The sequence below is a fragment of the Bradyrhizobium elkanii WSM2783 genome, assembly GCF_000472865.1.
In the GTDB taxonomy this organism is placed as follows: Bacteria; Pseudomonadota; Alphaproteobacteria; order Rhizobiales; family Xanthobacteraceae; genus Bradyrhizobium; species Bradyrhizobium elkanii_A.
In genome coordinates this window covers 1-41195 of sequence record NZ_AXAP01000073.1, presented here as the reverse complement: position 1 = coordinate 41195, position 41195 = coordinate 1, and the positions used below count along the sequence as shown (strand labels likewise).

Sequence of the window (41195 nt, the reverse complement as noted above, 5' to 3'; positions counted from 1 at the left end):
CAAGCTCGCCCGCAACGCCATCCGCGCTAGGGGCGCGCATATGCTCTTCCTGCCGCCCTACAGCCCCGACCTCAATCCGATCGAACAGGTCTTCGCCAAACTCAAACACCTGACGCGCGCCGCGGAGCCCCGCGATGTCGAGGCAACCTGGCGAAAGGTCGGAGAACTCCTCGATCTCTTCTCACCCGAGGAGTGCGCCAACTATCTCAAAAACTCAGGATATGTTTCCGTATAAAAACATCACGCTCTAGCTGTCGCCCGAACGCGGGCGCGACGACGTGAAGTGTTCCCGTCATTGCGAGGAGCGATAGCGACGAAGCAATCCATGTCACCGCTTGCGGAGGCATGGATTGCTTCGCTCCGCTCGCAATGACGGAGGGCTACGGGAGTCACTTCTCCCGGAACGAGCGCATGAACTGGTCGCTCAGGGGCTTCATCAGATAAGACAGCATGGTGCGGTCTCCGGTCTGAACAAAAGCTTCGACCGGCATGCCAGGGATGATCTTGACGTCGCCGAGGCGCTTGATCTCGTCCGACGGCATCGAGACGCGGATGGTGTAGAAGCTCTGCCCCGTGCGCTGGTCGGTGGTGACGTCGGCCGAGACGCGGGTGACGACGCCGCTGATCTCCGGCGTAGTGCGCTGATTGAAGGCCGACAGGCGCAGAAGCGTCTTCTGGCCGATCTGCAGCTTGTCGATATCCTGCGGATTGACCTTAGCCTCCGCCGAGAGAGCATCAGCCTGCGGCACGATCATCATGATGGCATCGCCCGCGGTGATCACGCCGCCGACGGTGTGCACCGTCGACTGCAGCACCATGCCGTCCTGCGGTGCGCGGATATCGATGCGGCGGAGCTGGTCTTCGGCGGTCACCTTGCGCTCCACGAATTCGCCGATCTTGTCGTTGGTCTCGCGCAGATCCTTGGAGACCTCGGCCAGCATGTCCTTGTCGACCTGGATGATCTGCAGCTCGGTCTCGGTGATCTTGCCCTTGGCCTGCGCGCGGGCAGCGATGTATTGCGCACGCTCGCCGGCAAGCCGCGCGGCGTCGCGCTCGAGCGTGGTCAGCCGCGTGAGCTGCACGAGATGCTGGTCAAACAGCTGCCGGACGCCGACCAGTTCCTTCTGCACCAGCTCGATCTCCTTGTCCTTGGCAGCCTCCTGCGCCTTCAGACCCTCGATCTCCTCGTTGAGCTGGGTGACGCGCTCGCGCAGTTGCGCCTTCTGGCCGATGCGGCCGTTGACGCGGACCTCGAACAGCTTGGTTTCGCTCGCCAGGACGTCGCGGACGTCGGGATCCTCGGCGCGGTCGGCCAGGGCTTTCGGAAAGGCGATCTTGTCGCGGCCCTGTTGCTCGGCCTCCAGACGCGCCGCGCGCGCATAGAGCCCGTTGAGCGTCTTGACCACGATCGCAAGGCTCGCTTTCACCACCGTCTCGTCCAGCCGCACCACGATATCGCCGGTCTTGACGAGATCGCCGTCGCGCACGCGGACTTCGCCGACCACGCCGCCGGTCGGGTGCTGCACCTTCTTGACGTTGGAATCGACCACCACCGAACCCGGCGCAATCAAGGCACCCGAGATCGGCACAGTAGAGGCCCAGCCGCCGAAGCCGCCCGCCACCACCAGCACGACGACGAGGCCCACGATCAGATGCAGCCGGATCGAGCGTCGCGCCCCGCGCAATTCTTCGCTCATGATTTGCCTCCCGCCTCGGAGACGATCTTGATCGGCGGCGCCGGCGCGACGCGCGGCTGCAGCACCTGCGCCAGCACGGTTTCCTTCGGGCCAAAGGCCTGCATGCGGCCTTCCTTCAGCACCAGGATCTGGTCGACACCTTCGATCCCGATCGGCCGGTGCGCCACCACCACCACAATGGCGCCGCGCTCGCGCGCCGAGCGCACCGCCCGCGTCAGCGCCTCGTCGCCTTCGCTATCGAGATTGGAGTTCGGCTCGTCCAGCACGATCAGGAATGGATCGCCATAGAGCGCGCGCGCCAGCGCGATCCGCTGCGCCTGGCCGGCCGACAGCGCCGTGCCGTGCTCGCCGACTTGCGTGTCGTAGCCCTCGCGCATCTTGATGATCATCTCGTGCACGCCGGCCTCCTTGGCGGCGGCGATGATGTCGTCCGACTTCGCCTCGGAATCGAAGCGACAGATGTTCTGCGCCACCGTGCCCGCGAACAGTTCGACGTCCTGCGGCAGATAGCCAACGTAGCGGCCCAGCACGTCCGGCGACCATTGGTCGAGCGCGGCGCCATCGAGCCGCACCTTGCCGCGAAACGGCATCCACACGCCGACCAGCGCGCGCACCAGCGATGACTTGCCTGAGCCGCTGGGACCGATGATGCCGACGCCACCGCCGGCTTCGAGCGCGAACGCCACTTCGGCCACGATCACCCGCTGGTCGCCCGGCGCCGCAAGCGAGACGGCCTCGACCGACAGCCGCTTCGTCGGCGCCTGCAGCAAGGTCTGAGTGCCGGCCGGTGGCATCTGCTGCAGCAGGCGGCTGAGACGCTGCCAGCTCTGCCGCGCGGCGACAAACGCCTTCCAATGCGCGATCGCGAGATCGATCGGCGCCAGCGCGCGGGCGCTGAGGATGGAACCCGCGATGATGATGCCGCCGGTCGCCTCCTGGAAGATGACGAGATAAGCGCCGACCGCGAGCACCGCGGACTGCAGCATCATGCGCAACACCTTGGCGACCGCGCCGAGGCCGCCGGCGACGTCGCTCGCGCGCTGGTTGCCCGCGAGATAATTCTCATTGGCCTCGCTCCAGCGCCGCTGCAGCCGGCCGGACATGCCCATCGCAACCAGCACTTCGGCATTGCGGCGGCTCGCCGCGGCGAGATCATTGCGACGGGCGGCGAGCGTCATCGCCTCCTTGGCGGGGCGGCGCGACATGAATTCGGTGACCAGCGTCAGCGTGATCAGGATGATCGCGCCGACCAGCGCGGTGACGCCGAGCAGCCAGTGGAAGGCGAAGCAGATCGCCATGTAGAGCGGCAGCCACGGCAGGTCGAAGAACGCGCCCGGCCCCTGGCTGCCGAGAAACGATCTGACATTGTCGAGATCGCGCAATGGCTGCAGGCCTTCGGTGCGATTGCCCATGACGAGCGGCAGGCGCACGATGGTGTCGAACACACGCGCGTTGATCGCCTCGTCCAGCGAGGTGCCGATCCGCCCCAGGATCCGTCCGCGCAGCAGATCAAGCATCCCCTGCGCGATGTAAAGCCCGGCAGCCAGCACGACCAGGCCGACCAGGGTCGGCACGCTCCGGCTCGGCAGCACGCGGTCGTAGACCTCCAGCATGAAGATCGAGCCGGTCAGATAGAGGACGTTGATCACGCAGCTCATCAGGCCGACGCCGATGAAGGCGGCGCGGCAGGCGCGCAGGGCATCGCCGAGTTCGGAACGCCGGACGCCGGGAGCGGCTGCCATGAATGCTTATCTCTGCAAAAAGGGTCAAGTATTGACCACGTTTTACCGATGTTTGTGGCCAGCGTCTATTTATGTCGCGGCAGGCGCATTCTGGTTGCGTTAATTTCGGCACAGTTCCGCACCGCGCAACCGTCCCGGAAGGTTAATGACGGCCCGGCTTCGTAGCCCGGGTGGAGCGGAACGCGCAACCCGGGACAACTGCGTCGGCGTTGGCGAGTGGTCCCCGGGTTACGCTAGCGCTTCACCCGGGCTACGGAGAGAGACTTCGGCGAGCACGCAGCGCGCGATGCGGTCCGGCGCCACCTGTACGGCGGGCGGCAACTGCTCGGAGCAGCGCGGCTGGGCCAGGCTGCAGCGCGGCGCGAAGGAGCAACTGGTCGGCGCGCGGTCGAGCGAGGGCGGCGTGCCCGGGATCGTCTCCAGCCGCTCCCCGCGCTTGGCGCCATGGATGGTCGAGGCGAGCAGGCCCTTGGCGTAGGGGTGGACCGGGGAACGCACGATGCCGCGGAGACTGCCCTGCTCGACGATCTGCCCGGCATACATGACCGCGACGCGGTCGCAGATCTCGATCGCGACCCCGATATCGTGGGTCACGAAGATCACGGACATGCCGAATTCGCGCTGCAATTCGCGCAGCAGCAGCAGGATTTGGATCTGCACGGTGGCATCGAGCGCGGTGGTCGGCTCGTCCGCGAGCAGGATCTTCGGCTTGCAGGCGAGCGCGAGCGCGATCATCGCGCGCTGGCGCATGCCGCCCGACATCTCGTGCGGATAGGAGTCGAGCCGGCGCTTGGCGGAGGGAATGCGCACCACCTCCAGCATCTCGAGCGCACGCGCCGTCGCCTCGCGCTCGCTCTTGCCCTCATGCCGCATCACGGTTTCCGCGATCTGGCGGCCGATGGTGTAGACCGGATCAAGCGCGAGCGCCGGCTCCTGGAAGATCATCGAGACGGTCTGGCCGCGAAAATTCGACAGCGCCTCGTCGTCCATCCCGAGCACGTCCTGTCCCAGCACCTTGACGCTGCCCGAAATCTGCGTCCGCTTCTTCGGCAACAGCCGCATCAGCGCCCGCAGCGTGACGCTCTTGCCGGAGCCGGACTCGCCGAGCAGGCCGAGCACCTCGCCCTCACGGAGCGAGAGGCTCAGATCATTGACGGCGTGCACCGTGCGTTCGCCGGTGAAGCGGATGTTGAGATTCCGGACTTCGACAAGATTGGTCATGCGAGCTTCGGCACCTTGGCGTGGAAATCGGTGGCCCGCTGGAACGCCGCGCCGATGCGAAGCAGCGTGGCTTCCTCGAAGGAGCGGCCGATCAGTTGCATGCCGACCGGGAGCCCCGTGCGGGTGAAGCCCGAGGGGATCGCCAGCGACGGCAGGCCCAGATAGTTGACCGGGCGGGTGAAGCGCGTCAGCCGCTGGATCACCGCCTCGGCGCCAGGGCCGTTGCCGACATCGCTCTCGGCGATCGTCGGCGCAGGCACCGGCGCTGCCGGCGCGATCACGGCGTCCACGCCGGCAACCGCGGCATTGTAGGCCGCAAGTGCGGGGCCGCGCCAGCGCATCGCTTCGAGATAGCTGACGGCGGGAACTGCGAGCCCGTTCTGCAGCCGCATCAACACCTGCGCGCCGTAATCCTGCGGACGCTCGATCATCCAGCGCTTGTGGAAGGCGGCCGCCTCGGCTGCAAGCACGAGCTGGGATGCCGAACTGAGCTGGCGCTGGTCGGGCAACTCGACCTTCATGACTTCCGCGCCCTCCCGCTTGAGAACGGCGATGGTCTCGTCGAGGATGCGCGCCACCTCGGAATCGAGATCGTCGATATAGAAGGCGGTGGGCACGCCGATCTTGAGGCCTTTCAGCGAGCCCTTGGTGGCTTCCAGATAGTCCGGCACCGGCAAGGTCGAGGCGGTCGAATCCTCGGGGTCGCTACCCGCCATCAGGCCGAGCAGCAGCGCGCAATCCTCAGCCGTTTGCGCCAAGGGGCCGACGGTGTCGAGCGATTGCGACAGCGGCATTGCGCCGGCGCGGCTGACGCGCCCGACGGTCGTCTTCAGTCCGGTGACGCCGCAGAAATGCGCGGGCATGCGGACCGAGCCGCCGGTGTCCGATCCCAGCGCCGCGGAGGTCAGCCTTGCTGCGACCGCCGAGCCGGAGCCGGAGGAGGAGCCGCCGGTGATATGAGCTACGTTCCAGGGATTACGGACGGGGCCGTAATGCACATTGTGGCCGGTCGGGCCGTAGGCGAACTCGACCATCTGCAGCGAGCCGAGCCGGATGCTGCCGGCATCCTTCAATCGCTGCAGCGCGGTCGCCGTGGTCTTGGCGACAAAGTCGCGGCGGATCAGCGAGCCGCAGGTCACGACCTTGCCGGCCTCGTAATACATGTCCTTGTGCGCGAGCGGCACGCCGTGCAGCACGCCGCGGCTCTTGCCCTTCGCGAGTTCCGCATCCGCTTGGTCGGCGGCGGCGAGCGCCTGTTCGGATTCGATCGCCATAAAGGCGTTGAGCTTGGGCTGCCACTCCGCGATGCGGTGCAGCAAGGCTCGGGTCACCTCGCGCGAGGAGACTTTCTTGTCGGCGATCGCTTTCGCGACCGCGGTCAGCGACATCAAGGCGAGTTCGCTGCTCATTTCGACACCTTCGCGGTTTGCGCGAGCAGGAAGCTCGCGGGCTCGAGATCGAACGGCAGCGTGCCGGCGACCGGCGCGAAGCCGGCGTAGGCCGGGCTGATCGAATTGGAAATGCGCGCGGCAGCTTCGCCGTCGATGGGCACGCCTGCGACGTCGGCCATCGCCGTAGCTTCCTTCGGACTGGGTTTCGTCATGCCGCCTCTTCCTCCCTTGCCGGTGCGCGGCTGTGCCCCGAGCCCGGAATAGCCATGTAGCACGCCGCCTGATGACCCGTACTATCGAGCGTGGTCAGTTGTGGAGTGGCTTTTGCGCAGAGCGGCTCCGCAAACGGGCAGCGAGTGTGAAACCGGCAGCCCGGCGGCGGATCGATCGGGTTCGGCGGATCGCCCGAGATCGGCGGCACCTCGGTCCGCTTGTCCGGATCGGAGGATGGCATCGCGGCCAGCAGTGCGCGCGTATAGGGATGCGCGGGCTGGTCCCAGACCTTGTCCACCGGGCCGAGCTCGACGACTTCGCCGAGATACATCACCAGCACACGGTCGGAGATGTAGCGGACGACATTGAGGTCGTGGCTGATGAAGAGATAGGTCAGGCCGAACTCGCGCTTCAAATCCGCGAGCAGGTTGAGCACCTGCGCCTCCACCGATTTGTCGAGCGCGGAGACCGCTTCATCCAGAATCACGAGCCGCGGCGACAGCGCCAATGCACGCGCGATGTTGACGCGCTGGCGTTGGCCGCCGGAGATTTCGTGCGGATAGCGGTTGGCGAAGTTTTCCGGCCGCAGACCCACCTTGCCGAGCAGCTCGCGCGCCAGCGCGCGGGCGGCGCTATCTGCCATGCCGTGCACCTTCGGACCGAAGGCGATGGATTCCTCGATGGTGAGACGCGGATTGAGCGAGGCGTAGCTGTCCTGGAACACCATCTGCATGCCCCGGCGCAATTCGCGCAGCGACAGCGCGCGGCCGACCTGCATGCCGTCATAGATGATCTCGCCGGAATCGCGCTTCATCAGGTGCATCAGGAGGCGTGCGGTGGTCGACTTGCCGCAACCGGACTCGCCGACGATGCCGACGGTCTCGCCCTTGGCGATTGCGAAGGAAACGTTATCGACGGCCCGCACGGTCTTGCGCGCGCTGAACAATTCGCCGCGCACCGGGAAGTGCTTGGTCAGGCCTTTCACCTGAAGCAATGGCTGCGCGGCGCCACCGACGTCCTCGATCGGGGTGAGCATGTCGATTGGGTTACTCACGCGGGGCCTCCAGGTTCACCTCTCCCCACCGGGGAGAGGTGGGGACCGCTGCGGAGATAGCTGTAGTCGATCTCATCGCTTTAGTTCCTGATGTCCATGGCGCTGCGCATGCCGTCGCTCAGCAGGTTGAAGCAGATCGAGACGGCGAAGATCATCACGCCCGGCAGCGCCGCGACCCACGGATTGACGTAGATCGCGGTGCGCAGCGTGTTCAGCATCAGGCCCCATTCCGGCTCCGGCGGCTTGGTGCCGAGGCCGAGGAAGGACAGGCCGGCGGCGAGGATCATCGACACCGAGATCAGGCCGGTGGCGTAGACGAAGATCGGGCCCAGCACATTGCCGAGCATGTGCACGCGCATGATGGTGAGCGGACCGGCACCGGAGGCGCGCGCGGCCTCGACGAAATCCATGTTGCGCACGCCGGTGGTGACGCTTTCGGCAACGCGGGTGATCTGCGGCACGAACACGACGGTGAGCGACACGATGGAGTTGACGATGCCGGCGCCGAGCGCGCCGGAGATCGCGATCGCCAGCAGCACCGAGGGGAAGGCGTAGAACACGTCGATGGTGCGCATGATCGCGGTATTGAGCTTGCCGCCGACGTAACCCGCGACCAGCCCGAGGCCGGTGCCGATCACGAAGGCCAAGATCACCGGCAGGATGCCGATGATCAGCGACAGCCGGCCGCCATAGACGAGACGTGACAGCATATCGCGGCCGAGTTCGTCGGTGCCGAGCAGATAGCCTGGCGTACCGATATGGCGCAGGCGGCGGATCATCGAGCCCTGGTAGGGATCGGCGAGCCCGAGCCATGGCGCGAACAGTGCCGAGGCAAAGATCAGGATCAGGATGAGCGCGCAGGCTATGCTGATCTTGTCGCGCATGATGCGGCGGCCCACGGTCGCCCAATAGCCGCGTGCCTTGGTTACGGGCGCAGCTTGCAGTGCAAGATCGGTGATCGTGCTCATCGCGCTAGCCTCGCTTGATCCGCGGGTCGATCGCGGCCTGCGCGATGTCGACCAGGAGGTTGAGCAGCACGAAGAACAGCGCCAGCACCAGGATCGTGCCCTGCAGCAGCGGCAGATCGCGCTGGAAGATCGCGGAGTTGAGCAGCAGTCCCGAGCCCGGCCAGGAGAACACGGTCTCGATTAGGATCGAGCCGCCGAGCATGTAGCCGAGCTGCAATCCCATCACCGCGAGGGCGGTGGGCGCCGCGTTCTTGATGACGTGGCGGAACACGTTGGTCTCGCGCAGGCCCTTGGCGCGCAAGGCCTCGACGAAATCCTGCGACAGGATATCACCGGTCAGCGCGCGCACCGTGCGGGTGACGATGCCCATCGGGATCACCGAGCTCGTGACCGCAGGCAGGATCAGGTAGCGCAAATGATCCCAGTCCCACGCCCACGCACCGGAGCCGCCGGGACCAGCGCCGACCGCGGGCAGCCAGTTGAGCTGCACCGAGAAGATGATCACCAGCACCATGCCGAGCCAGTAATGCGGCACCGAGACGCCGGCGATCGCAAACGACGTCGCGAGCTTGTCGATCCAGCTATCGCGGAAATAGCCGGCAATCAACCCGAACAGCAGCCCGAGCGTGAAGCCGATCATCGCCGCAAAGATCGCGAGCGTCACGGTATTGCCGACGGCGCGCATCACTTCCGACAGCACGGGCCGGCCGGTCGCGATGGAACTGCCGAGATCACCGTGCACAGCGCGCCATAGCCACAGCCCGAACTGCACCGGCAACGGACGGTCGAAGCCATAGGCGGTACGCAATTGCTGCGCCAGCTCCTGCGAGGCGTCGGCCGGCAGCACCGCGACCAGGGGATCGCCGGGCGTGATGTGCACGAGCAGGAAACACACCAGCGCGACGCTGATGACGATCGGGATCACATAGACGATGCGTCTGGCGATATAGGTAAACACAGGCGACTCTCTACTTCCCTTCTCCCCTTGTGGGAGAAGGTGGCGCGCGACGCGCGCCGGATGAGGGGTTCTATCCGCGGATACTGAAGCAATCGAAGGAAAGAGGCGCGTCCGCGGAGACAGACCCCTCACCCGGCTTCGCGTTCGCGAAGCCACCCTCTCCGACAAGGGGAGAGGGTGATTGGCGACTACGTTCTCAACTTCACTGCGTCATCGAGACCGGCGAGAAATCGACGAACCAGCTCTTCGGCTGCACGAAACCCTTGACCTTCGGGCTCATCGCGCGCGGCGCGACGTCGTGGGCGACGTAAAGGAACGCCGCATCATCGACGGAGGCCGCATGCAGCTCGGCAAGCGCCGCATCGCGCGCGGCGGGATCGAAGCTCTGGCGCGCCTTGGTCACGAGTTCATCGAACTTGGGGTTATTGATATAGCCCCAATTGTTCGACACCGGCGGCGCCATCGACGATTGCAGGAAGCGCACCAGCGCGAAGAACGGGTCCATCGCCGCATAGGTGACGTTGGTGGCATTGGAGCCATTGGCGGTCGGGTCCTTGGCACCGCGCCGCCAATTGGTGAACAGCGTGTTCCATTCGATCACGTCGAGCTGTACGTCGAAATAGCATTCGGCGAGCGCCTGCTGCAGGTATTCGTTCATCGGCAATGGCAGCATCTGGCCAGAACCTGAAGCAGAGGTCTGGATCTTCACCGTCAGCTTCTTGTTCGGACCATAGCCCGCCTCCTGCATCAGCTTCTGCGCGGCAGGCTTGTCATACTTGATCTGGAAGGTCGGATTGCCGCGCCAGGGATGGCCCGGCTCGAAGGTGCCGGTCGCAGGCACCATCAACCCGGCGAGCAGGCCGTCGCGCAGGCCTTCGCGATCGACACAGAGATTGGCGGCCTTGCGGACGCGAATGTCGTTCCATGGCGAGCCCTCGATGCGGGAGAACTGCCAGGGCCAAACATGCGGCTCTTCATTGGAGTAAAGCACGAAGCCGCGCTGCTTGATCTCGGGCAGCGCATCCGGCGCCGGCGCCTCGACCCAGTCGACCTGGCCGGAGAGCAGCGCCGCAGTGCGCGCATTGGCTTCCGGCATCGGCAGCAGCACCATCTTGTCGACCTTCGGAACGCGCGCCTTCTCCCAATAGGCAGCGTTCTTGGCGAGTTCGAGCCGCTCGCGCGGCGTGAATTTCGTCATCTTCCACGGACCGGTGCCGGAGGCGTCCTTGGCGAACGCGGCCCAAGCGGCCTGCGATTTCGCCTTGGCATCGGCGCCTTCGGAAGTGTCATAGAACTTCTGCCACTTTGCCGGGCTCGCCATGAACAGGTTGGTCAGGTTGATCGGCAGAAAACTGTCCGGCTCCTTGGTGGTGAGTTCGACCGTCATGTCGTCGACCTTGCGGGCCGAGGCCAGCGTCGGCATGCGCGAAGCGGTGACGCCGACCTGGCTGGGATCGAACTGCGGTGCATCCTGCTTGAGCACCTTGTCGACATTCCAGACAACGGCATCGGCATTGAACGGCGAGCCGTCATGGAAGGTGACGCCGGGGCGCAGCTTGAAGATCCATTTCTTCTTGTCGGCATCGTCGACCTTCCACTCGGTCGCAAGGCCGGGGATGACGACGCTCGCCTTGTCTGATGACGACAAGTCCCACATCGTCAGCGCGTCGTACATCGTGAGCCCGGTGAAGCGGTTGCCTTCGAAGCCCTGATCGGGCTGCCCGAGCGTGCGCGGAATATCGGCAGCGGTCATGCCGATGCGCAGCACCGTTTCGGCGCCGGCCGCGCGCGGCAGGCCCGCCAGCGCAATCGCCAGCGCTGCGGCCAGCGCCATCGTTCTGGTTTTCTCAGTACGCATCTCAAAGGTCCCTTCTTCAACTTCGGGTGATTAATTGTTGGGCAATCGTATGCAATGCCTGTGCCAAGGGGAATAGTTCTGCAGGAAATCGCCCCTGGATGCGTCGATTCTTCTCAGTCCATGCTGCGGGACGGAAATATGTGCCTAATCTGGCATCAAGCTTGCTTGGTTGGCATCCGGTATTCGGAATACGTCAACGGAGCTTCAGTAACATGCGCACCCGATATTCGATTCTCGTAGCCGCTTTGGCGCTTGCCATCGGCGCAAGCTGGAGCGCCAAGCCGGCGCAAGCCGAATCCGTGGTGCGCTACGGAATCTCGATGGCGGATATCCCGCTCACGACCGGCCAGCCCGATCGCGGCGCCGGTGCCTATCAATTCACCGCCTATACGATCTACGATCCACTCGTCGCCTGGGAGATGGACGTCGCCGACCGGCCGGGAAAGCTGGTGCCGGGCCTCGCCACGGAATGGAAAGTCGACGACAAAGACAAGACCAAGTGGCGCTTCACACTGCGCAAGGGCGTCAAGTTCCATGACGGCAGCGAGTTCAACGCCGACGCCGTAATCTGGAATCTCGACAAGGTGCTGAACGACAAGGCACCGCAATTCGACAAGCGGCAGAGCGCGCAGGTGAAGACCCGGCTGCCGTCGGTCGCGAGCTACGCCAAGATCGACGACTTCACCGTGGAGATCACGACCAAGACGGTCGACTCCTTCTTCCCCTACCAGATGCTCTGGTTCCTGGTCTCGAGCCCCGCGCAATATGAAAAGCTCGGCAAGGACTGGGACAAGTTCGCCAGCCAGCCCTCCGGCACCGGCCCGTTCAAATTGACCAAGCTTGTGCCGCGTGAGCTCGCCGAGCTCACCAAGAACGACGACTACTGGAACAAGAAGCGCATTCCGAAGGTCGACAAGATGGTGCTGATCCCGATGCCGGAGGCATTGACCCGCACCAACGCGCTGCTCGCGGGGCAGGTCGACCTGATCGAGACGCCGGCGCCGGATGCCGTGCCGCAGCTCAAGGCTGCCGGCATGAAGATCGTCGACAACGTTACGCCGCATGTCTGGAACTATCACTTAAGCGTGCTGCCCGGCTCGCCCTGGACCGACATCCGCCTGCGCAAGGCACTCAACCTCGCGATCGATCGCGACGCGGTGGTCGGACTGATGAACGGATTGGCAAAGCCTGCCAAGGGCCAGGTGGACCCGTCGAGCCCATGGTTCGGCAAGCCGAGCTTCGACATCAAATATGATCTCGCCGCTGCCAAGAAGCTGGTGCAGGAAGCCGGTTACTCCAAGGAGAAACCGCTGAAGACGACCTTCATCATCGCCCAGGGCGGCACCGGACAGATGCTGTCGCTGCCGATGAACGAATTCCTGCAGCAGAGCTTCAAGGAGATCGGCATCGACGTCGACTTCAAGGTGGTCGAGCTCGAGACTCTCTATACGCATTGGCGCAAGGGCGCGGCCGACGAGATGAACGCCGGCATCACCGCCAACAACATCGCCTATGTGACCTCGGACCCGCTCTACGCGATCGTACGCTTCTTCCACTCCGGCCAGATCGCGCCCGTCGGCGTCAACTGGGGCGGCTACAAGAACCCGAAGGTCGATGCGCTGATCGACGAGGCCAAGCAGACCTTCGACACCACCAAGCAGGACGAACTATTGGCGCAGGCGCATGCGCTGATCGTCGACGATGCGGTGCTCGTGTGGGTGGTGCACGACACCAACCCGCATGCGCTGTCGCCCAAGGTGAAGACCTTCGTGCAGGCGCAGCACTGGTTTCAGGACCTGACGCAGATCGGGCTGGAGTGAGTCTGCCGTAGATAGCGTTGTCATTCCGGGGCGCGCCTCTCGGCGCGAACCCTGAATCCATCGGACCGCAGGCGATGGCGGAAAAATGGATTCCGGGTTCGATGCTTCGCATCGCCCCGGAATGACGACGCGGAGTCGTAGGGTGGGCAAAGCGCAGCGTGCCCACCATTTCTTGCGGAGTGCGGATGGTGGGCACACTTCGCCTTGCCCACCCTACAAATCACTGCGTCACTTCGTCAGCAACGCAAACGCGCCGTTCCAATCTTCCGGGGGCGGGTTCTCGAGAAAATGGCGGATGCGCGCTTCGTAGAGATTGTACAGACGCTCAAGCGCATGGCCCTCGTCGGTCTTGCGGCCGCGCTCGATCGCGGCGAGCGCGCCTTGCCAGTCGCGGCCGCGGTAGCAGGCCAGCATCTCGATCGTGAGATTGCGCAGGCGCTGGAAGCGGCCGGACTGCGCGATGTCATCGCGGCCGGCAATCGCATAGATCACCTCCGGCTCCTTCTTGCCCTTGACCATGATGAAGTCGAGTTCGAGGATCGCGAACTTCTCCTTCGCGGCGAGTGCAGTCTGCGACCCCACGATGATGGGAAAACCGTATTCCTTGGACTGTCCCTCCAAGCGCGAAGCGAGATTGACGCTGTCGCCGAGCACCGAATAGTCGAAGCGCAGGTCGGAGCCCATATTGCCGACCACGCAGACGCCGGTGTTGAGACCGATGCCGACATTGAGCGGGATGTAGACGTGGCCGCCGGCGTCGGCCTCCTGCTTGCGCAGCCTGTTGAGCTCGTCGATGCGCTCGAGCATGTCGATCGCGGCCTCGCAGGCGTTGATCTCGTGCTCCTTGTCGTCAAGCGGCGCGTTCCAGAACGCCATGATCGCATCGCCCATGTATTTGTCGATCGTTCCCTTGCGGGCGAGGATCGCATTGGTGAGCGGCGTCAGGAAGCGGTTCATCAGGGCGGTCAGTCCCTGCGGATCGTGCTTGTAGGATTCCGAGATCGTGGTGAAACCGCGGACGTCGGAGAACATGATGGTCATTTCGCGCTCCTCGCCGCCGAGCACGAGCTTCTCCGGCGATTGCGCGAGCTGTTCGACCAGCGCAGGCGACATGTACTGGGCGAACGCGCCGCGGATCTGCTTCCGCTGCTGCTGCTCGCGAACGAAGCTGGAGAAGATCAGCGTGAGATAGATCGCCGTGGTCGACATCAAGGGATAGGTGAAATCGATCAGCAGGCGGTGCTGCGTGTAGAAATACCAGGAGGTGCCTATCAGCGCGGTCGCGAACACCGCACCTAAGCCGACCAGCGTGATCGGCCCGAACAGCGGGGCGAATGCAATCACGAGCAGGCCGAACACCAGCGCGGTCGCGAACTCGAACGCAATGCCGTAGTTCGGCTGCGACACGCTGGCTCCGCTTAGCGCGCTCTCCAGCACCTGAGCATGAATCTCGACGCCAGGCATCGCGGGCGTGACCGGCGTGGTCTTGATATCGTTCAGCCCGACCGACGAGGTGCCGATCAGGACCAGCTTGCCCTGGATCCTCTCCGCCGGCACCCGCCCGTGCAGCACGTCGACCGCCGAGACGTAGATCGAGGGGTCAGCCTGAGCGAAATGCACCCAGAGCTGGCCGTTGTGGTCGGTCGGAATCCGCAAGCCGCGGAGCGAGAGGCTCTTGATTCCGGCCTTGTCGGTATCGATCAGTACGGTGCCGGAGCCGGTCGCCACCCGCAGCACCTCGAAACTCAGCGACGGCATGGTGGCGCCTTGCGCCAGCATGATCATCGGCACGCGGCGGACGATGCCGTCGCGCTCGGGCCTGATCGTGAACAGGCCGCGGCCGGCGGCGGCCCCTTCCAGCACGGGGACGTTGCGCAGCAGGCCGGAAAAATCGAACATGAACGGCTGCGGCTCCTCGCCCTTCATGGCGAGCGGCGTCAGCGGCAGCGACTTGTCGAATTCGGCGACCACGAACGGCAGGCCGGAGGCGCCCAGCACCACGCGCGACTTGCCCATCGCCTCCGCCAGGATCTGGTCGTTGCTCGGCAGCGCCCGCAGCTTCGCTCTGGTCTCCTCGTCGAGATTGCGGATCGTGTCGGCTGCAGCATCCGGATTGAGCCGATCAGGCTCGGAGAACACGATGTCGAAGGCGATCACGACCGCACCAAGCTTTGTCAGGTTGGTGACGAGATCGGCGATCAGCGTGCGCGGCCAGGGAAACTGGCCGAGCTCGGACAGGCTCTGTTCGTCGATATCGACGACGGTGACCGGCCTGATCGTCTTGACCCGGGGCTCGACGACCTGGAAACCGTCAAACGTCCTGACCCGAAGTTCCTCGATCGGCGGTGGATCGAGCACCCTGAGCGCGGCAAAGCCGATCAACAGCGCAACGCAGGCGAGCCGCGCGTAGCCGAAGCGCCGCTTGAACCACCTTCGCAATGCCTTCAGCCGCCTCATACCGTCTCGATATCACGCCCGCGTCGATTGATCACGCCGGGAGTTCTCCACGGGTGCGGTGCACCCAGGCGTGCGGGCCGGTTTGGTCAGACACTGCCCGGCGGAAGGATGAAGTCGTTGGCGTGCAGTTGGGCCAGCGCGACGTTCTTCAGCAGGATGGTGTTGTGATCGTTGCCGTCGAGGTCGATCTGCACGTCATGGCCGTTCGGCGCGGCGGCGACGTGATCCTGGAACCAGGCGTTAAAGCTCTCCTGAGAGTTCGGATCGAAGGCGACATAGTCCAGCTCGATCTTGTCCTGGCCCGGCGTGAAATCGCCGATCGTGGCGTGGCCCATGGCATTCTGCTTGAAGACGAAAGTGTCGTTGCCGCCACCACCGAAGAGCGTGTCGTTGCCGCCACCACCGGAGAGGATGTTGTTGTGGCCGTCGCCGATCAGCGTGTCGTCGAAAGCGGTGCCGCGCAGGTTCTCGATCGAGGAGAAGATGTCGCCTTCGGCCGCGGTGCCGGAGGTCGCACCGGTGAGCAGGTTGACGCTGACGGGACCGCTTGCGTGCGAGTAGTCCACAGTGTCGCTGCCCGGATCGTTCGGGCCGGACGGACCGCCGAGGCCGTTGAAGACATCGGGATGATCGCTGGCCATGAACACATCGGCGCCGACGCTGCCGACATAATTGAAAGCGACAGCGCTGAAGACGTCGCCGACCGCGCCTGTTCCGGCAGACTGGCCCATTGGATCCGACGGAGCATCGGTGGGATTGACCACGGCCTGGACGTTGATGTTCCAGCCATGGGTGCTGACCAAGAGATGCTCCGGCGTGGCCTGGCCCGGGTCTGTTGTGCGGAAAATATCGATTTCGTTGATGATGTTGGAGAAGGAGTTCGTTTGCGGATCGTAGCTGTAACCGCTTCCGACCATCTCGAATGTGATGCCCTTGTCGAAGTTGACGACGAAGGCATGAATGCCGTCAGTGCTGGCGAACTGGCCCGCCGCCAGGTCGTCATAGAACGTGCTGAAGTCGTAACCGCTGGGCGTATGCACGGTGACCGCAACCGGCGTCACCACCTGGTCGGAATCGACGTGATCGACGACCACGGCCTGGGTCTGCGCCGGCGTGGTTGCGGAGGTGTGGCTGCCATGAACGACGCTGGTGGCCGTCACGGTCAGCGAGAATCTTCCGCAATAGTCCAGCGGCGTGGTGAGGGTCAGGTTGCCGCCGAGGTCGGCGGCGTCGATCCGCCACGTATCGTCGACGGCGTTGTAAACGCCGTGATTGAAGATCGATCCGACCGGCGCGCCCGAGATCGTGACATAGGTCTCGTCGGGATGGGTGTCGCCGGCAATGGAGACCGAGATCGGAACGATGATCGGGGTGTGCTCCGGCCCTTCGGCCTGTTCGAACGTGCCGTTCGCGCCGACCGTCAGTATCGGGGCGACCGCGGTCTCGTAGTCCAGCGTCAAGTTTGCCGTCGAGCTCGCGCTCAGTGTTCCGTCGGAGGCGGTGTAGGTGAAGCTGACCGGGCCGGCATAGCCCGCCGCCGGCGTGTAGGTCCACGTGCCGTTGTGATTGTCGACGAGACTGCCGCCGCCGCTGGCAATATTGAGGCCGGTGATTGACAGCGACTGGCTGTCGACATCGCTCACGCCGGCCAGAAGATCGGAGGCATGGATCACGTAGGATGCGTCTTCGGTGCCGTTCGCCAATGTCACCGGCGTTGCGACCGGCGCATCATCGGTGCCGGTGATCGTCCACGACACCGACGCCGGCGTGGTGGCGTGGCCGTCGGAGACGCCATAGTTGACGGTCACCGTTGCCTGCTCGCCCTGAGCCAGATGCTGGTAGGCGGTAACGCTCGGATCGAGCGTGAAGGAATGCGTGGCCGCATTGTAGCACACGCCCGCCGGCAACTGCGTCGGAACGTCCACGACCGTGAGCGTATCCTGGTCGGAATCGGACGCGTTGGCGAGCGCGTTGAGCGTGCTGGGGCTGCCATCTTCCGTCACTGATCCCGTGACAGCGCCCGAGACCACCGGCGCGTGGTTGCCGATCTCGTTCAGCGTGACTGATACGGTTTGGGTGAGCGTGCCGCCGTGACCGTCACTGATCACGACGTTGAAGGTCTCGACCTTGCTATGACCCGGCAAGCCGTCAAGCGCCTGCCGCACGGCGGCGGGATCGGCGGTGTAGGTCCAGACGAATTGCCCGCCGACACCGCCGATATCGGATAGCTTGACAAGCGTCAGCGTTCCCAGCGCAGTGCCGCTGCCGGTATAGAGGCTGGTGGCGGTATGGACGTCGTTGAGGTCAGGATCGGCGAAATTGATCGTGCCGGTCGCGGTGAGACCCACCTCGCCGTTGTGCACCTCGAACTGATCGACGCCGTCGATGCCGGTATTGCCGTCGGTGGTCGGAAGGGTGAGCAGCGCGTCCTGGTTTCCGGATTGCGGCAGCTCGTAATAATGCTTGCCGTCGCCGGCCGAGTAGCCGGCGCGCGCGGGGGTGCCGCCAAGACCGTCGGAACCGCCGCTGGCGTCACCCGTGGTCCAATCGATATCGCCGTAGCGATACTGGATGTCGAAATTGCCGTTGCCTTGGCTGATCAGAACGAGCTGGAACGAATTCAGCTTGTTCGTTCTCTGATCGAAATAGCCGACATCATCCCAGGTGATGGTCATCACGCCGTCAGCCGCGTCGAGATCGTAATAGACGCTGCCATGGCCGCGGGTATCAACGTCGGCCCAGAACACCGCAATGATCGGATTATTCAAGCCCGCATCGATCGCGCTGGGCGTATAGGCGTCGGTCGGCGAGCCGAAGGTGATGTTGCCGTTATTGTTGATGTAGAGCGAGGTGTAGTGATGGCCGAAGAAATTGATGCCGTTATCGCCGAACACCGAGGTAATTGTGATGGGGCCGGAAGAATTGTCGTCGCCGGGGTCGAGCGCGAGCGTACCATAACCCTCCCCGGAAAGGCCGCTGATCAGGCCCGAAGCCTGAAGCTTGGCGGCAACCTCCGGGCTGACATGGTCATACCCGCCGTTTGAGACGGCCACGTTGATCACGCCGCTCGTCACCGTTCCGGCCGCCACCGTCGGCGCATCATTGACATTGGTGAAGGCAATGCTGCCCGCCTTCACATTGGAGAGCAGTTCTCCGTCGCTGGCCTGGATCGAGAACGTCGGCGCGGCTTCGCAGCCGTCGTGAACGAACTGGACGCGGCCCGCGGCGAGTTCGGCCGAGGTGAAGGTGGTAGCATCAATCCAGCCTTCGCCACCCCACACCTGGAATTTGCCATGCGTGACATTGGTGACCGTGAAGGTGAAGCTGGAATCGTCGAGGTCGGTGACGTTGATGTTCGCCGGCGTCAGCAGCACTGCGCCGCCCTCGGACACCGCGAGCGTGGCGTCGTGAACGACCGGAGGTGTGTCCGCCACCGGGATGGTCGGCGGAACGGCATTGTGGACCCCGATCGTGATCGGGATGGTCGTCGTGCCGCCATTATAGGTGAGCTTGATCAGGAATTGCTGGGTCGCCGTGTCGCCATAGACCAGCAAGCCAAAATCCGATTTGTTCTCGGCGAACGTCCAGTTCACGAAGTTGCCGTCGGCACTGAAGCTCGCGTGCAGCAGACCGGTCGGATTGCCCGCCGCGTCGGTGACGGAGAGCGAGACGTCGTTGATTCCCCCGCTGATGCCGACTTTTCCGCTTGTCGTCAGGACCGACCCCGAGTTGGCGGTCTGCTCGACGATCGCGTTGCGGCCCGAACTCGGATCGACCACGAAAATATCGCCGCCAGGCCCGTCCGCGGTGGAAAGGTTCGACGCGTTACTGCCGAAGGCGATGAACAGGCCGCCGGCGCTGATGGTTGCGCCGAGGTTGGAGGCAGCGTTACCCGACGCTCCATCGGCCGCGGTCGAAACCAGCATGATCTTCGGATGGGCGGGATCGGTGAGATTGACCACGTAGGTATCGGCAACCGAATTGTGGTCGTTCGACGTCAACGCGGCGTCGCTCGCGAAGATGATGAAATGGCCGTCGGGGCTGATGACGGGGTTGTAGCTGCCGCCGCTCGGGTTCGACGTGTGGAAGACGATCTGGTGGGTCTGCAGGTCGTAGAGGTAGATTTCCGAGTGCCCGTTCGCATCGGCGCTTTGATAGACGACATAGCGGCCGTCGGCGCTGAGCGAGGCGGCGCTCGCGCCGACCCCCTGCGCGGTGTCCGCGATCGTGCTGATGACCCCGGTCGACCGATCATAGACGTAGAGATGGCCCGAGCTGCCTCCGGGATCGGCACCCCAGAACGCAACCACATGGCCGTCGGCGCTGATCGCCGGCTTCAGCAATGATCCGCCGGCGCCGGCATCGGCGGGCGTGATCGTGGTGAGGACGTGTCCCTGCCGATCGTAGACGATGATATTGCCGCCGTTCTCGACCGCGATCCTGCTGCCGTCGCCGCTGACCGCAGGCGAGGTGCCCACGCCGATCTGTATCGTCGTGTGGTACTGCGCCGAAGACGGATCGTTGTTGTAGAGGAAGATGACGCCGCTGGAGCTTTGATAGACGACGGAGTGGCCATCCGAGCTGATGGTCGGCGAACCATAGATGCCCCCGGGGGGCGAGATCACGATGGTGACGCCGGTCGCGCGGTCGAACAGGTAGATGACGCCGTCAGGATCATAAGTGACGAACTGCCCGTCGGCGCTCATCACCGGCCCGAAATGATCGCCAGTGCTGGTGGTGGAGATCCTGGTGACCGTTGGCGGATTGACGACGAACGGGATCGACGGCTGCGGCCCGGCGGGCTGATTATTCTGATGCCCCGGGAAGCCCTGATCAAACAACCCCTGATTTGACGTACCGCCGATGCCGGTTCCGTTGTCCGTACCCATCAGGACGGAAAAGGTCTGGCTGTTGCCAGTGTTACCGGTGCTGGTGACGTGAGTGTTGAGCGCCGAGCGGAATTCGGTTGCCGGCGAATTGGGCGAGGTCGAGCTGCCAAGGTGCGCAAATTTCGTCCGCGGATTGGCGTTGTTCTCGGTGTGCTGCGGCAGGTTCGGGTCGATCGCCTTCTGGATCTCGTAGGTATTGAGCACCGCCTGGAAGGTCGCGAATTCCTGCGCGATTTCCGCCAGCGTCTTGGCGCTTTCCCGCGCGATCAGCTCGAAAGCCGCAGTCGGCGTCAGCGTCAGGATGCTGCCATTGCTGGTCACCGTGCCGATCAGAACGCCGCGCGTGTTGAAGACCTGGACAGCATGGACCTGGTTGTCCTGCTGATCGACGACGGAGATCTTCACCGTGCCGTCGACCGAGGAGATGTCGAGGATGACAGCGGTGCCGCGGATCCCCATGGTCGCGATCGGGGTCGCGACTTTCATGTCGCCGCTCCTGGCGACCTGGCCGGCGACGAAGCTGGCGGCGCCCTGCACCAGCGTGATCAGCGACGAGTTCGAATTGCTGCTGGCGTCATAGGTGAGCTCGTTCAGCATCAACCGCGCGTTGGCGTTGAGGTTGAACGTGGTGCCGTCCTTCAGGACGAGGCCGAGCGTAGAGTCGCTGCCGGTCTGCACCACGTCGCTCTGATAGACCGCTTCGCCATTATGCAGTTCGACGGTGACGCCGCTGCGCACCACGCTGGCACTGCCGGTCATCTTGGCGATATGGCCGACCAGCTCTGCCGCTGGCGGCGCTCCCGCCTGCGCGTAAACCGTGTGCCCGGTCAGCGCGTCGACGACTTTCGGATCCAGCGACGCGCCCTCGGGGGAAACCAGCATCGGGTGCTTGTCGCCGTGGAAGTAGTTCGGCACCACGACGCGATGCAGCTCGTCGGTGATGACGAGATCGTTGCCGGATTTGTGGAAGCTGCCGGAGAACAGAAGATGCGCGTCAGGAACAGTAAAGCTGTCCGCGTGGCCAGCGCGGAACGAAAATGAATCAAGATCGATATGCGCGTTGGAAAGAGACCCCAGCCCACTCGACGCAACTGTGTCGTCGTACTTCAATGCCCCCACCAGAAATAGTTAATAAAAATGTAAATTTCCTTAGCCAAACCTACACATACCATTAGGAGAAACCACGCGAAAGCACGCACGCCAAGCGCGAGACCCATTGGCTGCGTTGTCGGGAAGCCTTCGTCCAGCCTGGCGCGAAGCGGATTTGATCCGGCGCGTGCTGGTGCCAGAAGAACGCATGGAGCCCCCATTTCAATTTGCAGAAAATTTTAGTGAATTCAATTACTTATTTCGAAGGAAGGATATTTCCGACTGCTGGTCATTCGCCCAACCTGAGCAACGTACACCGGCGTTCGGGCGCCCAATGTGATGTAGATTACCGATCAAGGGAAAGCTGCCCCGTTAGTCATATGTTCAGAAAGACCGGCCGCCTGATGCGTCCGACGATTTTAGATGCTGTTGCGCCAGCCCCGCCTGCGGACGCGCGCCTATTAAGCCAACATCAAGGATAAGACATCGTTACCCCCGAAAAGGTTCGACCGCAGAGGTTGGCAAGATCGATAAAATTTTCGACGCTTTGGCGAGACCGGCTTCAGCGTCTTCCGCATTTCTCCCGCCCGTCCGCATCTCCTTAAACAGATCGCAAGCGCTCTCGCGCGATCCTCCTCCCACGAAACGATCCGGTCACGCGCTGGCGAATGCCGCCGATGCCCGGACAGGGGGTGTCAGATGGGAATGTTCGATTACGCGGGTGCGCTGCGCGCGCTCATGTTCGCCTTTGGTCTGCTTTGGCTTGCACCGGTGGCAGACGTCAGCGCGGGGACGCTGCTGTCGCCGGGGGGCGCGGTCCTGATCAAGAAATCGATCGAGCCGTTCGGGCGCGCGACAGCCATCCTCTCGGAGGGCGGATTGCGCGACAAATGGCTCGGGTTGCAGCTCCGGCTCGCCGATGATCTGGTGCAGCTTGCGCTGTGCGAGGGCGACCGCGAGAGCTGCGTCTCGCCGGCCGCGCTGAAATTCCTGGCCGTCATCGACGGCGCGAAGGCCACGGAGGGCCGCGCCCGGCTCGGTGAAGTCAACCGCGCCGTCAATCTCGCGATCAGGCCCGCGGACGATCTCGTGCAATATGGCGCGATCGACGTCTGGGCTTCGCCGCTGATGACCTTTGCGAACGGCGCCGGCGATTGCGAGGACTATGCCATCGCCAAATTCGTCGCGCTGCGTCTGGCCGGCATGGCGCCGGAGGACCTGCGGATCGTCATCATGCATGACACGCTCCACGGCGAGGATCATGCCGTGGCCGCGGCCCGGCTCGATGGCCAGTGGCTGACGCTGGACAACCGCCGCATGATGATGGTGGCCGATACCGACGTCAGGAACTACCGGCCGACTTTCGTGGTCGATGAGGTCGGCGTCCGGCGATACGAGGATACACCGCTGGTGGCCGAAGCGACGTTGCGCTAACCCGCGGATTAGGGGACTTCGTCGTTGCGAGGAGCGTAGCGGCGAAACAATCCATCTCTCCGCGCGTGGCGGCATGGATTGCTTCGCGGAGCCTGTCATCGGGCGCGCATTCGCGCGCGACCCGTTGGCTCGCAATGACGAGTAACCACTCCCTCAAAACGACAGGCTGTCCTTCGTCAGCACCCAGCGTCCGTTCTTGATCTGCTGCACCTGCGTGATGGTGTTGGCGAGGTGGTCGTTCCTGGAGAATTTGGTCGGCGGCGAATTGAAGATGTCGAGAAACTTTTCGCCCGACTCGAGCGAATCCAGCATCTTTTGGCCGGTCAGATCCTTGCCCGCCTTCTGCGCATAGAAGGCAAACGTCATCACCGCGTTGTAGCCGATGATCGCCTGCGTGTTGGCGTCGGTGCCGAACATCTTCTTGTAGTTGATAAGCCAGTCCTTCACCTTGCCCTTGGCGGTGTCTTCATAGGGGATCTCGAACCCGGACGCCGCATAGAGGCCCTCCACCGCTTCCTTGCCGAGCGCCGGCACTTCGAGCACGTTGGTCGGCGTCGCGCCGAGGAAGGTCACCTCCCAGCCGAGCTTCCTGGCTTCGTTCATCGCGCCGATGGTCTCGCGGATTACGGTGCCGAGCACGACAAGGTCGCAGCCGTCGGCCTTCATCTTGGCGACCTGGGCGCTGAAGTCGGAGGCGCCGCGCTTGTAGCTCGTGATCGAGGCCGGCTGCAGCTTCATCGCTGCGAGCTGCTGGGTGAAGCCATCGAGCACGTTTTTCCCGTACTCGTCATCCTGATGCATGATGCAGGGCTTCTTCGGGTTCTTCTCCTCCACCATGTATTTGAGCGCGGCGCGCGTGCTCTCGACATAAGGCAGCAGATTGTTGAACTTCAGCCGCTCCTGCGGCTTGCTCGGATCGAACTTGAAGGTGAATTCGGCCGCCGTCAGCGGGAAGAGCTGGAGCACCCCGGCGTCGAACAGCACATCCTGCGCGGCGAGCACGGTCGGCGACCCCATCGGGCCGATCATCGCGAAGATCTTGTCGCGCTCCACCATCTTCTGCGAGGCCAGCACGGCTTTCTTCGGGTCGTAGCCATTGTCCTCGAGGATCATCCTGATCTTGCGGCCGTTGATACCGCCGCTCGCATTGATCTCCTCCACCGCCATCTTCATGCCGTTGGAGACCGGCACACCCCAGACCTTGATCGGCCCGGACAAATCCTGATGGGTGCCGATGACGATCTCGTTCGCCGAGATGCCTTCATTGGTGACCTTGGTTTGCGCTGACGCCGGCAGGTGGGTCAGCGCCAGCGCACCCACCGCAAGGCCCAATGCCTTGAACGCTTTCGACATAATGATCCTCCTCTCCATGGCCCATATCGAGCGAAGGACCGGGCCTGTTTTGGCTCCTTCGCCTTTTCTTCACCTCGCCCCGCTTGCGGGGAGAGGTCGAAATTCAAGCGCAGCTTGAATTTCACCCCGACCCTCTCCCCGTAAGAACGGGGAGAGGGAGTAATAAGCCGTGCCTAGGCGACCGCGCGCTCGCCGTACATCGCCTCGATCTCGGCGGCATAGCGTTTGTTCACGAAGCTGCGCTTCAGCTTCATTGTCGGCGTCAATTCCTCATCCTCGGGCGTGAGCTGGCGCTCGATCAGATAGAATTTCTTGATGGTCTCGACGCGGGCGAAATTGGCATTCACGGCCTCGATCTCGCGGTGGATCAGGTCCTGAATCTCCGGCGCGCGGCATAGGCTCGCGTAATTGGTGAAGGGGATGTCGTGATCCTGGGCGTATTTCTCGACATTCTCCTGGTCGATCATCACAAGGCAGGTGAGGTAGGGCCGCTTGTCGCCGATCACCACCGCATCCGAGACATAGGGCGAGAATTTGAGCTGGTTTTCGATTTCCGACGGCGTGATGTTCTTGCCGCCGGAGGTGATGATGATGTCCTTCATCCGGTCGGTGATCTTGACGTAGCCTTCGTTGTCGATCGTGCCGACATCGCCGGTATGCAGCCAGCCTCTGGCGTCGATAGTCTCGGCGGTCTTCTCGGGCTGGTTGAGATAACCCATGAACAGGAAGTCGCCTCGGATCAGGATCTCGCCCTTCGGGCAGATCATCACCTCACCCCAGGGCGCGGCCTTGCCGACCGAACCGAGCTTGATGCGCTCGGTCGGCATGATGGTGGCGACGCCGCAATTCTCGGTCTGGCCGTAGACCTCGCGCATGTCGATGCCGAGCGCGAGGTACCAGCGGATCAGGTCAGGCGCGATCGGCGCGGCGCCGGTGAACGCGATCCGGCAGCGGTCGAGCCCGAGCATGCGGCGGATGTTGCGGAACACCAGCCAATAGGCCAGTCGGTTGGCAAAGCGTAGCGGCAGCGGCGGCTCTTCGCCTTCGAGCCGATAATCGGTCATGCTATAGCCGACCGCCATCGCGCGGCGATAGACCCAGTTCTGGAACGGGGTCGCATCCTTCAGCGCGATGGTAATGCCGGAGTACATTTTCTCCCACACCCTGGGCACGGCGAGGAAGGCGGTCGGTTGCACTTCGCGCAGATTGTCCGGCACGGTTTCGGGGCTTTCGGCGAAATTCATCACCGATCCGAGCGCGACCGAGACGTAGTAGCCGCCAACGCGCTCGGCGACGTGACACAGCGGCAGGAACACCAGCCGCTCCTCGTGATCGGTCGACGGGTAGAGGTCATTGGCGTGGCGCATCTGATGCGTCACGCTGCGGTTGGCGTGCATCGCGCCCTTCGGCGGACCCGTGGTACCCGAGGTGTAGACGAGGATCGCAAGATCGCCACTGGTCCGGCTTCCGATCATCTCGTCCCACAGCGTCTCATTGTCCTGCGCATGATTGCGGCCCAGCGCGGTGAATTCGGCCAGCGACATCACCATCGGATCGGAGAAGCCGCTCAGGCCCTCCATGTCGAAGACGACGATCCGCTCCAATGTCGGGCAGCGCGCGCGGCAGGCGAGCAGCTTGTCGAGCTGTTCCTCGTCCTCCGCGAAGACCACGCGGGTGCGGGAATCGTTGATGAGATATTCGACCTGGACCGGCGAATCCGTCGGGTAGATGCCGGACGAAACGCCCCCGGCGCAGAGGATGCCCATATCGGCATAGACCCATTCCGGCACCGCGTTTGCGATGATGGAGGCGACATCGCCGGGGCGGAAGCCGATGGCGTGCAGTCCGTAGGCGATGTCCTTGGAGATCTGCAGCCACTCGCGCCAGCTTGTTGGCTGCCAAATGCCGAATTTCTTCTCGCGGATCGCGGGCCTGTCGCCACGCGTCTCCACCGCCAGCAGAAAACTCCTCGCGATCGTGTCGGCGACCGTCAGCACCGCCGGTCCGGCCATGCCCGTTCCCTCCTCTCCTCGCCTGTCGCGACCGCCGGCTTTTGCGCCGATCTTTCCGCGACAGGCCTTCAATTTACCGCCAAGTCCCTCTCAACGCCATGTTTTCTTCTTTTTCCAGCGTCGCTCCCCCCGCGCACCCGCCTCCTTGGCGCCGAGATAGAACTCCTGGATATCCTTTGAATGCATCAACCGCTCGCAGGTATCGTTCATCACGATGCGGCCGATCTCCAGCACATAGCCATAATGCGCCGTCTCCAGCGCGACCTTGGCGTTCTGTTCGACCAGGAGGATCGACATGCCCTGCTCTTCATTGACCCGGCGGATGATGGTGAAGATCTCCTTCACCAGGATCGGCGACAAACCGAGCGATGGCTCATCGAGCAGCAGCAGCGTCGGCCGGTTCATCAATGCCCGCCCGATCGCAAGCATCTGCTGCTCGCCGCCAGAGAGCTGGCCGGCCGGCTGATCAATTCGCTCTTTCAGCCGCGGGAAATAGCTGTAGACGCGCTCCAGATCCTCGGCGACGCCGTCGCGATCCGTGCGCGGATAGGCGCCCATCATCAGGTTCTCGCGCACCGACAGGAACGGAAACACCTCCCGCCCTTCCGGCACGTGGCTCAGGCCCAGCCGCACGATCTTGTCGGCCTCCATGCGCTGGATCGGCCTCCCCAAGAATTCGATCGAGCCCTTCTGCGGATCGAGGATGCCGGAAATCGTCTTCAGCACCGTGGTCTTGCCAGCGCCATTCGCCCCTAGCAGCGTGACGATCCTGCCGCGCGGCACTTCCAGGCTGATGCCGCGGATCGCCATGATCGGCCCGTAATAGCTCTCGATATTGCTGAGCTTCAGGATGGTCTCGGGCGTGACGGCGGCGATCATGGCGTCATGCTCCGAGATAGGCCGCGACGACGTCGGGATGCTGCTGCACGTCCGCAGGCGAACCCATCGCCAGCACCCGGCCGTAGTTCAGCGCGATGACGCGATCCGAGACACGGTTCACCAATGTCATGTCGTGCTCGACCATCAGCACGGTGATGCCGAGTTCGGATCTCATGTCGCGGATCCAGAACGACATGTCGTCGGTTTCCTCCACGTTCAGTCCCGACGATGGCTCGTCCAGCAGGATCAGCTTCGGCTCCGAGCACAGCGCGCGAGCGAGTTCGATCACCTTGCGCACGCCGTACGGCAATCCGGAGATCAGCTTGTCGCGATAGGGCTCGAGATCGAGGAATTCGATCACCTGTTCGACGCGGCGGCGATGCACCTTCTCGCTCGCGCGCACGCTCGGCAGGAACAATAGCTCCTGCCAGAGCTGTGTGGTGGAGTGGCGATGACGGCCGACCAGCAGATTGGAAAGCACCGTCGCATTCTCGAACAGTTCGATGTTCTGGAAGGTGCGGGCGATGCCGAGCTTGGCGATGTCGTAGGCCGGCTGCTCGGTGATGTCCTGATCCTCGAAGAAGATCTTTCCCGAGGTCGGCGGATAGATGCGCGAGATCAGGTTGAAGATCGAGCTTTTTCCTGCGCCGTTCGGCCCGATGATCGAAAGTATCTCGCCCTTCTCGACCGCGAAGCTCACGGCATCGACCGCCTTGAGGCCGCCGAAGTGAAGCGAGAGATTCTCGGCGCGGAAATAGCTCATCGGTTCCGCTCCGACTTCACATAGATCTTCTGCCGCTTGAAGGTGGCGCGCTTGTAAAGCGGGAAGAGCTGGAAGAAGAGCTTGATCTTCAGCCAGCGGCCGTAAAGACCGAGCGGTTCGAACAGCACGAACAGCACGATGATGATGCCGTAGATCGCGCCCTTCAGGCCATTGGCGGAGGCAAACGCGGCGACTGAGTTCTGGATATGCGCGGCGCGCTCCTGGCCTGCGCCAAGCGTCGCGGCGAGGCCTGCGATCACGCCGGGCATGTCGTCTTTCAGATAGGTCAGGAACGGATCGATCATGACAAGGAAGATCGCGCCCAGCACCGCGCCGTGCAGGCTGAAGGTGCCGCCGATCAGAATCACGATGATGAACTCGATCGAGAGCTGCAGCGTGAACATCTCCGGGCTGATGAACGAAAGCTTGTGCGCGAACAAGGCGCCGGCAAAGCCGGTGATGGCGGCGCTGATGGCAAAAGACTTCACCTTGTAGAGCGAGACGTTGATGCCCATGCTGCGGGCCGCCGTCTCGCTGTCGCGGATCGCGACGAAGGCACGGCCGGTCGGCGAGCGCAAAAGGTTCAGCGAGCCGACGATAGTCAGCACCAGCACCGCAAGGCAGAGATAATAGAAGGTCGGCCCGTCGCGCGGCACTGCGGTGCCCAAGAAATAGAGTGTCTTGACCCGCATGCCCTCATTGCCATGGGTCACGCTCTCCCAGCGCGCCAGGATCTCCTCGACGATAAAGGCAAAGGAGATGGTGGCAATGACGAGATAGATGCCCTGCAGCCGCAGCGCCGGGAAGCCGACGAGCGCGCCGACCACGCCGGTGAGCAGCCCGGCGGCCAGGAAATAGACCGGAAAGGGCACGTTGAACTGCTGCAGATAGGCAGCGGTGTAGGCGCCGATCGCGAGAAACGCCGCGTGCCCAAGCGAGGCTTGCCCGGTGAAACCGGTCAGGATCAACAGCCCCACGCCGACCGTCGCATAAATGCAGACGAAGACGAGCTGGCTCATCAGATAGCTCGAGAGCACGTGCGGCGCGATCAGGAGCAGGGCCAGCAACAGGCCATAGGAGAAGACGTAACCCGAATGCGGGAACAGTTTGATGTCGTCTTCGTAGTCGGTCTTGAACAGGAACCGCATGCTGCTCAAACCTTCTTGCGCACGTGAAGGCCGAACAGGCCTTCGGGCTTCAGCAGCAGCACCGCGAGCAGCACGATGTAGGGCGCGACGTCCTTCCAGCCTTGGGGCAGATAGAAGCCGGCCATGCTCTCGATCACACCGATCAGCACGCCGCCGACCACAGCGCCAGGGATCGATCCGAAGCCGCCGAGGACGGCGGCCGGAAACGCCTTCAATCCCAGCACCAGGCCGACATTGGAGTGAATGAACGTAATCGGCGCCAGCAGCACGCCGGCGCAGGTGGCGACCGCCGCCGAGATCGCCCATACGATCGAAACCACGCGCTTGACCGGGATGCCCATGTAATAGGCGGCCAGCATGTTCTCCGAGCTCGCCCGCATCGCGGTGCCAAGCGTGGTGCGGTTGAAGAACAGATAGAGCAGCGCACACAGGATGATCGTCGCCGCGATCACCGACAGCTTGTCGTAGGCCAGCACCAGGCTGCCGATGCGCAGGACGCCCTGGCTGAACGGCGTCTCGATCTTGAAGTCGTCTGTCCCCCAGATGATGCCGGCAACCGAGCGCAGGAAATAGCCGAGGCCGATGGTCGCCATGATGACGGAGAACTGCGGATAGCCGAGGATCGGCCGCACCACCACCCGCTCCGCCAGCATGCCGAACAGCGCCATCGCCGCCACCGCGCCGGCAAAGCCGATCCAGTAATTGAGGCCGAGCATGCCGATGAAGGTGAAGGCGAAAAAGCCGCCGAGCATCATCAGGTCGCCCTGGGCGAAATTGACGACCTCGGTTGCCTTGTAAACGAGCACGAAGCCGAGCGCGATCAGGCCGTAGACGCAGCCAAGCGCAATGCCGCTCACGAGCTGCTGAACAAAGTCCAGCATCGTTTTCCCTCCCCGATGCACGGCAAATTCTTGGTGACCGCTCGTTGCATCCCGCTTCCGCCCTCCTCTTTTCGGGAGCGCTGGAAGCTGCCTATGTCCGGCGGCGATTTGAGCGCAAAGCAGGAACCAGAGTCAACAAAGCGCTGCGCCCGCCGTCTGGCATAATTGCGCAGAAATGCCGCCGCCGAACGTTCCCGCGCATTGCCGGCGTTTTGCGGCCTGCGATTCACCGCGCCGAAACGCTTTTCGGCCCATGGTCCGCAACCAGACATCAACCTGGACCGTCCCCACATCATGCCATCAGATGCGCCAGCACTCGGAGTGCGAGGGTTAACCAAGCGTTTCGACCGGCCGGCGGTCGACGCGCTCGATCTCACTGTGCGCCCCGGCGAGTTCTACGCGCTGCTCGGGCCGAACGGCGCCGGCAAGACCACGACGCTGCGGATGGTCGCCGGCCTGCTCAAGCCCGACGCCGGCTCGGTGTCGATCTTCGGCATCGACGCCCTCGCCGATCCGATCGCCGCCAAGCAGATCCTGGCCTGGGTGTCGGATGAGCCGATGATCTACGACAAGCTCACCCCCCTCGAATATCTCGAATTCGTCGCCGGCCTCTGGGGCATCGATCCCCGCCTTTCCGAACGCTCAGCCCAGGACCTCCTCGTCTCGCTCGGGCTCGAGCCGCATCTGCACGAGCGCTGCGAGGGATTCTCCAAGGGCATGCGCCAGAAGGTGGCGCTCGCCGGCGCGCTGGTCCACGACCCGCGCCTGATCATCCTCGACGAGCCGTTGACCGGCCTCGACGCGCTCTCCGCCCGCCACGTCAAGGGCCTGTTGCAGGAGCGCGTGAGCGGCGGCTCCACCGTGATCATGACCACGCACATCCTTGAAGTCGCCGAGCGCATGGCCGACCGCATCGGCGTCATCGCCAAGGGCAGGCTCGTGGCCGAAGGCACGCTCGCGGAACTGCGCCAGCGCAACGGCCGCAACGACACCAGCCTCGAAGACGCCTTTATCGCCCTGGTCGAGACCGAGGCGGCCGCCGCATGAGTTCGGCGACCGACCTCACCTGGTTCGCCCGGCACGAAATCCGCCTCGCCTGGCGCGAATGGCTGGCGATGATGACCGGCCGACAGGGCCGCCGCAAACGCGCGGTGATCGGCCTCGTCATTTTCGCCGCCATCCTGCATTTGCCGGCCTATGCGGTGGTCGGCCGTTTTGCCAACCTGACGCTGCCGCTCGACAAGTCCGCGCTGATCGTGATGTCGTCGACGATCTTCCTCGCCTGGGCGCTGATCCTCTCGCAGGCGGTCGAATCGGTGACGCGGGTATTTTACGCCCGCGCCGACCTCGATTTGATCATGTCCTCGCCGGTCCGGCTCACCAATATCTTCTCGGTCCGCATTGCCGCCATCGCACTGCAGGTCACCGGCATGGCGCTGTTGTTCTCGACGCCCTTCGTCGATGTGCTGGTGGTCAGCGGCGGACCGCGCTGGCTCGCCGCGTTCGGCGTCGTCATCGCGATCGGCCTTTCGGCCGCGGCGGTCGCCACCGCCCTCACGGTGGCGCTGTTCCACCTGATCGGCCCGCGCCGCACCCGCCTGGTAGCGCAGGTGCTGGCCGCGATCATCGGCGCCGGTTTCGTGATCGCGCTGCAGATCGCCGCGATCCTCTCTTACGGCACACTCTCGCGTTTCGCCGTCCTGACCTCCGATACCATGGCTGGCTTCGCGCCTGATGCCGGCAGCATGCTGTGGTGGCCGGCCCGCGCCATGCTCGGCGACGGCGAGGCGCTCTCGCTCCTGCTCGTCTTCAGCCTGATGCTGCTCGGCGTCGTGATCGTGGCATTCTCGCCGCGCTTTGCCGATACCATCATCAGCATCTCGGCGAACCCGGCGATGGCCAGCCGAACGGCCAAGCTGCGGACATTCCAGCGCGGCTCGCGCCAGCAGGCGCTGCGCTGGAAAGAGTTCGTGCTGCTGCGGCGCGATCCCTGGCTGCTGTCGCAGAGCCTGATGCAACTGCTCTACCTGGCACCGCCGGCGCTGATGCTGTGGCGGAGCTTTGCCGATGGCTCCGCCGGCCTGACGCTCATCACGCCCGTTATCGTGATGGCGGCGGGCCAGCTTGCCGGCGGCCTCGCCTGGCTGACGATATCGGGCGAAGACGCGGCCGACCTGGTCGCGACCGCGCCGCTGTCGCCCTCGCAGGTGATCCGCGCCAAGATCGAAGTGGTGCTGCTTTCGATCGCGCTGGTGGTCGCGCCGTTCGTCATCGCACTGGCGTTCGCCTCGGTGCTGCAGGCGGCTGTCACCGCGCTCGGCGTGACCATCGCCACGATCTCGGCCGCCACGATCCAGCTCTGGTTCCGCGTGCAGGCCAAGCGCAGCCAGTTTCGCCGCCGCCAGACCTCCTCGCGCGTCGCCACTTTCGCGGAAGCCTTCTGCTCGATCGGCTGGGCGGCGACGTCCGCGCTCGCGCTGGCAATGCCGATCGCGGCCGTTATCACCGGCGCGATGACGCTGATGGTGCTCGCCACGACCTGGAAGATCAGCCCGCGGCGGGAGTGAGCTACCGCCGTCATTGCGAGAGGATCGTGCGAAAGCCTGCCGGCAAGACCCATGACGGCCACCGGATTCGACGGTAGAGTGGCATGGACGTCACCGCCGACGGACCTTGCCCATGTTGCGATCGATCCTCGCCGCCCTTGCCCTGCTCGGCCTCCTCAGCATCGCGGCCCATGGGCAGGACGCCCAGCGCAGCGAATGCCTGGCGATGGCCAATGCACCGCCGCGCGCCACGCCGGTCAGCCTGCGCCGGCTCGCCAAGGCCGACGAGGTCGGGATCACCTATGCCGGGCACTCCACCTATTACATCGATACCCCCGGCGGCATCCGGATCGCGACCGACTACAATGGTGCCTACCGCACCGGCCGCCTGCCTGATGTCATCACCATGAACCGGGCGCATAGCACGCATTACACGCTGTTTCCCGATCCGAAGATCCCGCATGTGCTGCAAGGCTGGGGCGAGAACGGTCAGCCCGCCCATTATGCGATGCGGATCGGCGATGTCTTCGTCCGCAATGTCACCACCGACATCCGCCGCACCTATGGCGAGGACTCCGGCGGCGAGATGATCAAGGACGGCAACTCGATCTTCATCTTCGAGGTCGCCGGCCTCTGCATCGGCCATCTCGGCCATTTGCACCACAAGCTCGACGAGAGCCATTTCGCGGCCATCGGCCGGCTCGACATCGTGATGGTGCCGATCGACGGCACCTTCACCATGTCGCTTTCCGGCGTCTCCGAAATCACCAAGCGGCTGCGCGCCGCCGTGGTGCTGCCGATGCACCGCTTCGCCACCCCGCTCGACGAATTCATGCGCCTGATCGGCCAGCAGTTCGAGATCGACCAGCGCAGTGAGCGGACGCTTAAGATTTCGCGCGACACGCTGCCATCGACTCCGACGGTGATCATCCTCGGCGGCGTGTAGTTCACCTCGCCCCGCTTGCGGGAGAGTTCGAAATTCAAGCTTCGCTTGAATTTCGGGTGAGGGGGAGCCTCCGCGCACATCGCTACCATCGTATTTGCAGAGAGGGCCCCTCACCCCGACCCTCTCCCCGCGAAGGGCGGGGAGAGGGAGATCCTCGCCTACGCCCACTCGCCTTTGCGGAACACGGGGACGCGGCTGCCGTCGGTCCTGACGCCATCGATGTCGGTCTGGCTGGAGCCGATCATCCAGTCGATATGGATCAGGCTCTGATTGCCGCCTTGCGCTGCGATCTGCTGCGGGGTCAGCTTGTCGCCGTCGACGAAGCATTTCGAATAGCACTGGCCGAGCGCGATATGCGAGGCGGCGTTCTCGTCGAACAGCGTGTTGAAGAATAGCAGTCCGCTCTTGGAGATCGGCGAGGAGTGCGGCACCAGCGCGACCTCGCCGAGGCGGCGCGCGCCCTCGTCGGTGTCGAGCACCTTTTTCAAGACTTCTTCGCCGCACGAGGCCCTGGCTTCGACGATCCGCCCTTCCTCGAACCTGACCTGGATATTGTCGATCAGGGTGCCCTGATAGGACAGCGGCTTCGAACTCACGACGTGACCGCTGACGCGGCGGCAATGCGGGGTGGTGAAAACCTCTTCCGTCGGGATGTTGGCGTTGCAGGTGACGCCGTTCTTGGCAACCGACGCGCCGCCTTCCCATTCATGGCCGTCGGCGAGCCCGATCGTGAGATCGGTCCCCGGTCCCGTATAGTGCAGCGCGTGAAAGCGCTGGCCGTTCAGCCATTGGGTTCGCTCGCGCAAGACCGCATTGTGCTTCTCCCAGGCGGCGACCGCACCGTCCTGGTCGACGCGGGACGCCGCAAAGATCGCGTCCGCCAGCTTCCCCACCGCGGTCTCCAAGGGATCGTCAGGAAAAACCTGCTTGGCCCAGGATGCGCTGGGATAGGCGATGATGTTCCAATTGACCTCGAAATTGACGATCTTTTCCAGCGCCGGCTGATAGGCGACCGAATTGGCCTTGCTGGCGCGCGCAACCTTGGTCGGGTCCTCGCCCGACAGCAGCATCGGGTTGTCGCCGACCACCGCCAGCCGCGCGGTGTTGGCGGAGAACGCCTTTGCCATGCCCTCATAGAGCCAGTTCGCCGCGCGATCGAAGCCTTCGTTATGGCCATGGCGATAGCGCGCCAGCGTGACCTCTTCGTCGGAGAGGATCGGCGTGACCAGCCCGGCGCCGGCCTTGTAGGCATGCACCGCGAGCCGCCGCACCAGCGGCAGCGCCGACGACGGCGCGGTCAGGAGCAGGTCCTGTCCCGGCCGCAATCCGAGCCCGACCTTGATGGCGACTTCGGCGAGACGGTCGAGCTTTTCGGGATCGATTGCGGCGGAAAGGTTGCGTTGCGATGCGGTCATTCGGGATCCTTGAAATCGGTGGCTTTAGCAGAGATAGGCGATCGGCGCGGGCCCTTCAACGTTTCACCGAGGACAGCACCCGGTCGACCATTTCGGATGGAAGTCCGGGACGACGTGGGGAGAGCGGACCCGTAGAATGGGTAGAGCGAAGCGAAACCCATCGACTTCGGCGGCAAGGGGCACGAATGATGGGTTTCGCTTCGCTCTACCCATCCTACGATTGTCGTCCCCGCGAAAGCCGTAGGGTAGGCAAAGGCGCACTTGCGCCGGGCCCACCATCCAGTGCTGTACTCGCGATGGTGGGCACGCTTCGCTTTGCCCACCCTACGGCGTCGCCGCAAGTCATGATTCAAATTTCAAACAGCAGTGGGGATGCGAGTTCGCGTTCTCGCGGCATGCTTTGCCCGAGCTTTGCGTACCTTTCCACCCTCTCATTGAACAGAGGGCGCAGGGAAAGCCGGGTGCCGGTTGCACCCGTGGGTCCCGTGCAACAAAAAGCACGGGGGTAGGACCACAGGTTCAACCGAAGCATTCCGGCTTTCCCTGCGCGATGGTTTTACGGTTTCCTTCGTGCTCTTCCCGGTGACCGGGCTTTCTTGCCACCGTCACTTCGTTAGAAGCTTAGCGCCAGCGTCGGGGCGCCAGAACCACACGACTTCACCGTCCGCCGGTGTTGCGTTCGTCTCTCGCAATACCTGCGTCCACCGCATCTCACCGCAACGTTCGTGACGATCGCGACCCGCCCCTCATCCGCCGTGAGACGCGCGGAGTTAAATCACTGATTTGCCCGACGGCGAAAGCGGAATGTTTTTCGCTGCAGGGCTGGACAGACTTTAGCTGATTTGCCCGTCGGGTTGATTTGTCGCACCGAAAGCAGCCACATCGTCATTCCGGGGCGTCGCGAAGCGATGAGCCCGGAATCCATTTCGCCCTCGCGCCTGCCGCCCGATGGATTCCGGGCTCGCGCCAAGAGGCGCGCCCCGGAATGACGAAGAGTGGTGGTTGAGGCGGCGCCCGGCTACACGAATCGATGTGCTGAGGACGCTGCTTTACACGATCAGGAACAGCGGCCGCCACGCAGCCTCACGGCGCCACGCTGCTGTGGGCCACTTGCTTCGTGACGGGCCGTTCGCTGTGCGGCGAGCCCAGTGCGGTCCAGATCGCGGCGGCGAGCGCCAGGGCGGTCAGGATGTAGGGGGCAGCGTTCGGACTTCTGTTCTTCATCATCTCATCCGGCCGAATGGGCGCGCGTGCATGCCGAACACTCATCTCGCTGCATGAATACTTTGTCGGTATTAGGACGGTGCGCAAACTTAGCCATTAAAAAGTATTTGATTTGGGGCGACGGAATCGTCCATGCGATCACCCCATGACAGATTCATGACACGGGGACCTTGTGTGACTACCCAACCGCCAAGACTTCACGAAAACAGCAAACGTCGCAAATCGGCCCAGGAAGCGGTGGCCCGTTCGCTTGAGCGCGAACTGGGCTTTCTGGCCGAAGAGCGAAAAGAGCGTGCCCTGCTGCTCGGATTGGATCCGACCGTGGTCGCGCCGAATCTCAGCAAGCCGGCGGAGTAGCGCACCACTAGATCATGATTCGATTAGACGGAATCGAATCATGATCTCATCTCTTTGTTTGAGCATGATCTTTTCGGAAAACCGGCTTCCACTTTTCCGGATCATGCTCCAGATGCCGGGCGGGCCGATCAATCCGCCCGACACACCGGGCGGTTGACGATAGCAACGGACGGGACCACGAGACGGAACCCGCAATTTGCGGGTAGAGCTACCGCGACACAACCCTCGGTCATGGGATCGCCACGAAGCCGATCATACCAGGTGCGGTGCGTCCCCTGCGGCCGGCGTCCGTCAGCCACCGGATCTAGCGAAGGGAATGCGGCCTTCGGCCAGTGCCGAACAGTTTGTGCGGATCACGCAGCACGATGCGCTGGCGGCCGCCTTCGACGAGGCCCTGCTGCTCCCATGCGCTCAAGATGCGGCTGACCGTGTGCAGCGTGGTGCCGGTCATCTCGGCCGACGTCCTGGCGGCCGATCGGAAAATCGATCTCGATGCCGGTCTCGATCCGGCGGCCAGCCTGCTTCCCCAGGCGAAGCACCGTATGCGAGATGGAACCGGAGGCCGTTGCCCACATTCCTCCGGAACGTTGTCCTGACGCAAATCGCGCAGGACCTCGGAACGCTAAGGCTGAATATACCCCCGCCGAGGCGGGAAAGTAGCAACAAGTACACGAGCGGATGGCAGCCATGTCGATCCCAAGATTGCGCCAGTATCAGGGGCCGGCCGTGCTCTCCTACGGCTTCCGGCCGTTCTTTCTGCTCAGCTCGGCCTATGCCGGCGCGATGATCCTGATCTGGCTGCCGGTGTATGAAGGTCATCTGGCCCTGACCACGGCGTTCTCGCCGCGCGACTGGCATGTGCATGAGATGCTGTTCGGCTATGTCAGCGCCGTGATCGGCGGCTTCCTGTTGACCGCGGTGCCGAACTGGACCGGGCGGTTGCCGCTGCAGGGCAATTCGCTGGCAGCGCTGGTCTCGACCTGGATCGCCGGCCGGATCGCGATCTTCCTCTCGGCATCGATCGGATGGGCTGCTACCGCTGTGATCGATGTCGCGTTCCTCACGCTGCTGGCGACGGCGGCCGCGCGCGAGATCGTGGCGGGACGCAAATGGAGCAACCTCCCGGTCGTGGCGATCGTTTCGCTGCTCTCGTTCGCCAATCTGGCCTTCCACATCGAGGCACATCTCAACGGGCTCGCCGATTATTCGACGCGGTTTGCGATCGCGCTGGTGATCATGCTGGTCACACTGATCGGCGGTCGCATCATTCCGAGCTTCACGCGCAACTGGCTCGCGCGCCAACCCGCCGGCCAGATGCCGACTCCGTTCGGCGGCTTCGACAGCATCACGGTCGCGGCAGGCGGCATCGCGCTGCTGGCGTGGGTGGCGATGCCGCTGGGCGCGTTGACCGCGGCGCTGCTATTGCCCGCCGGCGCCTTCCATCTGATCCGGCTTGGGCGCTGGGCCGGATACCGGACCCTGTCCGACCGCCTGGTGCTGATCCTGCACCTGGCCTACGCGTTCATACCGGTGGGCTTCATCCTGACCGGACTGGCTGCGATCGACCTCGTTCCGGTGGGCGCCGGCATCCATGCCTGGACCGGCGGCGCCATCGGCGGGATGACGCTTGCGGTGATGACCCGCGCCACCCTCGGCCATACCGGCCGCGCGCTGCAGGCTTCCGCAGGGACACAGGTGATCTATGCCGCGATCGTTATCGCCGCACTCGCACGCATCTGCGCCTCGCTCGAGCCGGCGCACATGATCCCGCTGCTGACGGTGGCCGGCGCCGCCTGGGCGATCGCCTTCATCGGCTTCGTCGCGCTCTACGGTCCCGCATTGTGCTCGCCGCGAAAGGCGTGACGTTTCGACGCGGATTTGCTCTGTTTGAAGAGGTGATCGACTGCAGCCGGAAGGTCCTGCGGTCGCGTCCATTAGGGGCAATTTCACCAATTCGCATTAATCCTTTCGGAACCATCGGCGGCCGAAGCCGCCGGAAGCTCCAGAAAAGGTGTGCGATGCTCGGCAATCTCAGGATTTCCTCCAAGCTGATGATCATGGTCGGAGTTTCGGTGCTCGGCATTGTCGCCGTGGCCTTTGTCGGCCTGCAGGCGCTGAAGAACAATCTGCTCGAGGATCGCAAGGCCAAGCTGCAGGATCTGGTCCTACTCGCCAAGCAGACGGTGGAGCAGGACTACGAGGCCGCCAGGAAGGCCGGCCTTTCCGACGCGCAGGTCCTCGAACGAAGCAAGGCGCTGCTGCGCACGCTGCGCTTCGGCAAGGACGACTATTTCTATGCCCTGGGCAAGCAAGGCGTCGTCGAGTCGCATCCGAATCCGAAGGTCGAGGGCAAGAACCTGATGGATACGGCTGATTCGGACGGTGTGTTCTATACCCGCCGGCAGGTCGAGATGGCGCCGCAGGGTGGCGGCTTCGTGCAGTACCGCTTCACACGCGCGGCCGGCGGCGAGGCGATCCCGAAGATCTCCTATGCGACCGAATTCAAACCCTATGGCTGGGCCCTTGCCGGCGGCATCTATCTCGACGACATCGATGCGATCTTCTGGTCGGAGGCGCGCTGGATCGGCTCGATCCTCGCCGTCGCGCTGCTGCTTGTTGCCGGCATGTGCTTCCTGATCGGGCGCAGCATTGTCGGCCCGATCACCGGCATGACCGCCGCCATGCGCAAGATTGCCGACGGCGCGACCGACACCGTGATCCCCGCGCAGGAGCGCCGCGACGAAGTCGGCGCGATGGCGCAGTCGGTCCAAGTGTTCAAGAACAACATGATCGATGCGGCGCGGCTGCGCGGCGAACAGGACGAATTGAAGAAGCGGGCCGAAGCCGAGCGGATCAGCCTGCTCGGCAAGATGGCCGACGAGTTCGAGAACAGCGTCCGCAGTTCGCTCGATGCGCTGGCGGGCGCCGCGGCCGGTCTGCGCACGACCTCGAACAGCATGTCGGGCGCGGCCTCGGAAGCGAGCCGCCAGGCGACGACGGTTTCCGCCGTCGCCGAGCAGGCCTCCGCCAACGTGCAGACCGTGGCCGCGGCGACGGAAGAATTGTCGTCCTCGGTCTCCGAGATCGGACGCCAGGTTGCGGAATCGACCCGCGTCGCGCAGCAGGCGGTGGAGGAGGCCAACCGCACCAATGTGACGGTGCAAGGCCTCTCAGCGGCGGCGCAGAAGATCGGCGACGTGATCAAGCTCATCAGCGATATCGCGAGCCAGACCAACCTCTTGGCGCTGAACGCCACCATCGAGGCGGCGCGGGCCGGCGAGGCCGGGCGCGGCTTTGCCGTGGTGGCGAGCGAGGTCAAGTCGCTGGCGAGCCAGACCGCGAAGGCGACCGAGGAGATCTCCGCGCAGGTCGCGGCGATGCAGGGCGCGACGACGGACGCGGTGCACGCGATCGAAGGCATCGGCGGCACGATCGGCGGAATCAACGAGATCACCACCGTGATCGCGGCGGCGGTCGAGCAGCAGGGCTCGGCCACCAAAGAGATCGCCCGCAACGTGCAGCAAGCCGCGCACGGCACCAGCGCGGTCTCCAGCAATATCGACGGCGTCACCCGCGCCGCGGGTGAGACCGGCACGGCGGCGGGCAAGGTGCTGGATTCGGCGGAAGAGCTCAACAAGCAGGCCGAGATGCTGCGAGGCAAGGTCGACGGCTTCCTCGCCAATATCCGCGCGGCGTGAGGCTTAGCTCGGCTCCAGCACCGTAGGAACTGCCAATCGCGGTCGCAGGTCGAGATTGTCAAGCTGCGACTGATCCTCGATCGCGCCGGGACGCAGCGTGGAGAAGCGGGACGGCGCGCGTCGCACCAGCCGATAGACGGAGGCCGGCGGCAGGTTGCTCATGGTGCGCCCGACCAGCGTGGCCTTCAGCCCGAGCCGATCGAGGATCGGCCGCGGGATCGGCGCCCTCGGTCCGTAGGTGAACTGATAGAACGCGCCGTTCGGACGCACATAGCGAAACGCGCCGCTTACGATCGACAGCACCTTGCGCGGCGACATCGTCAGCAACGGCAAGCCGCTCACGACCGCGCCGACCGAGCCGTCATCGGCGAGCTTCACCGTGCCGAGCCGCGCCGCGTCCATCCACAGCACGCGCGCGCCGGGAAAGCGCAATTGCAGGATCTGGACGAATTCGGATCCGTATTCGACGATGGTGAGATCCTGCTGCCTGATTCCCTTCTGCAGCAGCTTGTAGGTGAAGACGCCGGTGCCGGCGCCGAGCTCGATAATCGGGCCGGATGACGGTGTGATCTCGCGGGTGATCAATTCGGCAAGCGCGTTGCCGGACGGGGCGACCGCGCCGACCCGACGCGGGTTGAACAGCCAAGAGAGAAAAAACGATGTGGCATCGTGAGACATGAGTCCATGACCTTGCAATAATAAGCACAGTGTCCCAGCGCCGCGCCACAAGCCCCAGATGCGATTCGGATCAAGACACGCGCATCATCGACGCGCGGCATTGCGACAGCATTGCGTGTTGTGAGGAGATGGATGCGGTCACACGAAAGGTGTCGTAGCCCGTGTGGAGCGAAAGCGTACCCCGAGCCCGCTCTCGACCTCAGCAATAACCGGTTGTCATTCCGGGGCGCGCGCAGCGCGAGCCCGGAATCCATCAGGCCGCGGGCAACGACGGAGAAATGGATTCCGGGCCCGATGTTGCGCATCGTCCCGGAATGACGGCGGTGGGCGTGGCGAAGCCGGAGTAAATTAGCTCCGGCGCCGAGCGAAACCTTCAGGGCCGCAGCCCGGGTGGAGCGTCAGCGTACCCGGGGTCCGCTCTCGACCTCAGCAATAACCGGTTGTCATTCCGGGGCGCGCGCAGCGCGAGCCCGGAATCCATCAGGCCGCGGGCGACGGCGGAGA

The 41195-nt window shown here is 63.9% G+C and carries 29 protein-coding genes and 1 pseudogene; 9 read left to right on the top strand and 21 right to left on the bottom strand.

Annotated elements, in window-relative coordinates:
• The coding region (locus YY7_RS0138365) for a transposase (RefSeq protein ID WP_028167804.1) at positions 1–235 on the top strand (235 nt) is incomplete at its 5' end.
• 154 nt (positions 236–389) lie between these two features.
• Here YY7_RS0138365 and YY7_RS0138360 read toward each other — a convergent pair.
• The 9 genes from YY7_RS0138360 to YY7_RS0138320 all read right to left on the bottom strand — a co-directional run bounded on the left by YY7_RS0138360 (position 390) and on the right by YY7_RS0138320 (position 11078).
• Positions 390–1697 (bottom strand): HlyD family type I secretion periplasmic adaptor subunit, encoded by a 1308-nt coding sequence (locus YY7_RS0138360; protein WP_028167803.1) that lies wholly within the window; start codon positions 1695–1697, stop codon positions 390–392.
• On the bottom strand, positions 1694–3439 hold the full coding sequence (locus YY7_RS0138355; RefSeq protein WP_028167802.1) for a type I secretion system permease/ATPase: 1746 nt from the start codon (positions 3437–3439) through the stop codon (positions 1694–1696). The genes YY7_RS0138360 and YY7_RS0138355 overlap by 4 nt, the downstream gene beginning before the upstream one ends.
• Positions 3440–3667: 228 nt before the next feature.
• Positions 3668–4660 carry an ABC transporter ATP-binding protein gene (locus YY7_RS0138350; RefSeq protein ID WP_028167801.1) on the bottom strand — a complete coding sequence of 331 codons (993 nt, stop codon included), beginning with the start codon at positions 4658–4660 and terminating at the stop codon, positions 3668–3670.
• Complete coding sequence (locus YY7_RS0138345; RefSeq protein ID WP_028167800.1) at positions 4657–6069, bottom strand: Asp-tRNA(Asn)/Glu-tRNA(Gln) amidotransferase GatCAB subunit A; 1413 nt, start codon at positions 6067–6069, stop codon at positions 4657–4659. The genes YY7_RS0138350 and YY7_RS0138345 overlap by 4 nt, the downstream gene beginning before the upstream one ends.
• On the bottom strand, positions 6066–6263 hold the full coding sequence (locus YY7_RS0138340; protein ID WP_028167799.1) for a hypothetical protein: 198 nt from the start codon (positions 6261–6263) through the stop codon (positions 6066–6068). The genes YY7_RS0138345 and YY7_RS0138340 overlap by 4 nt, the downstream gene beginning before the upstream one ends.
• The gene (locus YY7_RS0138335) at positions 6260–7300 is read right to left on the bottom strand and encodes an ABC transporter ATP-binding protein (RefSeq protein ID WP_028167798.1); all 1041 of its coding nucleotides are present in this window, start codon (positions 7298–7300) and stop codon (positions 6260–6262) included. Before YY7_RS0138335 ends, YY7_RS0138340 begins: the two co-directional genes overlap by 4 nt.
• Before the next feature lie 98 nt (positions 7301–7398).
• Positions 7399–8286: an ABC transporter permease gene (locus YY7_RS0138330; RefSeq protein ID WP_028167797.1), complete on the bottom strand. Its 888-nt coding sequence runs from the start codon at positions 8284–8286 to the stop codon at positions 7399–7401.
• Positions 8287–8290: 4 nt separating this feature from the next.
• Complete coding sequence (locus YY7_RS0138325; protein ID WP_028167796.1) at positions 8291–9244, bottom strand: ABC transporter permease; 954 nt, start codon at positions 9242–9244, stop codon at positions 8291–8293.
• A gap of 202 nt (positions 9245–9446) precedes the next feature.
• Entirely contained in the window at positions 9447–11078 is a 1632-nt protein-coding gene (locus tag YY7_RS0138320; protein ID WP_433994556.1) for an ABC transporter substrate-binding protein, read from the bottom strand.
• Positions 11079–11314: 236 nt separating this feature from the next.
• Between YY7_RS0138320 and YY7_RS0138315 the strand changes: the two genes are divergently transcribed.
• Positions 11315–12922 (top strand): ABC transporter substrate-binding protein, encoded by a 1608-nt coding sequence (locus YY7_RS0138315; protein WP_028167794.1) that lies wholly within the window; start codon positions 11315–11317, stop codon positions 12920–12922.
• A 228-nt stretch (positions 12923–13150) separates the two neighbouring features.
• On the opposite strand, the gene YY7_RS0138310 is transcribed toward YY7_RS0138315, so the two are convergent.
• Together YY7_RS0138310 and YY7_RS0138305 are read right to left on the bottom strand one after the other, a co-directional pair.
• Positions 13151–15379, bottom strand: a complete 2229-nt coding sequence (locus tag YY7_RS0138310) for a CHASE2 domain-containing protein (RefSeq protein ID WP_028167793.1) — start codon at positions 15377–15379, stop codon at positions 13151–13153.
• Positions 15380–15465: 86 nt separating this feature from the next.
• Positions 15466–21378, bottom strand: a complete 5913-nt coding sequence (locus tag YY7_RS0138305; protein WP_028167792.1) for a nidogen-like domain-containing protein — start codon at positions 21376–21378, stop codon at positions 15466–15468.
• A 678-nt stretch (positions 21379–22056) separates the two neighbouring features.
• Here YY7_RS0138305 and YY7_RS0138300 point away from each other — a divergent pair.
• Positions 22057–22791, top strand: a complete 735-nt coding sequence (locus YY7_RS0138300; RefSeq protein WP_028167791.1) for a transglutaminase-like cysteine peptidase — start codon at positions 22057–22059, stop codon at positions 22789–22791.
• A 153-nt stretch (positions 22792–22944) separates the two neighbouring features.
• Here YY7_RS0138300 and YY7_RS0138295 read toward each other — a convergent pair whose 3' ends face one another.
• From YY7_RS0138295 to YY7_RS0138270, 6 genes are all read right to left on the bottom strand, one after another.
• Positions 22945–24144, bottom strand: a complete 1200-nt coding sequence (locus YY7_RS0138295; RefSeq protein WP_028167790.1) for an ABC transporter substrate-binding protein — start codon at positions 24142–24144, stop codon at positions 22945–22947.
• Between the two features lie 173 nt (positions 24145–24317).
• Entirely contained in the window at positions 24318–26156 is a 1839-nt protein-coding gene (locus YY7_RS0138290; RefSeq protein ID WP_028167789.1) for an AMP-dependent synthetase/ligase, read from the bottom strand.
• Positions 26157–26246: 90 nt separating this feature from the next.
• Entirely contained in the window at positions 26247–27035 is a 789-nt protein-coding gene (locus YY7_RS0138285) for an ABC transporter ATP-binding protein (RefSeq protein WP_028167788.1), read from the bottom strand.
• A gap of 4 nt (positions 27036–27039) precedes the next feature.
• Complete coding sequence (locus tag YY7_RS0138280; RefSeq protein WP_028167787.1) at positions 27040–27798, bottom strand: ABC transporter ATP-binding protein; 759 nt, start codon at positions 27796–27798, stop codon at positions 27040–27042.
• A complete protein-coding gene (locus YY7_RS0138275; RefSeq protein WP_028167786.1) occupies positions 27795–28946 on the bottom strand; it encodes a branched-chain amino acid ABC transporter permease in 1152 nt (383 codons plus the stop codon). The genes YY7_RS0138280 and YY7_RS0138275 overlap by 4 nt, the downstream gene beginning before the upstream one ends.
• A 5-nt stretch (positions 28947–28951) precedes the next feature.
• Entirely contained in the window at positions 28952–29827 is an 876-nt protein-coding gene (locus tag YY7_RS0138270; protein WP_028167785.1) for a branched-chain amino acid ABC transporter permease, read from the bottom strand.
• A gap of 294 nt (positions 29828–30121) precedes the next feature.
• On the opposite strand from YY7_RS0138270, the gene YY7_RS0138265 reads away from it, so the two are divergent.
• The 3 genes from YY7_RS0138265 to YY7_RS0138255 all read left to right on the top strand — a co-directional run bounded on the left by YY7_RS0138265 (position 30122) and on the right by YY7_RS0138255 (position 33319).
• Positions 30122–30874, top strand: coding sequence for an ABC transporter ATP-binding protein (locus tag YY7_RS0138265; protein WP_028167784.1), 753 nt, complete (start codon positions 30122–30124; stop codon positions 30872–30874).
• On the top strand, positions 30871–32394 hold the full coding sequence (locus YY7_RS0138260) for a hypothetical protein (protein WP_028167783.1): 1524 nt from the start codon (positions 30871–30873) through the stop codon (positions 32392–32394). The genes YY7_RS0138265 and YY7_RS0138260 overlap by 4 nt, the downstream gene beginning before the upstream one ends.
• Before the next feature lie 112 nt (positions 32395–32506).
• Positions 32507–33319, top strand: a complete 813-nt coding sequence (locus tag YY7_RS0138255) for an MBL fold metallo-hydrolase (RefSeq protein WP_028167782.1) — start codon at positions 32507–32509, stop codon at positions 33317–33319.
• Between the two features lie 158 nt (positions 33320–33477).
• On the opposite strand, the gene YY7_RS0138250 is transcribed toward YY7_RS0138255, so the two are convergent.
• Together YY7_RS0138250 and YY7_RS61040 are read right to left on the bottom strand one after the other, a co-directional pair.
• A complete protein-coding gene (locus YY7_RS0138250) occupies positions 33478–34734 on the bottom strand; it encodes an aminopeptidase (protein ID WP_028167781.1) in 1257 nt (418 codons plus the stop codon).
• 1083 nt (positions 34735–35817) lie between these two features.
• Positions 35818–35958, bottom strand: a complete 141-nt coding sequence (locus tag YY7_RS61040; RefSeq protein ID WP_155255498.1) for a hypothetical protein — start codon at positions 35956–35958, stop codon at positions 35818–35820.
• A gap of 156 nt (positions 35959–36114) precedes the next feature.
• Here YY7_RS61040 and YY7_RS61035 point away from each other — a divergent pair, with 156 nt between their 5' ends.
• Entirely contained in the window at positions 36115–36315 is a 201-nt protein-coding gene (locus YY7_RS61035) for a hypothetical protein (protein ID WP_210385126.1), read from the top strand.
• Positions 36316–36619: 304 nt separating this feature from the next.
• Here YY7_RS61035 and YY7_RS63820 read toward each other — a convergent pair.
• Positions 36620–36866: pseudogene (locus YY7_RS63820) on the bottom strand (helix-turn-helix domain-containing protein); the annotation flags it as partial.
• A 136-nt stretch (positions 36867–37002) separates the two neighbouring features.
• Here YY7_RS63820 and YY7_RS0138225 point away from each other — a divergent pair.
• Together YY7_RS0138225 and YY7_RS0138220 are read left to right on the top strand one after the other, a co-directional pair.
• Positions 37003–38178 carry an NnrS family protein gene (locus YY7_RS0138225; RefSeq protein WP_349642703.1) on the top strand — a complete coding sequence of 392 codons (1176 nt, stop codon included), beginning with the start codon at positions 37003–37005 and terminating at the stop codon, positions 38176–38178.
• 155 nt (positions 38179–38333) lie between these two features.
• Positions 38334–40013: a methyl-accepting chemotaxis protein gene (locus tag YY7_RS0138220; RefSeq protein WP_028167779.1), complete on the top strand. Its 1680-nt coding sequence runs from the start codon at positions 38334–38336 to the stop codon at positions 40011–40013.
• Between the two features lie 3 nt (positions 40014–40016).
• Here YY7_RS0138220 and YY7_RS54190 read toward each other — a convergent pair whose 3' ends face one another.
• Positions 40017–40691 carry a class I SAM-dependent methyltransferase gene (locus YY7_RS54190; RefSeq protein WP_051397142.1) on the bottom strand — a complete coding sequence of 225 codons (675 nt, stop codon included), beginning with the start codon at positions 40689–40691 and terminating at the stop codon, positions 40017–40019.
• Positions 40692–41195 lie beyond the last annotated feature (504 nt).

Bases quoted from the DNA above. Each gene is read 5' to 3' on its own strand.
- YY7_RS0138260 (WP_028167783.1), top strand. From the start codon at position 30,871: ATGAGTTCGGCGACCGACCTCACCTGGTTCGCCCGGCACGAAATCCGC.
- YY7_RS0138290 (WP_028167789.1), bottom strand. From the start codon at position 26,156: ATGGCCGGACCGGCGGTGCTGACGGTCGCCGACACGATCGCGAGGAGT.
- YY7_RS0138295 (WP_028167790.1), bottom strand. From the start codon at position 24,144: ATGTCGAAAGCGTTCAAGGCATTGGGCCTTGCGGTGGGTGCGCTGGCG.
- YY7_RS0138225 (WP_349642703.1), top strand. From the start codon at position 37,003: ATGTCGATCCCAAGATTGCGCCAGTATCAGGGGCCGGCCGTGCTCTCC.
- YY7_RS0138330 (WP_028167797.1), bottom strand. From the start codon at position 8,286: ATGAGCACGATCACCGATCTTGCACTGCAAGCTGCGCCCGTAACCAAG.
- YY7_RS61040 (WP_155255498.1), bottom strand. From the start codon at position 35,958: ATGAAGAACAGAAGTCCGAACGCTGCCCCCTACATCCTGACCGCCCTG.
- YY7_RS0138310 (WP_028167793.1), bottom strand. From the start codon at position 15,379: ATGAGGCGGCTGAAGGCATTGCGAAGGTGGTTCAAGCGGCGCTTCGGC.
- YY7_RS0138340 (WP_028167799.1), bottom strand. From the start codon at position 6,263: ATGACGAAACCCAGTCCGAAGGAAGCTACGGCGATGGCCGACGTCGCA.
- YY7_RS0138285 (WP_028167788.1), bottom strand. From the start codon at position 27,035: ATGATCGCCGCCGTCACGCCCGAGACCATCCTGAAGCTCAGCAATATC.
- YY7_RS0138265 (WP_028167784.1), top strand. From the start codon at position 30,122: ATGCCATCAGATGCGCCAGCACTCGGAGTGCGAGGGTTAACCAAGCGT.
- YY7_RS0138270 (WP_028167785.1), bottom strand. From the start codon at position 29,827: ATGCTGGACTTTGTTCAGCAGCTCGTGAGCGGCATTGCGCTTGGCTGC.
- YY7_RS0138350 (WP_028167801.1), bottom strand. From the start codon at position 4,660: ATGACCAATCTTGTCGAAGTCCGGAATCTCAACATCCGCTTCACCGGC.
- YY7_RS0138320 (WP_433994556.1), bottom strand. From the start codon at position 11,078: ATGGCGCTGGCCGCAGCGCTGGCGATTGCGCTGGCGGGCCTGCCGCGC.
- YY7_RS0138315 (WP_028167794.1), top strand. From the start codon at position 11,315: ATGCGCACCCGATATTCGATTCTCGTAGCCGCTTTGGCGCTTGCCATC.
- YY7_RS0138255 (WP_028167782.1), top strand. From the start codon at position 32,507: ATGTTGCGATCGATCCTCGCCGCCCTTGCCCTGCTCGGCCTCCTCAGC.
- YY7_RS61035 (WP_210385126.1), top strand. From the start codon at position 36,115: ATGACACGGGGACCTTGTGTGACTACCCAACCGCCAAGACTTCACGAA.
- YY7_RS0138300 (WP_028167791.1), top strand. From the start codon at position 22,057: ATGGGAATGTTCGATTACGCGGGTGCGCTGCGCGCGCTCATGTTCGCC.
- YY7_RS0138360 (WP_028167803.1), bottom strand. From the start codon at position 1,697: ATGAGCGAAGAATTGCGCGGGGCGCGACGCTCGATCCGGCTGCATCTG.
- YY7_RS0138220 (WP_028167779.1), top strand. From the start codon at position 38,334: ATGCTCGGCAATCTCAGGATTTCCTCCAAGCTGATGATCATGGTCGGA.
- YY7_RS0138280 (WP_028167787.1), bottom strand. From the start codon at position 27,798: ATGAGCTATTTCCGCGCCGAGAATCTCTCGCTTCACTTCGGCGGCCTC.
- YY7_RS0138345 (WP_028167800.1), bottom strand. From the start codon at position 6,069: ATGAGCAGCGAACTCGCCTTGATGTCGCTGACCGCGGTCGCGAAAGCG.
- YY7_RS0138250 (WP_028167781.1), bottom strand. From the start codon at position 34,734: ATGACCGCATCGCAACGCAACCTTTCCGCCGCAATCGATCCCGAAAAG.
- YY7_RS54190 (WP_051397142.1), bottom strand. From the start codon at position 40,691: ATGTCTCACGATGCCACATCGTTTTTTCTCTCTTGGCTGTTCAACCCG.
- YY7_RS0138335 (WP_028167798.1), bottom strand. From the start codon at position 7,300: ATGCTCACCCCGATCGAGGACGTCGGTGGCGCCGCGCAGCCATTGCTT.
- YY7_RS0138355 (WP_028167802.1), bottom strand. From the start codon at position 3,439: ATGGCAGCCGCTCCCGGCGTCCGGCGTTCCGAACTCGGCGATGCCCTG.
- YY7_RS0138275 (WP_028167786.1), bottom strand. From the start codon at position 28,946: ATGCGGTTCCTGTTCAAGACCGACTACGAAGACGACATCAAACTGTTC.